The 57,671-nt window shown below is 60.6% G+C and carries 46 protein-coding genes and 1 pseudogene (1 of these 47 running past the window's edge); 21 read left to right on the top strand and 26 right to left on the bottom strand.

Going from position 1 to position 57,671, the window contains the following annotated elements:
- Together LB577_RS22790 and LB577_RS22785 are read left to right on the top strand one after the other, a co-directional pair.
- Positions 1-567, top strand: partial view of an SDR family oxidoreductase gene (locus LB577_RS22790; RefSeq protein ID WP_224688643.1) — the 3' portion only. It extends 138 nt beyond the left edge of the window; 567 of the gene's 705 nt are visible here — the last part of the coding sequence; its start codon lies off the left edge, out of view; its stop codon occupies positions 565-567.
- A 15-nt stretch (positions 568-582) separates the two neighbouring features.
- Positions 583-1,623 (top strand): proline racemase family protein, encoded by a 1,041-nt coding sequence (locus LB577_RS22785; RefSeq protein ID WP_224688596.1) that lies wholly within the window; start codon positions 583-585, stop codon positions 1,621-1,623.
- Between the two features lie 42 nt (positions 1,624-1,665).
- Here the strand turns inward: LB577_RS22785 and LB577_RS22780 are convergent, their stop codons facing one another.
- Positions 1,666-2,457, bottom strand: a complete 792-nt coding sequence (locus LB577_RS22780; protein ID WP_224688594.1) for a helix-turn-helix transcriptional regulator — start codon at positions 2,455-2,457, stop codon at positions 1,666-1,668.
- Between the two features lie 112 nt (positions 2,458-2,569).
- Here LB577_RS22780 and LB577_RS22775 point away from each other — a divergent pair, with 112 nt between their 5' ends.
- From LB577_RS22775 to LB577_RS22745, 7 genes are all read left to right on the top strand, one after another.
- Complete coding sequence (locus LB577_RS22775) at positions 2,570-4,729, top strand: hydantoinase/oxoprolinase family protein (RefSeq protein ID WP_224688592.1); 2,160 nt, start codon at positions 2,570-2,572, stop codon at positions 4,727-4,729.
- Between the two features lie 14 nt (positions 4,730-4,743).
- Positions 4,744-6,948, top strand: a complete 2,205-nt coding sequence (locus LB577_RS22770; RefSeq protein ID WP_224688590.1) for a hydantoinase B/oxoprolinase family protein — start codon at positions 4,744-4,746, stop codon at positions 6,946-6,948.
- The gene (locus LB577_RS22765; protein WP_224688588.1) at positions 6,945-7,436 is read left to right on the top strand and encodes an acetone carboxylase subunit gamma; all 492 of its coding nucleotides are present in this window, start codon (positions 6,945-6,947) and stop codon (positions 7,434-7,436) included. The genes LB577_RS22770 and LB577_RS22765 overlap by 4 nt, the downstream gene beginning before the upstream one ends.
- A 97-nt stretch (positions 7,437-7,533) precedes the next feature.
- Positions 7,534-8,361: an SDR family NAD(P)-dependent oxidoreductase gene (locus tag LB577_RS22760; protein WP_224688586.1), complete on the top strand. Its 828-nt coding sequence runs from the start codon at positions 7,534-7,536 to the stop codon at positions 8,359-8,361.
- Between the two features lie 288 nt (positions 8,362-8,649).
- The gene (locus LB577_RS22755; RefSeq protein WP_224688584.1) at positions 8,650-8,877 is read left to right on the top strand and encodes a hypothetical protein; all 228 of its coding nucleotides are present in this window, start codon (positions 8,650-8,652) and stop codon (positions 8,875-8,877) included.
- 142 nt (positions 8,878-9,019) lie between these two features.
- Complete coding sequence (locus tag LB577_RS22750; protein WP_023765683.1) at positions 9,020-9,178, top strand: hypothetical protein; 159 nt, start codon at positions 9,020-9,022, stop codon at positions 9,176-9,178.
- A 198-nt stretch (positions 9,179-9,376) separates the two neighbouring features.
- The gene (locus tag LB577_RS22745) at positions 9,377-9,808 is read left to right on the top strand and encodes a hypothetical protein (RefSeq protein WP_224688582.1); all 432 of its coding nucleotides are present in this window, start codon (positions 9,377-9,379) and stop codon (positions 9,806-9,808) included.
- Between the two features lie 145 nt (positions 9,809-9,953).
- Here the strand turns inward: LB577_RS22745 and LB577_RS22740 are convergent, their stop codons facing one another.
- Positions 9,954-10,220: a hypothetical protein gene (locus LB577_RS22740; RefSeq protein WP_224688580.1), complete on the bottom strand. Its 267-nt coding sequence runs from the start codon at positions 10,218-10,220 to the stop codon at positions 9,954-9,956.
- Positions 10,221-11,270: 1,050 nt separating this feature from the next.
- Between LB577_RS22740 and LB577_RS22735 the strand changes: the two genes are divergently transcribed.
- Both LB577_RS22735 and LB577_RS22730 read left to right on the top strand, forming a co-directional pair.
- Complete coding sequence (locus LB577_RS22735; RefSeq protein ID WP_224688578.1) at positions 11,271-11,552, top strand: hypothetical protein; 282 nt, start codon at positions 11,271-11,273, stop codon at positions 11,550-11,552.
- A 1,409-nt stretch (positions 11,553-12,961) separates the two neighbouring features.
- A complete protein-coding gene (locus LB577_RS22730; RefSeq protein ID WP_156937907.1) occupies positions 12,962-13,258 on the top strand; it encodes a hypothetical protein in 297 nt (98 codons plus the stop codon).
- Positions 13,259-13,377: 119 nt separating this feature from the next.
- Here the strand turns inward: LB577_RS22730 and LB577_RS22725 are convergent, their stop codons facing one another.
- Together LB577_RS22725 and LB577_RS22720 are read right to left on the bottom strand one after the other, a co-directional pair.
- Positions 13,378-15,336 carry a DUF4838 domain-containing protein gene (locus tag LB577_RS22725; RefSeq protein WP_224688576.1) on the bottom strand — a complete coding sequence of 653 codons (1,959 nt, stop codon included), beginning with the start codon at positions 15,334-15,336 and terminating at the stop codon, positions 13,378-13,380.
- Between the two features lie 904 nt (positions 15,337-16,240).
- Positions 16,241-16,801: a hypothetical protein gene (locus LB577_RS22720; RefSeq protein ID WP_224688574.1), complete on the bottom strand. Its 561-nt coding sequence runs from the start codon at positions 16,799-16,801 to the stop codon at positions 16,241-16,243.
- A gap of 567 nt (positions 16,802-17,368) precedes the next feature.
- Here LB577_RS22720 and LB577_RS22715 point away from each other — a divergent pair.
- The 4 genes from LB577_RS22715 to LB577_RS22700 all read left to right on the top strand — a co-directional run bounded on the left by LB577_RS22715 (position 17,369) and on the right by LB577_RS22700 (position 21,589).
- On the top strand, positions 17,369-17,785 hold the full coding sequence (locus LB577_RS22715; RefSeq protein ID WP_013893288.1) for a MucR family transcriptional regulator: 417 nt from the start codon (positions 17,369-17,371) through the stop codon (positions 17,783-17,785).
- Positions 17,786-18,120: 335 nt separating this feature from the next.
- Complete coding sequence (locus LB577_RS22710) at positions 18,121-19,434, top strand: GMC oxidoreductase (RefSeq protein ID WP_224688572.1); 1,314 nt, start codon at positions 18,121-18,123, stop codon at positions 19,432-19,434.
- Between the two features lie 486 nt (positions 19,435-19,920).
- Complete coding sequence (locus tag LB577_RS22705; protein ID WP_084018938.1) at positions 19,921-20,694, top strand: LuxR C-terminal-related transcriptional regulator; 774 nt, start codon at positions 19,921-19,923, stop codon at positions 20,692-20,694.
- A 220-nt stretch (positions 20,695-20,914) separates the two neighbouring features.
- Complete coding sequence (locus LB577_RS22700; protein ID WP_051410536.1) at positions 20,915-21,589, top strand: Crp/Fnr family transcriptional regulator; 675 nt, start codon at positions 20,915-20,917, stop codon at positions 21,587-21,589.
- A 58-nt stretch (positions 21,590-21,647) separates the two neighbouring features.
- Here LB577_RS22700 and LB577_RS22695 read toward each other — a convergent pair whose 3' ends face one another.
- Positions 21,648-22,832, bottom strand: coding sequence for an acyltransferase family protein (locus LB577_RS22695; protein WP_224688570.1), 1,185 nt, complete (start codon positions 22,830-22,832; stop codon positions 21,648-21,650).
- A gap of 427 nt (positions 22,833-23,259) precedes the next feature.
- Between LB577_RS22695 and LB577_RS22690 the strand changes: the two genes are divergently transcribed.
- Positions 23,260-25,356: an acyltransferase family protein gene (locus LB577_RS22690; RefSeq protein ID WP_224688568.1), complete on the top strand. Its 2,097-nt coding sequence runs from the start codon at positions 23,260-23,262 to the stop codon at positions 25,354-25,356.
- Positions 25,357-25,431: 75 nt separating this feature from the next.
- Here LB577_RS22690 and LB577_RS22685 read toward each other — a convergent pair whose 3' ends face one another.
- From LB577_RS22685 to LB577_RS22655, 7 genes are read right to left on the bottom strand one after another with little or no spacing between them, the layout of a single operon-like run.
- A complete protein-coding gene (locus tag LB577_RS22685; protein WP_224688566.1) occupies positions 25,432-26,532 on the bottom strand; it encodes a NeuD/PglB/VioB family sugar acetyltransferase in 1,101 nt (366 codons plus the stop codon).
- A 6-nt stretch (positions 26,533-26,538) separates the two neighbouring features.
- Complete coding sequence (locus tag LB577_RS22680) at positions 26,539-27,471, bottom strand: alpha-ketoacid dehydrogenase subunit beta (protein ID WP_224688640.1); 933 nt, start codon at positions 27,469-27,471, stop codon at positions 26,539-26,541.
- 2 nt (positions 27,472-27,473) lie between these two features.
- The gene (locus LB577_RS22675; RefSeq protein ID WP_224688556.1) at positions 27,474-28,481 is read right to left on the bottom strand and encodes a thiamine pyrophosphate-dependent dehydrogenase E1 component subunit alpha; all 1,008 of its coding nucleotides are present in this window, start codon (positions 28,479-28,481) and stop codon (positions 27,474-27,476) included.
- The gene (locus LB577_RS22670) at positions 28,481-29,656 is read right to left on the bottom strand and encodes a DegT/DnrJ/EryC1/StrS family aminotransferase (protein ID WP_224688553.1); all 1,176 of its coding nucleotides are present in this window, start codon (positions 29,654-29,656) and stop codon (positions 28,481-28,483) included. The genes LB577_RS22675 and LB577_RS22670 overlap by 1 nt, the downstream gene beginning before the upstream one ends.
- Before the next feature lie 22 nt (positions 29,657-29,678).
- Entirely contained in the window at positions 29,679-30,356 is a 678-nt protein-coding gene (locus LB577_RS22665) for a PIG-L deacetylase family protein (RefSeq protein WP_023768887.1), read from the bottom strand.
- Entirely contained in the window at positions 30,353-31,015 is a 663-nt protein-coding gene (locus LB577_RS22660; RefSeq protein WP_224688551.1) for a sugar transferase, read from the bottom strand. The genes LB577_RS22665 and LB577_RS22660 overlap by 4 nt, the downstream gene beginning before the upstream one ends.
- Complete coding sequence (locus tag LB577_RS22655) at positions 31,012-32,370, bottom strand: polysaccharide biosynthesis/export family protein (RefSeq protein ID WP_224688549.1); 1,359 nt, start codon at positions 32,368-32,370, stop codon at positions 31,012-31,014. Before LB577_RS22655 ends, LB577_RS22660 begins: the two co-directional genes overlap by 4 nt.
- Before the next feature lie 218 nt (positions 32,371-32,588).
- Here LB577_RS22655 and LB577_RS22650 point away from each other — a divergent pair, with 218 nt between their 5' ends.
- Both LB577_RS22650 and LB577_RS22645 read left to right on the top strand, forming a co-directional pair.
- Entirely contained in the window at positions 32,589-33,737 is a 1,149-nt protein-coding gene (locus tag LB577_RS22650; protein WP_224688546.1) for a glycosyltransferase, read from the top strand.
- A 21-nt stretch (positions 33,738-33,758) separates the two neighbouring features.
- Positions 33,759-34,937, top strand: a complete 1,179-nt coding sequence (locus tag LB577_RS22645; protein WP_224688638.1) for a glycosyltransferase family 4 protein — start codon at positions 33,759-33,761, stop codon at positions 34,935-34,937.
- 26 nt (positions 34,938-34,963) lie between these two features.
- Here LB577_RS22645 and LB577_RS22640 read toward each other — a convergent pair whose 3' ends face one another.
- Positions 34,964-37,399: a GumC family protein gene (locus tag LB577_RS22640; protein WP_224688535.1), complete on the bottom strand. Its 2,436-nt coding sequence runs from the start codon at positions 37,397-37,399 to the stop codon at positions 34,964-34,966.
- Between the two features lie 106 nt (positions 37,400-37,505).
- Between LB577_RS22640 and LB577_RS22635 the strand changes: the two genes are divergently transcribed.
- Positions 37,506-38,846 carry an O-antigen ligase family protein gene (locus LB577_RS22635; protein ID WP_224688533.1) on the top strand — a complete coding sequence of 447 codons (1,341 nt, stop codon included), beginning with the start codon at positions 37,506-37,508 and terminating at the stop codon, positions 38,844-38,846.
- 98 nt (positions 38,847-38,944) lie between these two features.
- Here LB577_RS22635 and LB577_RS22630 read toward each other — a convergent pair whose 3' ends face one another.
- The 9 genes from LB577_RS22630 to LB577_RS22590 all read right to left on the bottom strand — a co-directional run bounded on the left by LB577_RS22630 (position 38,945) and on the right by LB577_RS22590 (position 51,688).
- Positions 38,945-40,393 (bottom strand): pectate lyase, encoded by a 1,449-nt coding sequence (locus LB577_RS22630; protein WP_224688531.1) that lies wholly within the window; start codon positions 40,391-40,393, stop codon positions 38,945-38,947.
- 19 nt (positions 40,394-40,412) lie between these two features.
- Complete coding sequence (locus LB577_RS22625) at positions 40,413-42,512, bottom strand: nucleoside-diphosphate sugar epimerase/dehydratase (protein WP_224688529.1); 2,100 nt, start codon at positions 42,510-42,512, stop codon at positions 40,413-40,415.
- Positions 42,513-42,816: 304 nt separating this feature from the next.
- Positions 42,817-43,665: a sulfotransferase family protein gene (locus tag LB577_RS22620; RefSeq protein ID WP_224688527.1), complete on the bottom strand. Its 849-nt coding sequence runs from the start codon at positions 43,663-43,665 to the stop codon at positions 42,817-42,819.
- A gap of 17 nt (positions 43,666-43,682) precedes the next feature.
- Entirely contained in the window at positions 43,683-44,891 is a 1,209-nt protein-coding gene (locus tag LB577_RS22615) for a glycosyltransferase family 4 protein (protein WP_224688526.1), read from the bottom strand.
- A gap of 6 nt (positions 44,892-44,897) precedes the next feature.
- Positions 44,898-46,829, bottom strand: coding sequence for a sulfate adenylyltransferase subunit CysN (gene cysN / locus LB577_RS22610; RefSeq protein ID WP_224688524.1), 1,932 nt, complete (start codon positions 46,827-46,829; stop codon positions 44,898-44,900).
- On the bottom strand, positions 46,829-47,794 hold the full coding sequence (cysD, locus tag LB577_RS22605) for a sulfate adenylyltransferase subunit CysD (protein ID WP_224688521.1): 966 nt from the start codon (positions 47,792-47,794) through the stop codon (positions 46,829-46,831). The genes cysN and cysD overlap by 1 nt, the downstream gene beginning before the upstream one ends.
- A complete protein-coding gene (locus LB577_RS22600) occupies positions 47,795-49,168 on the bottom strand; it encodes a lipopolysaccharide biosynthesis protein (protein WP_411969324.1) in 1,374 nt (457 codons plus the stop codon).
- A gap of 484 nt (positions 49,169-49,652) precedes the next feature.
- The gene (locus LB577_RS22595) at positions 49,653-50,501 is read right to left on the bottom strand and encodes a sulfotransferase domain-containing protein (RefSeq protein ID WP_013893312.1); all 849 of its coding nucleotides are present in this window, start codon (positions 50,499-50,501) and stop codon (positions 49,653-49,655) included.
- Entirely contained in the window at positions 50,495-51,688 is a 1,194-nt protein-coding gene (locus LB577_RS22590; protein ID WP_224688520.1) for a glycosyltransferase family 4 protein, read from the bottom strand. Before LB577_RS22590 ends, LB577_RS22595 begins: the two co-directional genes overlap by 7 nt.
- A gap of 190 nt (positions 51,689-51,878) precedes the next feature.
- Between LB577_RS22590 and LB577_RS22585 the strand changes: the two genes are divergently transcribed.
- Positions 51,879-52,778, top strand: coding sequence for a formyltransferase family protein (locus LB577_RS22585; protein ID WP_224688517.1), 900 nt, complete (start codon positions 51,879-51,881; stop codon positions 52,776-52,778).
- 37 nt (positions 52,779-52,815) lie between these two features.
- Here LB577_RS22585 and LB577_RS22580 read toward each other — a convergent pair whose 3' ends face one another.
- From LB577_RS22580 to LB577_RS22565, 4 genes are all read right to left on the bottom strand, one after another.
- A complete protein-coding gene (locus LB577_RS22580; protein ID WP_224688515.1) occupies positions 52,816-53,844 on the bottom strand; it encodes an NAD-dependent epimerase/dehydratase family protein in 1,029 nt (342 codons plus the stop codon).
- Complete coding sequence (locus tag LB577_RS22575) at positions 53,841-55,190, bottom strand: UDP-glucose dehydrogenase family protein (protein ID WP_224688513.1); 1,350 nt, start codon at positions 55,188-55,190, stop codon at positions 53,841-53,843. Before LB577_RS22575 ends, LB577_RS22580 begins: the two co-directional genes overlap by 4 nt.
- Positions 55,191-55,433: 243 nt before the next feature.
- Positions 55,434-56,063 carry a peptidoglycan-binding domain-containing protein gene (locus tag LB577_RS22570; protein WP_224688512.1) on the bottom strand — a complete coding sequence of 210 codons (630 nt, stop codon included), beginning with the start codon at positions 56,061-56,063 and terminating at the stop codon, positions 55,434-55,436.
- A 94-nt stretch (positions 56,064-56,157) separates the two neighbouring features.
- Positions 56,158-56,835 (bottom strand): hypothetical protein, encoded by a 678-nt coding sequence (locus tag LB577_RS22565; RefSeq protein WP_023768907.1) that lies wholly within the window; start codon positions 56,833-56,835, stop codon positions 56,158-56,160.
- Positions 56,836-57,354: 519 nt separating this feature from the next.
- Between LB577_RS22565 and LB577_RS22560 the strand changes: the two are divergent.
- Positions 57,355-57,671 (top strand): annotated as a pseudogene (locus LB577_RS22560) (molybdate ABC transporter permease subunit); the annotation flags it as partial.

The raw sequence follows: 57,671 nt of genomic DNA, 5'->3' as shown, positions 1-57,671 counted from the left end.
CTCGACGGCTTCGGTGTCACCGGCTCGAACCAATCCAATGACGATCTCAAGCGGCTGGTCGATGGCGCTGTCGAGCGGTGGGGCCGCGTCGACGTGCTTGTAAACAGCGCTGGCCACGGCCCACGAAAGCCCATCCTCGAGATTACCGATGAGGATTGGCATGACGCAATGAACGTTTATTACCTGTGCGCTGTTCGTCCGACGCGATTGGTCACACCAATCATGCAGAAGCAGAAATCGGGCGTCATCGTCAACATCTCCACCGCCTGGGCGTTCGAACCGAGCCCGATGTTCCCCACCTCTGCCGTCTTCCGTGCCGGACTGGCCTCCTTCACGAAGATCTTCGCGGATACTTATGCCGGTGACAACATTCGCATGAACAACGTTCTTCCAGGTTGGATCGACAGCCTGCCCGCAACCGAGGAACGTCGCGACAGCGTGCCGTTGGGGCGCTATGGCACCAGCCAGGAAATCGCCGCCACGATCGCGTTCCTTGCGTCGGACGGCGCGGCCTACATCACCGGCCAGAACATCCGCGTCGATGGCGGCATAACGCGCGCCGTCTAGAACAGGCATTCAACAATGCGCAGCAAAACCAGCATTCGTGTCGTCGGCTGTCACGCCGAAGGCGAGGTCGGCGACGTCATCGTGGGTGGCGTGCTGCCGCCGGCGGGCCGCACGATGATGGAGAAGATGATCACGATGGAACGTGATCACGACCATATCAGGCGCATGCTGATCTGCGAGCCGCGCGGCAGCGTCGCGCGCCATGTCAACCTGCTCGTTCCATCGACGCGTGACGATTGCGTCGCCGGCGCCATCATCATGGAGCCGACGGAATATCCTCCGATGTCCGGTTCCAATACGATCTGCGTCGCCACGGTCCTGCTGGAGACCGGCATGGTGCCGATGCAGGAGCCCGAGACGCGCTTCAGGCTCGACATGCCGGGTGGCGTCATCGACGTGCGAGCCGAATGCCGTGACGGCAAATGCGTGTCGATCACCTTGCGCAATGCGCCTGCCTTCGCCGAACGTCTCGATGTCAACCTCGAAGTCGAGGGGCTGGGAACGCTCACGATCGACGTCGCCTATGGCGGCATGTTCTACGCGATCGTCGATGCCGAGGCGCTCGGCTTCTCGGTCGCCCCCGACGAGGCTCGCGAGCTGGCGGTGATGGGCGAGAAGGTTCGACGGGCCGCGCGCGAACAGCTGGATGTCGTGCATCCGGAATTCGAACATGTGCGCGGCGTGTCGATCGTGCAGTTCGCCATGCCGTTCCAGGGGCCCGGCAATGTCACCCGCAACACCTGCATCGTCTCGCCGGGACGCTCCGACCGCAGCCCGACGGGAACCGGCACGTCGGCCCGCATGGCCGTGCTGCAGGCCCGAGGCCTGATGGGAGTTGGCGACGTATTGATCCACGAATCGATCATCGGCTCGCGCTTCGCCGGCAAGATTGTGGAGCTGAAGGAGATCGGCGGCCGCAAGGCAATCGTTCCGGAAATCACTGGCCGAGCCTGGATCACCGGTGAGCATGCCTACTACCTCGATCCGACGGACCCATACCCGCAAGGCTACGTGCTGTCGGACACATGGGGGACTTCCACCTCGGTCAAGCAATAGGCGTGCAGCGGCGTCGAAACAGGTTCGGTCTAGCCCGAAATCTCAGGGACCATTCAACCGGGATGCCCGCGATTGAAAGAACTGCAGGAACAATTCGCGCTCCGTGGTGATGTCGAGTTTTTCATAGATGCGGCGGCGGTGATTTTTGACCGTGCCGACCGCGATCCCCAGCCGCTCGGCGATGCTGGCGGTCGGATGTCCGGCCAGGACGAGCTGGACGAGTTCGCGTTCCCGCTGTGAAAGCTCTGGCCAGAGGCTGGCCGGAATGCTGGGCTTCTGCTGCGGCGAAGCGCCGGGTCCTGTCGGCACCGATGTGCGGGAGAATTCGTTTCCGCGCGCGGTTATGTCGAGTGCGTGCAGGGCTGCGAACACCGGCAGCCGCTCTTCCAGCCGCGCGATCTCGCTGTCCTTGAAAGCGGCGCTCGAACGGTCGAGGAAGATGCCGAGACACCAGTCGCCGCCATCCGCCAGCATGATGCCGACTTCGTCGCAGATTTCCGACTGCGCCAGGAAGCCAGCTATGTACTGGCCGCGTTTGGCCTCGTCGTCGGCAAGCCGTTTCAGCGGCATGATGCCAAGCCGCCGCTCGCGCCGCCACGAGGCGTAGAACGGATCGAACACGTAGTAACTGGCGAGATAGCGCTGCACCATCTCGTCCGAGAAGCGCCGGTGCTTGACGAATTCCGGTGTCTGCGTCGCCGAATAGCGTGTCACCGTGACGAGGTCGTGCTCGATGTCGGCGCCGATCAGGTCGATCAGGCAGTCGACATGCCTGTCCGTGCCGGTGGCGGCGATCGCCCTGGCGAGCGGCGCCCAGATATTGCCCATGCGCATGCCCTTTTCTCGGCGATCCCGGCCCGACCGTCATTGTGTCTTTTGGCATATGGCGCGAGGCCGCCCAAGAGCTCTAGCCTTGCCTCAACCCAGACCACATTCCGAGGCGATCGTGACCCAACCCAATCCCATCGGCCCCATCGTCGGCAACCCCATCGTCATCGGCATCGACGCCGGCGGCACCATGACCGACACCATCCTTGTCGATCAGGACGGTCACTTCAAGATCGGCAAGTCGGCGACCACGCCGAAGAACGAAGCCGAAGGTTTCCTGGCCTCCGCCGAGGACGCGGCCGATGCCTGGGGAATCTCGCTGGAGCAGCTCTTCTCCGGCGTCAACGTCGTGCTCTATTCCGGCACCGGCATGCTCAACACGCTGTTGTCGCGCACCGGCCGCCGCCTTGGCCTGATCACCACAAAGGGCTTGGAGGACATGATCCTGATGGGCCGCGGCTTGCAGGCCTGGGCCGACTATTCCTACGCCGACCGGCTGCATGCGGTCACCCATCATCATCCCGATCCGCTGGTGCCGCGCCGCCGCACCCATGGCGTCACCGAGCGCATCGACCAGTTCGGCGACATCATCCTGCCGCTCTACGAGCATGAGGTCGTAGCGGCAGCCAGGAAGCTGATCGCCGACAAGGTCGAGGGCATCTGCATCATGACGATCTTCTCGCACGTCAATCCCGTGCACGAGAAGCGCATCGCCGAGATCTGCCGTGAGGAGATCAAAAAGGCCGGCGCCGAGATCACCGTCTACACCAGCCACGAAGTCCGCCCGGTCATCCGTGAACAGTCGCGGCTGAACTCGGTGCTGATCGAGGCCTACGCGACGTCGCGCGGCCGCAAGCAGCTCAAGGGTATCGAGGACGTCTCGAAGAAATACGGCTTCAAATATGGCGTGCAGACGCTGCTGTCCTTCGGCGGCCTGACCTCGATCAACCATCCGCGCCTACACGAAACCATGACCTCCGGCCCGATCGGCGGCATTCTCGGCGCGGCCTATGTCGGCAAGCTGATCGGCAACGACTCGCTGATCTGCTCGGACATGGGCGGCACCTCCTTCGACATGGGCGTCATCACGCGCGGCCAGACGCGGATCGAGAACGAGCCTTTGATGGACCGTTTCAAGCTCAACGTGCCGACGCTGCACCTCGACACGATCGGCGCCGGCGCCGGCATGATCCTGAAGGTCGATCCCCTGACCAAGAAGCTCTCGCTCGGGCCGGAAAGTGCGGGCTCGGATCCCGGCCCGATCTGCTTTGCCAAGGGCGGCACCGAACCCACCATCGCCGATTGCGACGCCATCCTGGGCCGCCTCAACCCGCATTACTTCCTTGGCGGCAAGGTCGTTCTGCAGGTCGGGAAGGCGAGGGCAGCCTTCGAGGAAAAGTGCGCGCGCCTGCTCGGTGTGGGCGTCGAGGAGGCCGCCGAAGGCATGATCGACATGCTGGAGGCCGACGCCAACAATGCATTGCGGCGCGTCATCTCCGGCCAGGGCATCCACCCCTCCGAATTCACGCTGCTCTCCTATGGCGGTTCAGGCCCGCTGCATCTGGCCGGCTGCTCCAGGGGAATCGGCTTCAAGGACATCATCACCTTCCAGTTTGCCGCCGCCTTCTCGGCCTTCGGCTGCACGACGGCCGATTTCATGCGCCGCCATTCGGTGTCGACGCAGCATGACATCGGCGCGCGCGCCAGCGATGACGAACTGATGGCCTTCGGTACGAAGGTCACCAATGTCTGGGACGATCTCACCAAGGCAGCCGTCGACGAGATGATCGAGGACGGCCATGGGCGCGACAAGATCAAGACCGTGCCGTTCCTGATGATGCGCTATACCGGCCAGCTCGAGGATGTCGAGGTGATGGCGCCGCTCTCGGCCATCCATTCGGCCGACGATATGCGCGGTGTCATCGATGAATTCGAGGCCGTCTATGCCAAGGTCAACCACCGTGTCTCGCGCTATGGCGAAGCCGGCTTCTCGATCACCGAACTCGGGCTCATCGCCACCGCCGATAAGATCAAGCCGGTGCTCTTGAAGCGTCCGCTCGGCAAGTCGGATCCGGCAGCCGCCCACAAGGGTGTGCGCGAGGCCTATATCGGCGGCCGCTGGCACAAGGCCAATCTTTACGAGATGGATCTGTTGCAGCCCGGCCACGAGGTCACCGGCCCGGCTATCATCGAACATCCCGCCACAACGCTCGTCGTTCACCCGCAGGACCGTGTCCATGTCGATGAATGGACGCTGCTGCACTACACCCACGCTTGAGAAGGGCGAACGCCATGCTGGACAAACCCGCCTCCGCGCTCCGCATCCGCGAACGGCTGATCGAATCCGAACGGCTCATGGAAGAGACCGGCTGCTACGACGGCATCACCGAACTTTCGCTGCGCAACCAGGATCCGCTCAAATTCGAGACGCTGCACACCAAGCTGCGCGCCTATTGTGTCTCGGCCCGCGAGATGGCCCGCCGTATCTCCGCCTCGCCCGGCGTACGTGAGGTCGGGGAGATGGTGGTCGCCATCTACACGCCGGAAGGCGATGCGATCGCACTCTCCAACGGCATCATGGTGCATGTCCACACGATGAGCCGCTTCATCAAATGGATGATCAGACAGGGCTATGAGGAAAACCCCTGCATCCGCGACGGCGACATCTTCGCCAACAACGATGCCTTCATCGGCACCGTGCAGGTGCCCGATGTGATGGACGTGGTGCCGATCTTCCACTCGGGCAAACTGGTCGGCTGGGCGGGCGCGGTCTGCCACGAGCTCGAGGTCGGCGGCATCACGCCGGGCGGCGACGTGGCGCTGGCGCAGGAGCGCTTCACGGAAGGGCTGTTCGTCTGTGCCGAAAAGGTCGGCGAGAACGACGAGATCCGCCGCGACTATGTCATCCGCTGCGAGCGCAATCTGCGCATGCCGATCTATTGGGTCTTGGACGAGAAGGCCAAGGTCGCCTCCTGCATCGACATGCGCGAAAGCGTCAAGGCGCTGATCGACGAGATCGGCTTGGACTACTGGATGAAGGTGTCGAAGGAGTTCATCGAAGAAGGCCGCCGCGCCCAGCTCGCCCGCACGCGCCAGCTCACCGTGCCCGGCATATACCGCGGCCACACTTTCTACGGCCACGTCACAGCGGGCAAGCCCGGCTACCAGCCGCTCGGCGACCCCGACTGGCTGTACAACATCCCGATCGAGATGGAGATCACCACCGACGGCAAGATCATCATGGACTTCGAGGGCACGCAGCCCTGGGGCTACCATTCGATGAACTGCACTCCGGCCGGCATGGATGGCGGCATGTTCGTGACGCTCACCCAGCACATGAATTTCGAGGGGCTGGTCAATGACGGGGCCTGGATGGCGACCGAACTGAAACTGCCGCACGGAACATGGACCAACCCGGACAACGAAATGGTTGCGACCGCCACCTCATGGGCCTTGCTGCTTCCGGCCTATGGCGTGTTCCAGCGGCTGTTGTCGCGCTCCTTCATCGGACGCGGCTTTGTCGAGGAAGCCTTCGTCGGCCAGGTCAACAGCCCGATGATCGAGATGGGCGGCACCAGCCAGTACGGCAAGCTGTTCGGCATGGCGCATTTCGAATGCGCGGCCGCCGGTTCCGGCGCGCTGGCGATCAAGGATGGGCTCGACACCGCCTATGTCGGCTGGAACCCGGAATCCGACATGGGCAATATCGAGATCTGGGAACAGAACATGCCAATGGTCTATATCGGCCGCTCGATCGTTCCCAATTCCGGCGGCGCCGGCAAGTATCGCGGCGGCTGTTCCTTCCTGTCGACCTGGCTGGTCAGCAAGACCGACCATCTCAGGCTGGTTACATCGGAGCATTCGTCGCGCGTGTTCGACAATGGCGGCATGTGCGGCGGCTATCCGGCGCCGACCTGCCAGAAGCATCGCGCGGTGCGCAACTCCAACATTTTCGAACTCGCCGAAAAAAGGGCACCGCTGGCGCACCACACCGGCACCAACCCGCATCGCTCGGAGCTTGAGCTGCGGCTGCAGGGCGAGCATGTGACGATGGAGGGCCCCTACATCACCGCCCCGCACAAGACCGGTGACATCTTCACCCATTCCTACAATGGCGGTGGCGGCTATGGCGACGTGCTGGAGCGCGATCCGCTCAAGACAGCATTGGATGTCGAGAACGGCTATCTCACCAAGGAGGCGGCCGAGGGCATTTTCGGCATCATCCTCGACGAGGATGGGGACGGCTATCCCGTTGCCAACATCGAGGCCACCAAGCGTCACCGCGCCGAGATGCGCGCCAGGCGGCTCGCCGAGGCAAAGCCGGTGTCGGAGTGGATCGCCACCGAGCGCGGCCGTGTCGAAAAGGCCGACTTTGCGCCCGAGGTGAAGAAAATGTACGCCAGCGCAATCAAGCTTTCCTCGCGCTTCACCAGGGAATTCAGCGATTTCTGGAACGTCGACGCCAGATCGATCTTCATGCCGGGAGCAAAGCCGTGACCTCGTACAGCAAGGAAGTCATCGCCGATCTGGTCGCGGGCACGCTGCCCTGGCCGCAGACCCGCCGCGCGATGAGCGCCTACAAGGACGACGACCGCTTCTTCAAATACGTCGCGGTGCTGCAGGACCGCGTCGGCTGGAAGGATCCGATCCTGCTGCCGGTCTCGGATCATCTGTTCATTTGCCAGAGCGGTGACGAGCGGGTGACCCGTTGTGAGTGCGGCCACTCCTTCGGCGACTATCGCAAGAACTGGAAGCTGAAGGCGGCGATCATCGTGCGCAACACCGAGGAGACACTGCGCGAAATCTATCCCAACAGCGATATTCCCGATCCGCAATGGATGGAGATCCGCGAATTCATCTGCCCGCAGTGCGGGACCATGCACGAAGTGGAAGCGGCCGCGCCCGGCTACCCAATCGTGCATGATTTCGAGCCGGATATCGAGGGCTTCTATCGCGAATGGCTGGGCAAGCCGCTGCAGCCTTGACCAGGCCGGTTGCCGGGCCTTGGATAGGTTCGGCGCGGCTTCCGAAATGACGGTCGGTGGCGACTGCCTTGTGGTTTGATTGCGGAGATCGAGTTCGATGACCAACCTCTCGGGCCGCGGGGCCATCGTCACCGGCGGTTTTTCCGGCATGGGCTTCGCCATCGCCACCGCGCTTGCGAGGGCCGGGGCCAATGTCGCTGTCGGCTCCTACGTGGCCGCGCCGGGCCCGGGAAGGACCGATGCCGCCTACTATCCGGGCGCCGGCGAGATCGAACGGGTGCGTTCGGCTTTGGCGGCGCATTGCACAAGCGTCCACGCCGCGCATCTCGACGTGCGCGACAGCGATCTCAGCAATCGCTTCGTGGCCGAGGCGGAGGCGGCGATCGGGCCGGCCGACATTCTCGTAAATGCCGCCGGCACCACCGCCGAGCAGCCGGTCGTGGGGCATTCCGACGAACTCTGGGACAAGATCGTCGACACCAATCTTACGGGTGCCTTCCGTGTCACACGCGCCGTGCTGCCGGGCATGATCGGACGCGGCTGGGGCCGCATCGTCAACATTGGCTCCACCGCGGCCTCGGTTGGCTGGAAGGACAATCCTGCCTATTGCGCCTCGAAGGCCGGCCTGCTCGGGCTGACGCGCTGCGTGGCGCTGGAAGGGGCCGCACACGGCGTCACCTGCGTCATGATAAGCCCGACCTGGGTGGAGACGGAACTGATGCGCCGCAACGTCGCGCAAGTGGTCGAGCGTGAGGGCAAGGGCCGCACGCCAGAGGAAGCGATGGCCGAAATCGTTCGCGGCAACCCGCAGCAGCGCATGCTGCAGCCGGAGGAAATCGCGGCGCTTGCGGTGTTCCTGTGCTCGGACGCCGCCAGGGGCATCACCATGGAGAACATCCAGGTGACCGGCGGCGCTCTGTGGTAACGCCGACGCGAGGATCCAATCGATCTTGGGTCGGCGGTTTGCCGGTGGATAGGCAGCATGACGACCGCTGCGGAAAGTGCGATGACTAAGCCAGCCTTCCGTAGGTCGCGATTGCCTCGCGGGACAATTTCGCGCGGGCAACTTTCGCGACGCCCAAACCAAGGCTTGGCCGATGTCGTACCGCCATTGCCTTCTTATAGCTGAGCGATTTCGTACGAAATCGTACCATCGATTGATCGGCGCCTTGGACGGGATCAAGATGAAGCCGAGGGTGATGGGAGGAACCGCATGAGCATCGCCAGATGGGCAATAAGACCCGTCGGTACCGCTAGGGAGTTTCTGGCATCAGAGCTTCGAAGTGCCCGATATGGCGATATCGTCTCGGTCAAAGCGGCAATAGAGGCCGCTCGCAGGGATGCGCCCTATTTGCAAGATACGGATGACGAGTTGACGGAGAAGATCGTCGATCTGGCACGGGAACTGGACCTAGCCGTCCTTTTTGACTCTCGTGAGTGATCGATGGCCGAAGGCTTGGCGCTGGTCTATGCTCCTTGGTACGAAACCAACAATTGGCTCTTGACTGAAAATGCGCAATCCTTGGAAAATGGAACGCCGGCTGGACGACAAACTCGATTGCAAGGTATGCGGGACTATCCAAATGGACATTCCCGACAACGCCGAGGAGTCGACGCCAATTCACTGCAGCAAGTGCGGTGCCTTTCTTGGCGAATGGGGCGAACTGCAGGATGATTTCTACCGCCAGACCCGCGGTTCCGAAGCCTTCGACCTGCGCAACGGAAACATCATTAAAAAGTAGCTGCAGTCGCCGGATTCATGCAGCCCGGCTCTGGGCAGACTGGTTCTGGATTGCTGGCCGATGCCACCGACCGCTCCCCGAATGCCTTGTGGACATTTACAATCCTGACCGCCTCAATCTCCCGCTCTTGTCGGGGCATCGCCGCGCGATAATTTCTCTGAAGGCGTGGGTGCTTCTCGCTCTCGACAGGAGGCTGCCATGAAACATCAGACACTCGACCAACTGCATGCCGTCGCCAAGGTTCAATCCTCGGCGGCGTATTCGGAGATGACGCGGAACCAGCGTATCGAACGTTGGGCCGAACTTCTCGAACAACATCCCGTGCGACGTCTTGCAGCGTTTACAGGCACCGAGTATCTGCGCCTGGAGGAACGTGACAGCGTGCGTGGGGAAGGATCGGCAATTGCTGTGGCCTTCGAAGATCCGGTGCTGCGCGCATCGGGCCTGAAAGACGACAGCTATGGTGAGGCAAAACGCTTCTTCGGGCTGAGCGACTGGCAACTGCACGACATCGTCTGCGATTGTCACGTCGGCGCTACGATGAAGGCGGGCTGGGCTGCCAACCGGGTCCGCGCAACGATTGGCGGGAACAGGTTTATTGCCTGGCTAAGGCAAAGGATAATGCGCTGAATGCCGAGGGGGATCGCAGCCTGCCACAGCACGATCCCCTGCCTTGCTCGACGCCCGAGTCAACTCTAATCAGGGTTTGGTCGCGGGAGAGCGCCGCCGCTACTCCTCAAGCTGCCGGTTTCGCTGCCGCGGTTGCCACGCCCAGTCACAAATCCGGGCAGGGGGTTAGCGGTCCGATATCCAGCGTTGTGAGGGGCGTGAGATCCTTCAACCGCAGGGCCGGGCGGCCAAGCATGGGCTCCGCGATAGCTGTTCTGGATCGAAATTTCGCATTGGCCAGAACGGTCAGATGCTCTGCTTCTTCGCGCGAGAGGCCGTAGAGCACTTTGCAAGTGAATTCCGCCGGAACCTCGGAATGTAGATCATACACCATCCAGTTGTCGGCCGGATCTTGCAACGCGATGAACCTCAAGCGGGCCTCCATGGTCAGCTAGGCCCAATTTAAACGAGATGCGTTTTGTTCCGCCTCTCCATTCGGACAGTGGGCTTCCGCCATGGGGTGAAGCTCAGCGACCGAAGGGCTGAGGAACTCGCCACGTCATTCTCGCCACGTCATTCAGGACATGACGGGAGCTTGGCGATCGCAAGCACATGCAGCCAGCCGCTTAGGCCCAAGAACTGAAAAGCCATGATGGCGGCGGCCACGCGGCGAGGCTCTACACCTGCAGAATGCGGTCTCAAAACTCACCGCGCGCTGGCTGCGCCACATGACGCCGCTTCGCTCGTGCGATGATGAATCGTCAAAAACGTACCATCGCGACGGCCATGGAACATTAGGGTCATCTAATGGTTTTGGTGCGGCAGGGACCCAACGCCCGGCAAGTCCCAAAAATCCCAGGGGCGGCCCGTCGCTGCCGTGAATGGGGCGGCGGGTTTTCTTGGACTGGTCGCCTCGCGAACGCGGAAGGCAACGGGCCTCCGTGACGACAGGTTACCTGACGGAATGGGGTCCGACACGATACTGCAACAAACTCTGGGCATCATTGTTATCTCAACTTTCAGGGAGCCGTGACGAGGTCGATCAAAATGCGAAATGATAGAGAATTGCTTGCAAGAGCATGCGCGTTGGGCATCAACATCTATCAACGCTCAAAAACAGTTTGGGTGGCCAGGGGAAGCTATCGTGGCCGTACTTTCGAGGTGAAGGGGCGTGCTCCAAAGCCAACGATCGCTTTATGGAAGGAAGCGACACGTTATAGAGGTTCGGCGTTTTAAGCTCGAGCATCCGCAGCCGCGAGACGGCTCAAGCTCGGCGGCTCGCCGCAGGGACCAGGAGCGCGAATGGTCTGTCCCTCTTGCCGGGACGCGCGGACTGGCTTGGGTTGTGAACAGTTTTCTTCGCCAGTTGACTTTACGGGTTTTGCACGAAACCCTAAAAGGAGTGCTGTCGTTAGCAAATATTATGGGCGCTAGCGCTTGGGAGCCATAGATTTACTCCTGCCCCACACGGAGGCATGGAGCGATGTCCCAACAATCCGAAACTATTGCATCGCTGTTGCGGCAATTGCGGATGTTGGAAGAGCCCGCCGAAATCGTATGTGCCCATGCCGAGGTGATACGGGGTGCTGCCGATGACATCGCCGATGAATTTCCATTCGACGATGTCGAAACGCTGGCTATGCTGATTGAAGACGATATCGACGACGATGAAGAGGCAGCGGGTACTGCTCGCGCTATTTCCAAGGAACTCCGTCGACGATTGGCCGCTGGTGTAAGAAAATGGCCAAGACTGAAGATTATGTGATGAAACGAGACGGCATGTCTTGGCTCCGTTGAGTCTTCGGCGGACTGAGCCGTGCCACCGTCGATATGATCGCCTTGGCCAGCGCGTCGGCTTCTTGGATCGGTAGCGCGCTAATCAACGTGCAACCTGGTCCCGATCTGATCCCTTGACGGTCTATCGACAACTCAGGTCTTTGGGTGGCGAGCCGATCGATTAGACTCCGCGGCTTCCTCGCATGTGTCGGAAGGCACCGCAGTCGAGATGTCATTGTAACCGTATGACGACAAAGCCGAGGCTTTTGGGAACCAATGGCCGGTGCGGCTGCGCTGCGTTGGGCAGCTTGATTTGCGCCACACCGGCCACTGCGGGTTGGTTTGGGTGTCCCCCGCACTGCTCAAATTATAGACATATTAGCAATAATGCAAATAAGACTGAAGTCCCATGGGCGATGAGGGTGTGCGGCTGGCTGCTGACCTATCAACGCCGTGGCTTTGCACGGTCAGACTGTTGGGATCCTATGACGGATTCGTACGAAGCCGGCATCTATGTCAAATGCAAATGACAGCGCCCCAATATGAACGTAGACCAAGCTATGGTTTGCCAATGAGGGAGCACCTTCGCCCGCTTTTAGGAGCCAAAGGCCAGAGCAAATGCATCGCGATCACGACGAGATTTTCCATCGGGCGGATGCTCTTGGGGTTACGATCCTTCAACGTTCAAAAACAGTGTGGGTGGCCACGGGAAGCTACCGAGGCCGCCTTTTCGAGGTGAAAGCCCGCTCGCCCGCGGTTGCACTCACGTTATGGATGGAAGCCGCTCAATATGCTGGTCAGCGGATTTAGTGACCGGGATCGCCGACGCGTAAGCATCCATTCGCAGCCCCAGGTGCCGGCCATCCGGCTCATGCGCGGTTGGCCCGATTGACCTGTCGATCGTCGGGCACAAGCCTTAAGATCGGGACGGAGAGATGGAAATCGCTATGTGCCTGCCCAAAGTGCAGCACTGCACGCAACCATCACCACAACATTGTCAGATAGTTAACAAATGGTTGCTCCTGAACTTTGGGATTTGTCGGTCCGGACGTCAAGAATGTGCGAACAGTCAAACCGAGCTGACGATCCAGCTCCCCGAAGTTTTAAATAGATACGTCATTTTCTACTTGGCGACGCCATAGCGGAGCGCTGGCCCTCGCGATCAATGCAGGCGACTGTTGCGACCGATCACATTGAGTTGCAAGTTTTAGGCAGATATCCAAGAAATCGCTAATACGCCTATTTTGAAAGAGAAATGAGTAAAATTTCGTCCGAAAATTTTTTCACTAATTATAAAACATGCCGACGGGCTCACCCTGGAACAAGACTCGATCTTCCCAAAAAAATACACGACAAGATCCTCAGGGGCTGAATGTCACCCTGTTAAGGAGGCTTATCATGATCATTCGCATTCTTACCGCAATTTCTCTTGCTGTATCTGTCGCATCCGTCTCGACGACTAGCTTTGCCGAATCGGCGACCAAAATTAAATCTGTGGAAGCAGGCAAGGCAGGTCGCGCCGCAGAACCCGGAAAGGCAGGGCGCGCTGCAGAACCTGGCAAAGCCGGCGGTGCTGGCGAAACCGGTGGCAAGGCCGGCGGCGCCGGTGAGTCCGGCGGCAAGGCTGGCGGCGCCGGTGAGTCCGGGGGAAAATCCGGCGGCGCTGGAGACGGTGGCGGCAGCAAGGGCGGCTGACCGCCCTGCCGATCCTGCCAGGTCGTAAAGAGCGCACCCTTGCCAGCGTGCATGCTGGCGGGGTGCCTTCGCTGTTGGTGATCGAAGGCCAGGCTGGAAGTTTCGCTGCTTGAAGAAGATCACTCCGGATCGGGCTCCTGCAATTGGACTGCAGCGCCGGGAAGGGCCCAGCTGGTGCTCTCGACCCACGCGCAGTGATTCATGTTGGATACCCACGTGCGCTCGTGCGCTCGTCGAAATTCCAACAGGGCCTGCAATTCCACCTTGCCTCTCTCGTAGCTGGATTCCGGATCGCCGAGCGTAAGCTTGGCGGCAACCAAAGAGCACAATTTCGCGTGCTGCAATCCCAATTGAAGGAATTGCACCCGCCTTGACGCTTGCTGGTCTGCCGCCGCGGAGGAGGCTGCCTTGTCGAGCAATGCTTCGGCCGGCGCGAAGCTCTCCTCTGGATAGATCGCATGCGCCGCTTTCGCCCAGCTTCGCCAACGCGAAGCCCCAAGAGCCTCGAAGGTGTCACGCAGCCGCGCACTCCCACCGGACGTATACGCCTCCCAGAAATCGAAATATTTCCTCACGTCAGCCGCCGCGGGTCCGAAGGCGGAGTAATATTCTGACAGCAGGGAGCCGGCAGGCATGTCGGGGTGGATCTGCAAGCGGAGCAACAGGTAAAGGTTTGGGCCTTGTGTCGCCCAATGACCTGTCAGCGAATCGAAATCGGTCCCGATCATTCCGTTGTTCGCGGCGCTCTGAAACTCGTCGGCGAACTGGCTGGAAAATATGTGCGGCATGCAATATCCGTCCAGAAAATAGTTCGTCCGCATGAAAAGCTTGGCCTCGGTTTCCGCCCATCCTCGCCACTGGGCTTTCATCCAATCCTGCTCGTCGCCGCTTCGGGGATAGAACCAGGATGACGGGCAAAATCCGATCATGACGTTCGGCCCCAGTTTTATGCCCGAGGTCGGAGCGGCGAAGTAGTTCATGTAGGCGTAGCCGACGACAACCGAGTTCGAATTGTATTTCGCGGCGATCTGCTGGATGGCTTGCCATGAACGCGCATATCTGTCGGATACGAAAGGCTTGCTGGCGATCTTTGATTTCGGCGGAATGAATTTTCGATAATCCGGTGGTTCCGGGCCATCGAGCGCCTTGCATGCATCGCATTCGCATTGGCCAGGCACGTCATTCTCGACAGCATTGACGAAGGTTGGAAGGTGTCCAGGAGTATCCCCTCCATGCTCGCGCCACTGCGCGACAATCTCTTCGCGCAGACCCGGATTGGAAATGCACATGGAAAAGCGCGCACCCAGCCTTGAGGGGCCTCGTCTGCCGTTGACCAGTTGAAACCATTCAGGATGCTCGGCGCCATACTGCCGCCACCAGTCCACGAAGGCATGGCCGTACTTCGCTGGGATTCGGCGGCCCATGCGGTTGCGACGCAGAAATGTTGCCTGCGCGTTCATGTATTCTTCGGCCGCCGCGGCAGTGAAGCCCAGCTCGGGATGATCCTTGGCCTTCAAGCCCGCAGCCGAGCGCACGTGGCGCTGCATGAATCGAGGCGTTACGACATGGTCTTGAAGAGGAACGACCACGGACTCCGCTCTTGGAACAAACGTTCCCAGTTCGCCTGGCCATAGCCACCGAACCGCGAAGTAGCGATCGAGAAGTTCGTATGCGCCGAAGAGCGTTCCCGCGGACGTGTCCTCATCAAGAGGGCTGCCGCTCGTGTCATGCCCCGCGATACAGAGATGGCGGCCGACGGTGCGGATTGCACACGACTCCGGCTCCAATGCGCCGGAATCGATGCCGGCCTTTCGGGCAAACCGGGTATCGCCCAGAAAGATATGGGCTTTGCCCAGGCTTGCCGACGTCACTTCGCTTTCAGTCACCATGGCAGGCTGGAAGCCGGTCGCTTTCTCGATATGCCAGCCGAGCTCCACGGCAGCATAGTGGACGGAGTCCTTCGGCCTGTCCGGGATAACCAGCGTGGCGGCGGGTCTGCCTCCCGCCACCAACGTCACACCATCGCCTGGCTGAGCGTACGCGCCGGCTGCCTTGCCAGCGCCCAGCCAGTGCAGCAAGCCGAATATGGCTCCCTGCCCAAACGTCCTTCGCGACAGTGCCCGCATAGCAAGACCTTACCTACGGCCGATCATCCAACAAAGTGGACCTTCTTCTGGACAAGGACGGTGCAGGCTTCCATGAATCGCGGGGGACGCTGTCGGTCCCTCCGGAGATGAAGAGGGCCAAACCGCGCTGAATTCTGCCCGAAGGAGAAGGGACTTTTGGCGATCCAGGCTTTTGGCGATAAAGGCATGCGCACCATCCGATGAGAATTGCTCGCCGCATGTTTGGTGCGGCGGGCGATCAAGCGTTGCGCACCAAGCGAAGCGGCTGCTGTTACGCAGATCATGAGGTGCATGGTATCGCCGCTAGACCCAACGATCCCAGACAGGCTTTTGGGTGTTCTTGCTAGACTTTTGGTCGGGGGAGTGCCTGGCCCCTTGGTGGCTTGCAATGATCGTCGGGGACCGGATCTATGCCGCCGCTCGCGCCAGCGGCGGGGTTGTTTCGATTGCCGAATGGGAGGTTCGGATCGGCAAGTGTTAAAATGGTCACATTCCTTGGAACTCCAATCTGGCATCCCTCGTTGCTTCTTACATGGCGCGGGGGCTGGAATGTATGAATGCAAATGATCCACAATGGCGAACGCTCGCCGGCGCTCTAGGCGTCACTGTTTATCAGCGCTCAAAAACAGTTTGGGTCGCGGCCGGGAAATACAGAGGTCAAGATTTCGAGGTGAAAGCCCGTTCCCCACAGGTTGCGCTCGCCCTGTGGAAGGAGGCCGCGCGCTATGCCGGTTCGGACTGGTGACCGGTGATGGGACTTGGTGCTCGCGCGGATGAATTGCGCCAGTTGGTGGACACGGATGCCGATAAGGGAACAACCATTACCGGCACCCGATAGTCTCAAGGTTTTATCGGCCTAGCCAGCGCCACCGCTGCCCTTGCCGCTCTCGCCGCCGGCCTTGCCACCGGTCTCGCCGGCGCCGCCGGCCTTGCCACCGGTTTCGCCAGCACCGCCAGCCTTGCCGCCGGTCTCGCCAGCGCCGCCAGCCTTGCCACCGGTCTCGCCAGCGCCGCCGGCCTTGCCACCGGTCTCGCCAGTGCCACCGGCCTTGCCGCCGGTTTCGCCAGTGCCGCCGGTCTCGCTCGACGCAGCGCTAAGGGTAGTGGCCGTACCGCCGGTCTCGCCAACCTTGCCGCCGGTCTCGCCGGTGCCGCCAGCCTTGCCGCCAGTCTCGCCAGCGCCGCCAGCCTTGCCGCCGGTCTCACCAGCACCGCCAGCCTTGCCACCGCTCTCGCCAGCACCGCCGGCCTTGCCGCCAGTCTCGCCGGCACCGCCAGCTTTGGCGCCGGTCTCGCTAGGCGAGCTTACCTGGACGCCAGACTCCCCGGCTGCGCCGGCATTGGAAATCCCTATGGTTCCCAGAGCAAAGAACGCCCCCACCAGCAACTTCGCCGTAGTCGTAACTTTAATGGTCATATCGTCTCCTGATATCCACGCTCCCCCGCATACTTAATAATCAGATTCTCCAAGAAAGTTTATTCACAATCATGATCGAGCCAGACACATTTAATGACAGTTTGACACGAGATTATACCCGTGAAATCTCGATTTATATGAAGTAATAGAAAAGCAAATTCCGTCATGCCTCTATCGTAATTGTGTAGCAGTCGGCCTTTGTTAAAATGGCCGACACCTAGGATGGTGGAAATATGCATCCGATATTTCAATCTCCGCCGTGTAGAAGGCGCATCGATGTTGGCGGTCTTCAAGAAAACATCAAGCAAACGCAGCACGACGGGCCGCGATCCCAACGGATGGGTCACATTGGCTGTCACTGCCAGTTACCACTTTTGGGTGGATTCAGCGCCGCCAAGGGCAATTGACAGAAATGGCCCCTGCGGATGCCATTGAAGGGTTCCAAAGGCGGGGAGGATCAGGAGCATCTGCTCCCGATTTGATGTTGGAAAGTTCGGCAAACGAGTGATCCAAACGGGCCCCGCATTTGGCCACGGACGATAACCATCGTCAGTCGAGAGCGGATCCATGGCCACCGACCCCGTCCATCACCTGGAATCAACTGCCAAGATTGTTTCGGCCTTTGTCAGCAGGAACCGGGCCTCACCTTCTGATCTGGTGGATCTGGTGGAGAATGTCGGCCGCGCTTTGCAGGCCCTCGCGGGAGGCACGGAAAAGAGCAAACCAAAGATCGTTCCCGCCGTACCAATCAGCAAATCGGTGACTCCGGATTTCATTATCAGCCTGGAGGATGGACGCAGGATGAAATCGCTGAAGCGGTATCTGGCATCGCTTGGAATGACACCGGCCGACTATCGCAGGAAATGGGGTTTGCCGCCTGATTACCCTTTGGTGGCGCCGAATTTCACCGCACTGCGTTCGCAAGCGGCAAAGAGGATCAGGCTCGGACAACGGACCGCCAGTGATCAGACCTCACGAACCTGACCGTATGGTCCTGGCGATGACGATTTTGCCGCGCCTGCTGCCCGATCAATGTCGCCATGATTGAGGATTGCGACGGCGTTCCCCAAGGCGCTTGCCTGGAGACAGACCTGTGCATCGTGGGCGCGGGTGCGGCGGGCTTGGCGCTCGCCTCGCAGTTCGAAGGAACACGGCATCGCATATGCATCATCGAAAGCGGCGGGCTGACATACGAACACTGGCGCCAAAGACTGTCGCGAGGCCGCTCTGTAGGCAGACCCTATGAGGCGCTGGACCTTTGCAGGATCCGCCAGTTCGGCGGAAGTACCGGCAGGGCTGGTTGGGGTGGTTGGTGCAAGATGCTGGACCACGCCGATTTCGAGCCTCGGTCCTGGATTCCGATGAGCGGATGGCCTGTCGATCGCAACTCGCTCCTCCCCTACTATGAGGCGGCCGCCGGTTTGCTGGGCATCGACGACTTGCAAGCCGAATGGCCTGCCTTCGCGGCTCTGCCTATGACCGGGCCACTGTTTTCCGAACGATGCTTTCTCAGTCCCGTCCCGGATTTGGGGGCGACATTGCGCGCCAGGCTGCAAAGGGCAAAAAACGTGCAGGTTTTCCTGCACGCCACCGCCTTGCGGTTAGACACCGACTCATCGGGAAGATGGGTTCGCTCCATCGAGGTGGCCAGTACGCCAAACAGGCGCTTCCGGATCCAGGCACGGTCCTTTGTGTTGGCCTGCGGTGGGATCGAAAACGCGCGCCTGCTCCTGGTTTCAAACCGGCAGACGCCGAATGGCATAGGCAACCAGCATGACCTGGTAGGCCGCTATTTCATGGAGCATCCGCGCGTAAAATGGGGGAGCCTGCAGGTCTGCCATCCCGACACCGCGCTGGCCCTGCACGTGCCATCCATTGTAGCGCGAAGGCCTTATTTGTCGGAGCAAGAGCACTGCGGCGTGAGCGGTGCATTCGGACTGGCGCTGCGCCCGGAGATTCGTGAAAGTGAACGCCTTCTGGGCTCCCGGACGTGGATCAAGCCGGGACCTTGCGCCAATGATCTGGGTGGCTCCGAGGCGTTGCATTATCTTGCCTTCTGGCTGCGGAAGGGACGCCTCCATCGCGACCTCATCAAGAGTGGCCGCACCATCCTCAGACATCCCGCAGCGTCGGTCGCGTCAGCCATCGAGCGCCTTGGGCACTCACGCGGGCGCGTGAGACATTTTCATTTTGACACGATCCTCGAACAAGAGCCGGACCCGGAAAGCCGGGTTACGCTCGATACAAGACTTGACGAATTCAATCTTCCGCGCGTGAAACTGGAATGGAGGGTGGGGCCTCTCGTTCGGCGTACACTCGAGCGCGTGCAGACGATCATCACCGACGAGATGCGGCTGCTGGGCCACAGAAGCGACGTTCGATCGAGCACCCAGGAGCCCCCAGGCGGAGACGATATCCCATACCGATGGGTGAGGCACCACATGGGCACAACGAGGATGAGCGCCGATCCGCGGACTGGCGTGGTCGATGCCACGTGCCAGGTTCACGGCCTCGGGAACCTTTTTGTCGCCGGGAGCTCCGTTTTTCCAACCGGGGGAAACGATATGCCCACCCTGACGATTGTCGCGCTTGCCATTAAATTGGGCCGACACCTACGGCAATGGCTCGAATAGAGGTCAATTCCATATTGGAGGAGCTCCCGGAGGCCGCGCTCGGAGGCTTGACCAGCCTGACGGCTCGTTGCTCGGAGTCCGGCATGAGGTGTCTTCCAAGATACACTTTACTTCACAATGGCATAATTTCAGGTTTACTTTACGTGCTTTGGATATGGATGTGAAAATTTACAGTTTTAAAAGCGACGTCACGTAAAATCCTCCTTTGCAATTCGTTATAGATTGCATGCGGATCAACCCCCGGCATCCTTTTCGTTGAGGATACACCTTTTGGTGGAGGCAGCCTTGCCACTACGACATTTTGCCGTCCCGGCTCTAATCCTGCTAAAAATATGCGATTATATTCAGGGTGTGCGTTTTGTCACACCGCCTCATCGATCTGCAAGTTATTACTAATACCTTAAGGAGGTGGGTATTCGAAGCGGATTCTCCGTTGGGGTGAATTCCGTGGGTACTGGAGTTGAACCTTTGGGTTGGGGATAAGCTATGACAATTCTGTCCATTACCGATCAGCCGGTCAAAACCGACTTGGCTCCCTATTCATCTGTCGCAAATGCCAATCATATCGGACCTGCTCCCTCACGGGAGGAGATGGAGATAGCGATCATCGATGACAGACCGCTGATGTGCGACTGTTTCGCCAGAAGCCTCGAACTCATCGAGCCATCATTTCGTATCCAGCGCTATCCTACGGTCGAAGCGTTTGACGCTGCCAGCCCGGAGGAGACCGAACGCGTCTCGACCGTGTTGCTATGCGTCATGTGGTCGAATTCTCAGGCGGACTATCATCTGTCGCGGATTGCCCATCTCAAGGCAACCAGACCCTCTCTGGGAATCGTAATGCTCTCGGATATCGAAAGCTTTGACGATATCGTCAAAGCAGTGGAAAGCGGGACACGCGGTTACATCCCAACAAGCGTCAGCTTGCAGGTTGCGGCAAAGGCTATTCAGCTTGTCGCGGCAGGAGGGACTTTCGTACCGCCGAGCGTCCTCTTTAGTTCGAGCCAGGCGATCAAGGACAGCCAACCCGCGAAGCAGCCGCAGGGCGACAATGTTTTCACGTCGCGCCAGATGGCGGTGATCGAAGCGTTGCGGCGGGGCAAGGCAAACAAGGTGATCGCATACGAGCTCAACATGTGCGAAAGCACGGTCAAGGTGCATATTCGCAATGTCATGAAAAAGCTTCGCGCGAGAAATCGTACCGAGGTAGCCTACATCCTCAACACAACGCCTTATGATGGTGTGAGCATACGAAATTGAGGCATGGCTGCCGCCTCGGTCAAAAAATGATGATTTCTTTTGCCCGCGGCAACGGTGCCGGTTGGCTTTGTCAGGCCCTCGAATTGGAGAGCCTGACAAAGACTCGACATTTTGCAGGGTGCGAGGAAAGTTGAAACAGCCGCTAGATCGATATGCTGTTCCGCAGACGGAGAGGGAAACCACTCCCACAGCCGAAAGGAACACATCGCAAAGCCCGGACTTGAGCGATATCGAGCATTTCCATGCCGTTCGCCCTTCCACGCTGGCCGAGATGAACCGACGCTGTCATTGGTTCCATCTCGAAGACGGCGATGTCTTGATTCCGGCCGGCGAAAGGGTCGATCGAGTATTTTTTCTTCTGGAGGGTGAGCTTCGCTTCCCTGTCTATACCCGTACAGGCAAAATTGTATGGCTCCCATCGGCGCACGAGGGATCGCTCGTCAATGAAGTGGCTTTAAGCGGGGACCTTCTTGCGGTGCCTTATTCGATCGAAGCCGCAGGACCATGCACCATTGCCTCCATCGGCAATCGGGCCTTCCTGGATATAATCAAGAACGATCCCGAGGCGCTTCAGGCCATCGTCCAAATGCTGGTCGAGCGCCAGCACTCGTTTGTCGAGCATATCGTTGAACTCTCGACACTCAGCGTTCGATCGCGCGTGCATAGCGAACTGCTGCGCTTGTGTGTTGAAAGTATCGACACTGACGGTTCGGCGATGATTTCTCCCATTCCCACCCATACGGATCTGGCCAATCGCATCGGCACGCATCGGGAAGCGGTGGCCCGCGAACTCAGTTATCTGCAGAGTGTCGGGATTGTGCTGCGCCGCGCAAAGGAACTCTTTGTGCCCGACGTGTCTCGCTTGACGGACCTGCTCTCCAAGTCCGACGATTAATCTCCCACGATCTCATGATCAGCCATGGTCTCGGGCCATGGACCGTCGCGGCCCTGCATTATCCCCGCAGCCATGCGAAGCGTTTGGTGCCTAAGCCAAGCCACGTCCGAACGGCATTCTGCTGCGATGTCGAGCGGTAGATCTTCTGATGATAGACCAACTCATAGGGCCACAGTTCGAGGCTGCGGTTCGCGAGATGCGTGAGTATCCAGGTGATAGCGCTTGCAGCGACAATGAAGGCGCCCATCGAGACGACGACATTGGCGGTGAACAGGTGAGCGTGTGAAAAGAGGGAGCGGGTCAGAAAATACGTATAGGGATGCACCAGATAAAGGCTGTAGCTGACCGTCCCGAAGTAGCGAAGAAGCCGATTGCCGAGAAGCAGCGCAGTCAAGCTGTTTCGCGACACCGCAAGGCCGAAGTAAAGCGCCGTCGCAGCGACCAGCAATGGCACTTCGGCATTCTGGAAATCGGACCAGTGATAGTCGTAGTGGCTGCGAGTGGATATGAAGACGCACGTTGCCAGCGCCGCGCTCTCGGCCAGCCGATGGCGACCGACGCGCATCCAATCATATCGATCGTAGGCGAGACGGATCAGGCCGCCGGCAACGAAATACAGGGCAATCGGATATCTGGCGATAAAGAGCACCGCGAGAAGACCCAGAGCGGCCAACCCAAGCTTGTTGGGGCGACGGATGGCCAAGAACACGAAGGCACCGGTGAACACATAGAACCAGACTTCGAATGTCAGGCTCCAGGCATTCGGCGTCAGCTGCTCTGTGTGGGCGAAAAGATTCAGGAACGTCAGTCCCGCGAGAATTGCGGTGAGATTGTTGGTCTCGGGATAGAGGTTTGTCGCGGCGTTCAGTGCGACGTAGAGCACGCTGAGAACGAAGAACAACGGGTAGACGCGCAGGAACCGTCGGGCGGCAAACTCACGGGGACTGTAGTGCAGCGCACTCGGAAGGATCACGAAGCCACTGATGGCGAAGAAAAGGCACACACCGAAGGTGCCGAAATTCCAGAAAGGCCCAATGGCCGCTACATAGGCGGAGTTCGAGGCGTAGATATGCTCCGCCGTGCCGCCCAGGAGATGCGCGAAGAACACCATAAGCGAAGCGACACCACGAAGCCCATGCGCAGCCACATTGAATGACTTGTCGGAAACTGGTTTCGCGGATGCGTCGCGCAGGACATGCGGTGCGTCCGATGGTTTCAGCGAAGGGGGATACGCAACAGCCATTTGAGCCTTCAAATTGGACCCCGCAGACCATTCCAACCTACACCGATCCAGATTTTGCAATGCTCAGGAATTCGAAGGACACCCCTGCCCAAAAGTAGTGGGCTGGCGTGGGAAAACTCCACCCGATGATCAAGCAGCCGCGTAGCAGGATGCGGACATTAATGGGGATCCGTCTTGGCCGCAGGCGAGAGCTGAACCGCAGCCGGGGCGGGGCGTGACCTACACCGGGTCGGAATTGGCGGGCTTTTCGGCAGCCAGGACGCCAAAACGGCCGCAAGTCGCCACGTCGAACCGCTCCGCTTGGCAAAAGCCCCCGGCCTTCGCGCCTCCCTGTTGTTCCAGAGGCCATTTCGATCTTGCGGGGGCCACGGCGTAGTCCGATTTAGCCGCAGGTTACCTCCTATTGCGGGCGGACAGTGGCGCGAGAGTGCAGTTATACAGCATCGGTATGTCACGCTTTCAGGCTCATCGGCTCAGCCTCGCTGCCGGCGTGATGTTGGACGGTCGAAAACCCTCTCGTCCGGCATCGCTCCATTCAGCACAGGCGGCTCCAAGCTATCGAGCCGACATCGATGGTTTACGTGCCATCGCTGTCGTGTCGGTTGTGCTGTTTCACGCCGGTTTCACCGAGGTCGGCGGCGGCTATGTCGGTGTCGACATTTTCTTTGTCATCTCCGGCTACCTGATAACGCAACTGATCGCCAGGGATCTGCAGACAGGCGAGTTCTCGGTCTGGCATTTTTACGAGCGGCGCATACGTCGCATTTTTCCGGCGTTGTTCGCCATGCTGGCGGTCTGTACGCTGGCCTGCGCCCTCATCTTCTTACCCGATGACTTCAGACGTTTCGGCCGTAACTTCGTCGCCACGGCTCTCTTCTCGTCCAATATCGGCTTTTGGCTGAAGACGGGCTATTTTGATGGAGAAACGTACGACCAGCCACTCATCCACACCTGGTCACTGGCGGTGGAAGAGCAGTTCTACATCCTGTTTCCGATATTCCTTGTCTCGATCTGGCGCCTGGGAGCCGGCAATGTTCGCAGTCTCATTGCGAGCCTCGCGGGAATTTCGTTCATCGCAACCATCGTGGTGATGCAGTACGACGATGCTGCCGCTTTTTACCTGACCCCATTCAGGGCGTGGGAGCTTCTGTTGGGCAGCCTCATGGCGCTCGAAGCATTCCCCCGCCTCACCAAGCGCTGGCAAAGTGAGGTGGCGACCTGGGCGGGACTCCTCCTGATCGCCGCTGCCGTGCTGGGTTATTCCGAGACGACTTCATTCCCTGGTATCACGGCGCTCCTTCCGTGCATCGGAGCTGCCCTTGTCATTCACGGAGGACGTGAAGCGAGCTGCTGGGTCACGCGGCTGATTTCGACAAGGCCGTTCGTCGGCGTGGGCCTGATAAGCTACTCCCTGTATCTTTGGCATTGGCCGCTGATTGTCCTGGGCAGTTACCTGGCAATCGATGAGCTGAGTTCGCTTCAGTCTGTTGGCCTGGTGACTGCCTCGTTCACGCTGGCGCTGCTGTCCTGGCGATACATTGAGCGGCCGCTCAGAGTGCCGTCGCGCGTAAGCCGCCCCGTGTCCGTCTTGGCTGGAGGTACTTTGGCCATCGTCGCCGCGGTAATAACCGGTGCCGTGATCTATCATGACAATGGCTGGCCGACGCGCTTCTCCAAGGACGTGAATGTGTTGTCCAGCTATGCTTTCTCCGCCAACCCTGAAGCGGATAAATGCGCAGACGTATTGCTTCAGCTTGCGGCAAAGTCCCCCTGTACAATAGGCACCTCTGAAAATGCCCGCATCTTCCTGTGGGGGGATTCGCACGCCGGAGCGCTATTCGGCGCGATGTCCGAATTGGCTGCAAATGGCGCAAGCACGGTCTACGGCGCCACTCCCCGCTGCCCCCCTCTGCTTGGGGTCGGAACCGACGGAGCGTGCATCCAGGGAAACGATTTACGGCTCAAATACGTCCTCGGTCGCCCAGAGCTGAAGACCGTCATAATTGCTGCCAGGTGGTCTCTCTATCTGGAGGGTCGTGCGGTCGAACTTGGACCGGCAGAACGCAACGGCGACCTTCCCCAGTTGCAGGACCGCAACGGCGTTCAATTCGATCGCTTCTCAAACGAGGCGCGCGAGGCATTCGAGATATCCCTGAGAAAAACTGTGCGTCGGATCCTCGAGGCCGGCAAGAACGTGATCATCGTCTATCCCGTCCCAGAGGTGGGCTATGACGTCCCCTCCACGGCAGCTCGACTCGTGGCGCAGGGACATGACCTGTCTGGCTTCAACGTGTCGGAGCGCCTCTACCGGGAGCGGCAGCAGATTGCATTTGGCGTTCTGGACAGGCTGGGCCAACATCGCGGCCTCGTTCGCGTTTATCCAACGCAGGCGCTTTGTCCGCAGGAACGGTGTGTTGTGATGATGGGCGGAAAACTGCTGTATTTTGACAGCCACCACCTCAGCATCCCAGGGTCCGAGGCACTCGAGCCATTGCTGGCAAGAGCTCTGCGACAAGGCGCCTGAAGTTCCGAGGTTCAAAGCGCGTCGCGTTTGAACGGAAACGCGGAAAGCCGTCTTACACTTTGCTGGAAATCGCTTTTAGCGGAGGTGCCGGCGGCCCTGAGCGTCGACGATGGTGTTGTCCGCGACGTTTGCACTGATATGCGCGCCGTTGTGGATCAGGCAGCCGGCACCGATCTGGACACCCAGCAGCACCGTTGCGCCCATGCCCACGACAGACATCGCCCCGACGCTCACCCCGCCGGCGACGATGGCGCCCGGGGTCAGGTGCGCATGGTCCTGCACGACGCTGTCGTGGCAGACGATACTCCCCTGGTTGACGATCACGTTGTTGCCGATCGTACAGCGGGGACCGATGCTCGCGCCGGCCAGAATATGGCAGCCATCTCCGATCCTGGTAGCCTTGGAGACGATCGCGGATGGGTGGATCACAGGCGGCAGAATGAAGCCCATGGCCGCGGCGCGTTCGAACATTGCCCGCCGCGCCTCGCTGGACTGGGCTCCGCCAATGCCGATGAAGGCGTAGCGCGTGCCCTCGGCAAGCAGACGCTCCAGGCTCTCCTGCGTACCGATCACCGAAATGCCGGCGCAGACGTGGTGGCCAACAGGCAGGGCTTGGTCGGTGCAGCCGAGGATCTCGTATCCGGAGCCGTCGAGAGCATCGATCAAGCAGGCGGCGTGGCCGCCGCCGCCGATGATGACCGCCCGCCGCGTGGACGCGGAAGGAGCGGCGGACTGCGCCCCGTGCGAACCTGCAACTATTGCCTCGGATCGGCAGCTGGCCGCCGCGCGCACCTCGGCTTCGCCGATGCGGCCGTTGGAGGGCCTGACATCCGCCAGGTCGATCCCGAGCTCGGACGCGGCCTTGCGGGCCTTGGCCGTTATCGCGACCTCTTTGACAGCGCTATCGGCTGGGCTGGCCGCTGCGGATGCGCTCGCATTTTCGTCGACGATCTCGCACAGCGTTGAGCCGACGGCGACGAAGTCGCCGATCTTGACGTCGAGCCGGCCGATTACCCCTGCCTCGGGGGCATTGACCTCAACGGCAGCCTTCGTGGTCTCAAGGACAAAAAGAAGAGCCCCTTGCTCTACACTTTCACCCTGCGCGACCTTGATCTCGATCAACTGAAGATTGTCCTCGTTGGCGTTAACCCGCGGGGCCTCGACAAGCACAGTCATGAAAGCTTAGCCTTTCTTGAACAGATCGATGCAGGCCGCCTGGATGGCGTTCACACCTGGCAGCAGATCGTCCTCCCATTCGCGGCTTGAGGGAATAGGGTGGTTTGGCCCAGCCAATGCGCTGAAGTGCCTGACCCGGCCGATCAAGGCGCGCGCGCACTCGGACGCGAAGCCCCAGCCAGGAGAGCCTTCCTCCACGACGAGAACGCGGCTGCACTGGCCGACCTGGCTCAGGACCTCCTCGCCAGGAAAAGGCGACAGCTGTTCAACGGCCACCACGGTGGTTGCGATTTCCTCCTCTTCGGCGAGCTTGTTTGCGGCAGCAACCGCGTGCTCGACGCAACCCCCATAGGTCAGGATCACGATGTCCGAATCCGCCGGATGTGGAAGTGCGGCCGTGCCGAGCACGGGCCTCGAATACATGACCTTGTTTTCGATTATCAGGTGAGGGGACCGAGAAGCGAGAGCCCGGTGCAGGAGCGCCCCTGGATCCGCATACTCATGCGTTGCAAACACGGTGAGGCCCGGCACGCCGCAAAAATGCTTTTCCAGGCTCTGCGAGTGCGTCGGCCCATAGCCACGCCGTCCACCCATGGGCGCGCGAATGATGATCGGCACCTCGACCTGATCGTTGTACATCCAGCGAAACTTGGCTGCGTGGTTGATGATCTGGTCGGCGGCAAGAGCGATGAAATCTCCGAACATGAGCTCGACGATCACGGGCCTGCCCTTGAGGGCCATGCCCGCCGCCATGCCGACAATGCCACCTTCGCTGATCGGCGTGGTCCAGACACGATCCTGATAGGCCGTGGACAGGCCCTTGGTCACTTTGAAGGCGCCGCCATAGGGGTCGAGGACGTCCTCGCCCATAACCACCAGCCGGAGATCGGCTTGCATGAGATCGTGGAGCGCACGGTTGATCGATTCGACAACGCGCATGGTCAGCCTCGCGCTAAGGCAGCCGCGGCTGCTGATTCGACGGCACGATCGACAGCAGATCGACAAAAGGCGTCGATCTTCTCGAAGTGCGCGACGCGCCGGCGCATCGGGGGGATCGGATCGCGGGCGCGAGCTTGTTCAAGCCGCAAGGGCGGCCGGGTATCATCTCCCTTGCTATGGGGACCGATCCGTTCGGTCCGCAGATAGAGCCAGCACGGGCGACCCTCGGCGCGAATATAGGCTACAGCCTCCTGGGCAAGCTCACATATCTCGACTGGATCGTTGCCATCGTAGGCGAACGTGCGGATGCCGAAAGGTTCGGCCCTGGCGATGATCGAACCGGAAACGGTGAGATGTTTTGGGGTGGTTTGGGCGATGTCGTTGTCCTCGACCACAAAAAGCACGGGAGCACCGAAAACCGAAGCGAGGTTCAGGCTCTCGTAAACAGCTCCTTCACCCATCGTTCCATCGCCCAGGAAAACCACTGCCACGGCGCCATCGTCCTTTCGTGCCAGCGCGCAGCCAACCGCCACGGGCGCTATGCCGCCTTGGATTCCATTGGAGTGGAAGTTGCGGAAACACAGGTGCTGACTGCCGCCGCGCCCCCCGCAAATGCCGGTTACGCGCCCCATGATCTCGGCGATCAGGCCCTCGACTTCACCCGAGTAGGCAATGAAATGACCGTGGCAACGGTGGTTGCTCCAGACAATGTCACGATCCCGGTCAAGAGCGTTCACCACCCCCACCGCATTGGCTTCCTGTCCGATGGATGTGTGCGTGGTGCCGAACAGCAGCCCTTGGGAAAACAGCTCCAGCAAGCGCTCCTCGACAAGCCGGATGAGGATCATCTGCTGATAAAGCCGGGCCACGGTCGGCAGTTCGAACCCGAGCAGCGTTCTTTTTTCCTGAGGAAGGGTGAGGTTCTGCAATGCTGAAGACGGCACCAATTTCAGCTCTCCAAAGGAAGACGCCGGAATGGTTCCATCTTTCCTGATCGCGTGCTCGTTCATCAGGCCGCCTCGAGCTGGCGCGCAGCCGCGACAAGGATGGACCGCGTCGTCGACGCTGCCGCCGTCGTTTCCTCGACCGTCCAGGACGGGTCGACCAGGAACGCGATGCTCGTTTCACCAAGCTGCCGCGCGACTGGCAGTCGCTCGGGCGGCGCCACGCCGGCATCGGCGAAGGCATGCTCGAGATAAATCTCGGAGCAGCTGCCCGAGAAGCACGGAACGCCTGCCGCGTTGACGGCCGCGATCAGCTCGTCCCGCGACCATCCCGAAGACAACATCTCCGGCTTGATATAGAAATAGCATCGATACCAGGCATGCCTGTGTGCCGGATCGAGCCGGGGCGTGTACAGCATCGGCAAATCGGCAAGCGTGTTTATCCAGATGGCGGCATTGCGCTCGCGTTGGTGAATCCAGTCGGGCAGACGTTCGAGCTGCCGCAAGCCAAGCACGGCCTGGATGGACGTCATGCGCCAATTGGTGCCGATGCTGTCATGCAACCAGCGGAATCCGGTCGGCCGATGAGGGGCAAAGACCACATTATAGTTCTTGCCGTGGTCCTTGAGGCTCCAGGCGGCGAGCCACAATTTCCTGTCGTCCATCGCGACAAGCCCGCCTTCACCGCCCGTCGTGATGATCTTGTCCTGGCAGAACGAAAATGCCGCTATGTCACCGAAGGAGCCGATCGGTCGCCCGTTATATTCGGCGCCATGCGCCTGGGCGCAATCCTCGATCACCTTGATGCCGCTGCGCTTTGCAAGTTCCATGATCGGCGCCATGTCGCACGGCCATCCGGCGATATGCACGACAATGACGGCCTTTGTCCGCGCCGTTATCTTCGGCGCGATCGTTTCGGCGGAAAGATTGCCCGAGGTCGGGTCGACATCGGCGAAGACAGGTGTCGCACCGGCAAACATGACGCAAGCGGCCGACGCGACGAAACTGCGGGGCGTTACGATCACCTCGTCGCCGGCGCCGATGTGGAAGATCTTCATCGCAAGGTCCAGCGCGAGGGAGCCATTGGCCAGCGCCACGGCATGACGCCGGCCGAGGCTGCGCGCGTAAGCGCGTTCGAAGGTCTTCACATGGTCGCCGGTCCAGGCGTTCACCCGGCCAGACCGCAGAACGTCCACAACGTCGGCTATCTGTTCTTCGTCGTAAATCGGCCAGCGTTTCATCTCGGAACACTCCAGCTAGAATTCAGATGACATTTCTCAGAAGGACAAAGGCCTCGGCCGCCCTCAAATGGACGGCGGTGCCCCTGACGATCGCCAGCGCCCGTAATGTTTCGATCGAACGCTCGTGCGGGAAATTCTTGATCTGCGAAGCGAACATCGACGCGGCTTCGAGTTTGCGGTCGAGTGTCGCCTGGATGTCTATGAAGACATTCGGCACGAAGCTCGGCGTGACATAGGGTGCATTCCAGTTCGTTTCAGACACCGTCTCGTAGGCCATGATCGTCCGCGGGTAGTGTGACTGGGTGGGACGGGCGGCAACCAGCGACGACAGGAAGATCAGCTGGTGGTCCATATGAACATCGCCGACGAAGGGGATGAGCAAGGTGTCCGGCTTGACCGCCTGCAGCAGAGCTTGCAACGCCGCATTGACGGTCGAGTGCGGTGTCTGGCCGAGCTGCGCGGCAGGCAGATCAAGCCAATGCGTGTGTCGCACGCCCAGGCCGGCATGAGCCGCCTTCGCCTCACCGCGGACCTGCTGCGTCATCTCCTCTGTGAAGGCAGGCGGACAGCCTCGCGTAACCACCGCGACATGGACTTCCCCGCCTTCCGCGGCGACCCGGGCTATCGTGCCGCCACACCCCAGAACCTCATCGTCGGGATGCGGCGCGATCACCAGGAGCCGACCAAGGGCCGGGCTCATGACCGAACCGTCCCGGCGGGCATCGCCTTCAACGCGTGATCGACATGGCGGCGGTCGATGCGTTCGCCCAACAGGGCCACCAGGACGGTCAGGATCAGGATCTGCAGATCGAGCCAGAGATTGCGATTGCGCACATACCAGAGGTCGAGCGCCAGCTTTTCACCGTTGGTGAGGCGGGTATTGCCGTTCACCTGTGCCCAGCCAGACAGGCCAGGACGGACCGTGCAGCGAACCCGTCCCAGGTCGCCGAACTCGGTGATGGTGGCTGGGAGCAACGGGCGTGGCCCTATGAACGCCATGTCGCCCCTGGCTATGGAGACAAGTTGAGGCAGCTCATCGATCCGGATGGCACGCATCAGCCGGGTGGCGGGCGTCTCGCGCAAGGCGTCGGGCAGCAGCACGCCATCCGCATCGCGCCCTTCATGCATCGTTCGAAACTTGCAGATGACGAAGGGGCGGCCTGCCAAGCCGCTGCGGGTCTGGCGGAAGAACAGTGGGCGGCCGACACTTGCCCAGACAATTGCGGCGGCCACCATCCATAGCGGCAGGCTGAGGATCAAAAGCACCACCGCGGCGATCCGGCTGGGCATCGCCCGGCCTATCGGCACGCGAGCGGTCAATTCGGGAGACCGGGCCATCGGATTGCTGAGGCCGATCATTGTGACGGCCCCACCTGGGCGGCAGGGGGCGCCGCGACAGGAGCGTCCAGACGGCTGGCCAGGTCCAGGGCGTTGTCCAGACGGTTTATCGACACCAGGATCGTGTCTCCGGCTACGATCGGATCGTCGAGGGTCGCCACCTTGGTGGCGATCTGGCCATTCTGCTTGCGGCGGATTTGGTAAGTGAACGCGATGGTGTTGTTGGTGCGTGTCTGTTCCGCCGCCAGAGTGCTCAGCAACAGGATCTGCTCTTCGGTCGACTCGCGAACCGAGACCAGGCGCTCGATTTCAGAGTTGTGGGCCTGAAGCTCCGTCAGCGCTGTGTGCGTCCAGGCCTGGGTGGCGTCGTCCAGGTCACGCTGCAACTGGCTCAATTCCCGGCGAACCGTCGACGCCTGATTGTAGATTTCAAGCAGATGCGACTGCTGCGTGGTCGCCTCGCGCTCGGCGTTCGAGAGATCGGTAAGCGTGACGATGCCTTTCTTGTTGAGGGCCCTGACACGCTCGAGATCGGCTTGCGACGAAGCGATCACCGTCTTCTGTATGTCCGATAGCTGTTCAATATTGGCGAGGGCGATGTTCACTTCGTCGATTCCCGCCAACAGCTGCTTGCGACGTGTGGTCAGTGCGTGTTGATCCGTTTCAAGGATCCGCTGCTCCGTCGGAAGCAACGTTGCGAGCAGATTGGCATTCATGAGGCCTCTGATCTTGGGAGGCAGATCCAGCTCCGAGATCTTGTCGTTGTTTGCCAACTGGGCCTTGATGCGCGCGGCGGCAACGGCTTCCTTGGCGATCTGCACCACGCTTTCATCAAGGGTTCCGCGCAGCCGGGCGCGCGTCACCACGCGATCCTCGGCAGTGGCTCCGCCCGTCGATTGACCACCGGCAAGCGCCACCGCCTGCTCCACGGTCAGTGCTGGCTGGTACGGAAACGAGCCCGGAGCCTTGACATCCCCAAGGACAAAGATCGGACGGAAGCTGACCACCGCCAGGGCTATATGCGGGTCGTTGAAGAACTCTCGGTCGATGAACGCCTTGCGGATATGCTTCAAAGCGTCAGGCACCGTCAGGCCGCCAACTTCAAAGCTGCCGATCAGCGGAATGTTGACCGCGCCATCGCTGGCCACCGTCAGCTGTTCGGCAGGAAGCGCATCGTCAATGAAGTCGAACGAAACCACATCGCCGACCGAAAGCTTGTAGCCGTCGTCAGCCGCGGCCCTGGCCGCGATCGGGCAAGCCAGGATCGCAACAACAGCGGGAACCGTGATCCGGGCATGTTTCAACGCTTTCGCGAGGATACTGGTCCACGAGCCTATCGATCGCCCGCTCCGTGCCGGATTGCAAAAAGATGCCATGGAAGCCCACCACAGAAATTTCCTGTGAAGACCCTAGCGACACCTGTGCGCGGACAATGAGTCATACATTTGGTGGAGCGGTGACAACCTTCGGTCTCGTGCCCACCCAATTTGGCTAACTGGATGTCGATCGTAACCAACGTATGGTGCGGCTGGATACTGTCGGCCGATTGAACGCTTCCTCGTGGCGGAGCGCCGCAGACAGCTGGGAAGCTTGCGTGCACACAAGTGTTCTTCACACGATCACCAGTCTCGACGTTGGCGGCGCCCAGGTCATGCTTGCCCGTTTTCTTGGCCGGATCGACCAAAACCACTTCTCATCTTCGGTTTTATCGCTGCTTTCACCTGGGCCATTGGCCGCGCAGGTGAAGCATGCGAATTCCGGGCTCGTGTCGATCAGCATGACGGAGCGGCCGCGGCCGCGCGATGTCTTTCGGCTGACCCGGTCGATAAGCAGGGCGGCGCCCGACCTTCTTCACGGATGGATGTATCACGGCAACGTCGCGGCAACGCTCGGCTCGGTGCTGGGCTTCAACTTCTCGCCGGTAATCTGGAGTATCCATCACACGGTTCGCGACCTCGCCGACGAGAAACCGTTGACGCGCCAGCTGATCCGGCTCTCGGCCCGGCTGTCGAGCCGCGCCAGCGCAATCTCATATTGCTCGCGCGTGGCCGCCGACGATCACGAGCGTCTGGGCTTTGATCCGCGCCGCAGGGTGGTCATTCCGAACGGAACGGATTGCGATCAGTTTTCTCCCGCGGCCGACGCCGGTGAGAAATTGCGCCATCTGTTCGGCTTGCCGCCCGAACGGCTGATCATCGGCCATGTGGCGCGGTTTCATCCCATGAAAGACCAGATCAGCCTGGTTCGGGCCATCAGCCGTGTGCTGGCGCAGGGGTACGACGTTCAGGGCGTGTTTATCGGGGAGGGACATGCCGATGGGCCGGTGCGGCGCGCCGCCCGCGACCTCGGCATAGACGACCGTATTACGACGCCGGGCATCCGCGGTGACGTTGCCGATCTCATGCCCGGCTTCGATGTCTACGCGCTTTGTTCAGCTTGGGGCGAGGCTTTTTCCCTTGCCGCCGGCGAGGCGATGGCAAGTGGCGTGCCGGCGGTGGTGACGGCGGTCGGCGACTCCGGCTGGCTCGTCGGCGACAGTGGAGTGGTCGTTCCGCCCCGGGACAGTGAAGCACTGGCCGCCGGGTTGATCAGGCTTGTCTGCCTTGAACCGGCCCAGCGGCGCGCTCTGGGCCAACAGGCGCGTCGCCGCGTCATGGAGAACTTCTCACTATCGCTTTACGTCGATCGGCATCTGGAACTCTACGCAACAGCTCTGGGGCGTCGTCGCCATATCTCGAGCTGACAGGAGTGACTGGTGGTTGTCATGCACGCGAATGGTCGAGATCATTTTCCCGCCGGCGGGAACGATGCGATGCGCCGCAAGCGGATCGTCGTGATCGCAAGCCTGACGCGTTCGCTCGTCAATTTTCGCCTCGAATTGTTGAAAGCCATGGTCGCCGCCGGGCACGAGGTCATCGCGCTCGCCCCCGACAATGATGAGCAGGCCATCGCCAGGCTGGGTGCAATTGGCGTCAGCTTCCAACAGATTCCGATGGCCAGGACGGGTACCAATCCGCTGGCCGATCTGCGAACACTCAAGGCGCTCTACCGGCTGATGCGCCGCTTGGCTCCCGACATCGTCCTGCCCTACACGATGAAGCCGATCATCTATGGCGGGCTGGCGGCGCGGCTTGCCGGAGTGCCTCGGCGGTTTGCCCTCTTCACGGGATTCGGCTTCATATTCAGTGGCAGCGTTACGGGCCTGCGTGCAACTGTCCTGCGCCGGTTGAGCATTGGTCTCTACCGCTCGGCCCTGAAGGGTTGCGAAGCTGTTTTCGCCTACAACGAAGCCGATGCTCTCGACATCCGGTGCCACAGGATGGTTTCCGCGACCACGCCGGTGATCAAGGTTGCGGGCTCCGGGGTGGACCTGACACTGTTTGCAGCCAGCCGGCCGCCGCCCGGGCCGCCCATCTTCCTGCTGATTGCTCGCTTGCTGCGCGAGAAAGGGATTGCCGAGTTTGCCGCCGCCGCGCGCATCCTGAAGGCCAAGCACCGTACCGCGCGTTTCCAGATTCTCGGTCCGTTCGATCCCAGTCCCCTCTCCATCTCGAAAGCCGAAATGGACCAGTGGACCAGGGAAGGAGCCGTGGAGTATCTCGGAGAAACGCACGACGTCAGCCCGTACCTGACCGCATCCACGGTGTTTGTGCTGCCGTCCTACTATCGCGAGGGCATTCCCCGCAGCGCGCTGGAGGCCTTGTCGACGGGCCGGCCGATCATCACGACCAACGCGCCTGGCTGTCAGGAAACGGTTATCGACGGCGAGAACGGGTTTCGGATCGAGCCACGCGACGTGAATGCGCTTGCCGCGGCGCAGCGGGCTTTTCTCGAAGACGAGGAACTCGCCGCCAGAATGGGTGCCAGCTCAAGAAAGCTCGCGGAAGAACGCTTCGATGTGCACAAGGTGAACCGTACCTTGCTCGAGTCGATGGGACTGTAACCGGCCGAGCGTGACCGGCTGTGCGGTCACGGGCTATCAGCGAAGAAGTAACGCCGGATCTGCTGCCGCCTCATGTAGGCCTTCCGCAGGGCGCCGCGAGCCTGTTGGAAAGGGTCGACGCGGTTGAACACCCAGCCAATCGATGGGCCGCCGGCGAAGCGCAAGCGCTCGACAACCTGGGAAAGAGCCTCTTGAGTGGTGCTGTCGAACGCGGCCACAACGACGATGGTGTCGACCGAGGCGGCAATCCTGATCGCGTCCTCAACAACGAGCACCGGCGGTGCATCGATGATCACCACATCGTACTCAAGCCGGAACGCCTCCAGCAATTTGGTGAGCTGGCCGGAGTTGAGGAATTCCGGCAGCGTCTGGTCGTCGGCGGATGGCGCTAGAACATCGAGCTGCGGGATATCAGGCAGCGTCTGGACGATTTCCGCCAGAGCGCAATCGCCTTGCAGATAGTCGCCGAGCGTCCTGCTGGCCGAGCCCAGCTCCATGGCGGTGTGAAGGCTGCGGGTTCGTAAATCCAGATCGATCAGGGCGGTCAGCGCGCCATCCATGCCCGCTGCCATGGCAAGGCCCATGGCTGTCGTCGTCTTGCCTTCCTGCGGCAAGCCGGAACTGACCAGAACGACATGTTTGCTCCGTCCACCGTTCATCCGGGTGCAGGCATTGTAAAGCGATCGGAAAGCGTCGGAGAAAGCAGACCGCGGCCGTGACAACAGGGTTTCGAGAGGAGGCAGTGCGGGACGCAGGAATTTCTGGGGCAATCGCGGAATTGACGCCAGCAGGGGAGCGCGTATCAGCTTCGATGCCCTCCGCAAGTCCCGTATCCGGACTTCCATGCTTTCAAGTGTCAGCACCAGAATCAGGGCCAGGACAAGCGACGCGGCCAAACCGCCCGCAAGCATCAGGCGAAGCTTGGGAAAGGAAGGGCTCGTCGGGATCTCGGCCGTGGAGACGGTTCGCACGCCGGGTTCGACCGCTTCCGAAAACGGATCGAGACTGCCAAGTTTCCCGGACACGAGGTCGTAGAGCTTTTGCTCGGTCGCCAGATTGTTGTTCAGTTCACGCAGCTTGGCCTCCGCCAGGCTCCTTTGACGCAGCTCCTCGTTGGAGGCCTCCAGGCTTTTGACAAGTTGGTTCACCCGGCCTTCGTCGACGCGCACGTCATTTTCCAGGACTGCGATCGTTCGCAGCATCTCTTGGGAAATCATCGCACGGACGGCCGCTACTTTCGCATCGGCCTCCTGGACCAGGGGATGATTGCGGCCGTAATTGCCGGCCAGCTGCGCGCGATCCCTCATCGCCGTCGCTTCATCGTTGCGCAGCGACGTCAGGAAGTCCGATGTGAGCAATGGATCGACGCCGGCCCCGGTGTCGCCGTTCTTGGCCGCTAGCCTGACCTGGGCAAGGCGCGCCTGTGCTTGCGTGTATTCACCCCTGGCGGTGCTGAGCTGTTCATTGGCCTGTTGGATCGAGGCGCGCAGCAGATCATCGCGTGGATCACTGGAGACGCCATGCTCGGTTGCGTATTTGGCGATCTGACCCTCGATCGCGGCAATCCGTGATGCGAGCTCGGTCGATTGCTGCCTCAAAAAGCCGACGGCATCCTTGATGTCCTGCCGCTTGTTGTCACGAGACCATTCCACGAACAGTCTGGCAGTTGCATTGGCAATCTTGGCCGCGGTCGCTGCGTCGTCGTTGAAGAACGAGATCGTCATTGCCGCGCTTTCACCGGAGCGATCGACTGACAGGTTCGCCAGATAAGCCGAAATTGCCCGGTCTTGCTGAACATCCTTGGGCGGCAGGGATGTGGCATCCTGCGGGCCCGAGCCGGCGACCAGCGAGAATAGTCTTTGCGGTATCCAGACAATCAGGCCGACTGCCTGTGACAGCACACCGCCGCTCGAATCCGAGGTTCCTCCGGCGGCGGCTGGCGGCAGATAGGTGTTGAAGTCCGGATCCTGGATCAGGTCTAGCCTGTCGACCACCAGGCTGGCGAATACGCGAGAGGCGATCAGATCCGCCTCGGTGTCCATCCGCGACTTGTCAGGCTGCTGGTTCGGCTGCGCCTGCGTGGTGTCGAGAGGATTGGGATCGTCGGTTTCGACGACGATCATGGAACGAGCCGTATATGTCTTGGGAAGTTCCACCGCGGCGATGAATGCGAGTGCGGTGCCTGCAATGACGATCGCAACGATCAGGAGCAGGCGTCTGCGGAAAAGACTGTAAAGTTCGCGCGCGCCGAACGTTCGTTCTTCCAAGGGTTCGGGTGACTCCTGAAGGAATGGGCCCAGTCGGTTCCACACGCTGTTTTCGTCTACCAAGCTCACTGATCGCGCCCCTATCCTTATCGATCTCACCGGGTCTTCAAGCCGAGTTCGAGACCCAACCAAGCGACAAGTTTTTAGCACGGATACACGGACGCCAGCGCGTTCAAGAGGCTTAGTCGCGGCCATGGGATTATCCGAAAGGATAGCGTAGGTGGCCGCGGGCATATCTTGGCATATGTACCGAACTGCACGTCCATGGAGGCTGGTGAAAAGATAGTTTTCAGGAGTGACGATGAATCATGCCGGGGTCCCTCGCGGGTACTGGGCAAAGCCCGACCGCAGGCCGGCTGCGGCGTCGTTGTCAAATGGGACCGGCAAGATCGGCCTCTGGCTGGCAATGGCCTCCGTGTTTCTCACCCCCTTCAACATCCTGCGGGTCGACACGTTCTACTTCACCGCCAGCGATGCCTTCGCCCTGGCCGCCGTCTTTGCGATGGTGCTGGGGAAATCCCTTTCGCCCGCCCCCCTGGCAGCCGGGACGCTTCTCTGGAACACCGGGGTGGCGCTGCTGTGCGGCATGCTGCTGCTCAGCAGCCTGATCAATGGTGATCCGCAGCGCGGCTTCATCATCTCGGCGCAGTATCTGTATGCCTATTTTCTCCTGGCCTTCATGCTGGCGTCGAGGCCCTGGAGCGAAACGGTTCTGCTTACGAAGGCGCTTATCTGCTCGATCGGCTTGATGTGCATTCACGGCATCGTGGTCATCGACATCCTCAAGCAACAAGGCACATACCTGACCAGCGGCAATGGCCGTTTTATCGGCTGGGTCGAACGCGAGAACGAATGCGCGACACTGATTGCACTCGCGGTCCCCCTGTTGTTGTGGCTGGTCGCTTCAGGGGGCGCCCGGCCGCGCTGGGCCTGGATCGGAGTGCCGCTCTTTGCGTATGGCATTGTCCTGACTGGTTCCAATACAGGGCTGATCGGCCTAGTCGTCGCGCTCACCGTCTTCGTTGCCATGACGGGCTCGTGGCGCCGCATCATCCTGTTGGCGGTGTCGTCGCTCGGCGCGTTCTTTGTCGTCGTCACGTGGGGCCGCGACTTCCTGCCCCCGATCTTCCAGCGCCGCGTGCTGAATGCGCTGCAGAGTGGCGACATTGACGAGGCCGGCACGTTTGCGGACCGTATGCGGCTTATCCGCGAGGCCATCACCAAAGCGGACAGCAGTTCGCTGCTTGGCATCGGCGCCGACCAATATCGACATTTCAGCGAGCTGCATGCTCCAGTCCACAACGTCTATCTCTTGATATGGGTCGAGGCGGGGCTACTCGGGCTGATCGGCTTTCTGCTCATGCTGGTCGCCGGAATAATCATCGGTATGCTCGCTGCGCGGCTTCGCCAAGGACGAATATCCGCCATCTGCACCCTGACGACGGTCCTTCTCTTCGCCGCGTTGGCCAACGCGCTGCCGCATCTCTACAGCCGCTTTTTTGTCGTGCCCCTGCTGCTTGGAATAGCGCCCAGCGTTGCGATTTTGCGCGGGGGACCAGTGCCAGGAGCGGTCGTGGGCTTCCTTCGTAACGCCCGCTCCACGCGTGGCCGGCTACAGCTTCTTCAACGTCGATCAAACTAGGTCGCACAGCGGCTGAGTTTGCCGGCCTGACACGGCCAATCGGCGATCGCGAAGGCCCGGTCGAAATCTCGATATGGATTAGAGCGGACGACGTGCAGCTACTTCCCCGGCGCGGACGCCTGCGGCGAGATAAAACGACCGAGGGCAAACACGCCGTCGATAAAGTCCTGTCCCATTACAAAGCGGCCCTCGACCCAGCGCCCCTGGGCATCCTGACTGTCGATGAGCTGACGCACCTTGGAACTTAGGTCGCCGGGGCTCAACTCATCCATGCCGCTGATCCACAGCTGTTGGCGGGAAACCGTCAAGCCGCGCCTGGCAAGCTCCAGCCGGGCGAACACCGGCTCGATCTCGGGCCCCGTTTTCATCCCGTAGTGGTGCAGGAGGTTCTTGTCGTCGAAGGTCACCTGGTTATCATCGTCGATGTAGACCGGGCGGTTGGTGTTGAGTTCATAGAAACGTGCCCACTTGCCGTCGGGCAGGCGCGCCGCCAGCAACCATTTGGCGGCCGACTCCGCCGCGTCCAGCAGCCGCGCATCCTTGTTCTGCTCGTTCAACTCGATCAGGTAATCGATGTTGCCGGCGGTTTCGCGCGAGACCACGCCTGGTGGCTCGAACTTGCGGCCCCACACCGGCTGCATGGAACGATCATACTCCTGGGCCCAGCCCTGTTGCGGCGCGGGAAGCTGGGCCGCGAGGAGAAAATCGCCGACCTTTTCGGCTGCCTGGAGATATTTGGGATCACCATATGTACGGTAAGCGTTGAGAAAGAGACGGCCCATATCGCGAGGGAGATTGTCATTGACGATGAAGTAGGGCGGACTGTCGGGCTTCTGCCACTCGTGCGACCAACTGGCCGGAATGCTCGCCTTGGCGGCCGTCTCCACATCCGCACCCGGCGCGGCTCCCTTGAAGAAGACCGGAAAGGCCCCGTTCGGGTACTGCACCCGCATCAGTCGATGAAGCGCCTTGTCGATGCAGGACCGGACATCCGGATCCGAACCGCCGCTCGCCCAGTCGAACCACATCAGGAAATTCAGCACGCTCTGTGTGTTGTTGTCGTCGAGGACGGTCTCGTTGCGATGCGGATTGTCCTTGATGTCGTGACAGGCGTTTCCATCTGTCTTCAGTGAGCGATAACACCAGGTGGCCGCCTTTTTCGGGTCGGTCTCGATGCTGTAAAACCACCCGCCGGACTCCAGCTGCGTCTTGACCAGAGCCGTTGCCACGAGCTGGGCCGATTGAAGCCATCGCCTGTCGCCGGTAACCTCGAAAATGCGCAGGAAGGCAGCTCCGACCGCCGGCGTCCCAGGCGGCTGCACCCAGCCAACGCTCGTCGGCACGGCGCCGCCTTCGCCCATCCTCCTTTGGCCATCAAGCGAATATTTCCATACATAAGTTCCCGCCACACCGAGGTGGTCGCGGAAGTACGCGCCCGCGCGCTCGATCGCACCCCGTGCCTCGGCGATGGTCGGTTGAGGCTCGCCGGCCAGTGCGGTGCCGCAGGACAGCGCGACAACCAGAGCCGAAGCGATATGCCTTAGCACGGCCGCGCTCCCGCCGGCATCAGGCTGCTGCTTCGCGTGGAGGCGTGGCCGCCTTGGCCGAGCCGCGGATCACGTGAGGCACGAATGGCGTCGCTGTCGCCGCCGCAGGTTTTGTTTCCGGTCTGTGGTAGCTGGGAAGCAACCGGGCAACGAGGTCCAGCACGCCCCCGGTGTCGCCGGCTTTCGCCAGGCGGCGCAGTTGCGAAAATTCTTTGCGAAGGGTCTCGATCGGCACCGGATTGGGGACAGCGCCCAAGACCCCGGAGATCGGAACGTCGACACGTCTTTCTCTTTCGTCGAAGAGTTCCTCGAACAGCTTTTCTCCAGGCCGGCAACCGACAATCTTGATCTTGATGTCTTCATCCGGCCGAAACCCGGCGAGCTTGATCATGCGACGCGCCATGTCGATGATCTTGATTGGCGCCCCCATGTCCAGGACGAAGATTTCACCCTGTCCAAGGCTTTTCTCCAAGCCATGGGCCGATGCCTGCAAGGTGAGCTCAACCGCCTCCCTTATGGTCATGAAGAAGCGCTTCATCTCCATATCGGTTACGGTTAGCGGACCGCCATGGGCGAGCTGGCGCTTGAACAGCGGGATCAGCGACCCACTTGAACCCAGAACATTGCCGAAACGAACGGTCATGAAGCGGGCTGGAGTTTCGCCGGCGACAAAGGCCAGGTCCAGGGACTGGCAATAGAGTTCAGCCAGGCGCTTGGTGGCCCCCATGACGCTGGTGGTGTTCACGACCTTGTCCGTGGAGATCTGGACCATCGCCTTTGCACCGCAAAGGCGGGTCGCCTCTGCCACGTTCATCGTACCGATGACGTTGGTGAGAATGCCCTCACAGGGATTCAATTCGACCATCGGCACATGTTTGAGCGCCGCTGCATGGAAGACCAGGTCGACGCAATGCCGTTGGAAGATCTCGCCCAGGCGAGCCGGGTCGCGAACATCGCAGATGTATGGCTTGCGGTGCACATTCGGGAACTTCTCCGCCAGCTCCAGATCGATGGCGTATAGATTGTATTCGCTGTTATCGATCAGGATCAGTTCCGCCGGACCAAGCGCGGCAATCTGCTGTGTGAGCTCGCCGCCGATCGAGCCTCCGGCGCCGGTGACGACGATGCGGCTGTTTTCGATCATGCGGGACAACGCAGCTTTGTCGAGCACTGTCTGAGGCCTTTCCAGCAGGTCGGTAAGCTCGATCGGGCGCAACTCGAAGCGGCTCTCGTGCTTGGGATTGCGCAGCTCGAGGACGGGGGCCGGCCGCGAGACCGCAATGCCCAGGCGTTCGGCCCGGTCGATCAGCGCTTCGAGCGCCGGGTCGACGAGACCAGGCATCCTTTCGGTAAAGATCACGTGCCGGGGCTTGATGCCGCGGCCTTCGAGATCGCTGATCACCGTATCGAAGTCTTCGATGCTGCCCAGGACCGGCACGCCGCGCAGGAAATACCCCTCCGTCGTCGCGGCATTGTCGAGCAGGCCGACCGGCCAATGGCGTGCATCCGGATCCCGCTGCAGTGCCCGGATATAATGATCGGCCGCATCGCCTGCGCCGATCAGCAGCACGGGGACCATGTCGCGTCCGTTTCTCGCCCTGTTCGCGGCCGGGCCAAAACGGCCTGTCTCGACGAGCTTGGAGCGGATGCGGACCGAAATGAGCAGTGGCACCAGCAAGAGGACCTCGATCACCATCACCGAGCGCGGGATCGAATCGAGCCGTGTCGCCACAAACATCACGAACACGAAGGCGAGCGATGCGACGATTACCGCGCGCAGGATACCGAGCATGTCGCCGACCGAAGCATATCGCCAATTGCGGGTGTAGAGGCAGGTCACCGGGAAGACCACGGCGCACGTAAACAGGAAGCATGGAAGTGCGAAAAGCAGCGAGTGGTAGCTTTCCGGACTGGTGACGTCTCCATCAAGGCCCAACCGCATGAATGAAGCAAAGGACAGCGCCGCGAGCGCCATCGCCAGGTCGATGATGTAGAGATGAAGATTCTTGCCGACGGCCTTGGCGCGCCCGACCACCCTGCGGCGCAAGTAGGACAGAACATGAACGATGGTGCGTGGTTTGCTGACAAGACGGCCGACGGCGATTGCGGTGGCTATCAAAAGCGATTGGCCTCCGAGTGGACCGACTGCCTCAAACGGCTGATCTAACTGGCTCATCCTAAGACCTCGACAAAGCTTAGCCGCCGCGCTCCAGGAGCACGTCAAGATTATCGGCTGTTTGAACCCCGCAGACACAAATCCGCGCTTGCCAGGACCTTGTTCAATCAAGAACAGGTTGGCCTGCTATCGTTCGGATTCGAGGCTACGATTTATCGTTGCTATGGAGCGCCTTGCCTGCTTTTGGCGCAACACCTGCTTTTGTGCAGGGAGTAGCTATCGGAACCGCGAGAGGAACTTTCCCGAGTTAATCCAAAGAGGTACTTCCGCCAGTCTGGACAAGCCAGCCAGACAGGTCCCGCTGCACCAGTGCGCCAAGCTGCTCGACATCGGTTGCGTAAAAGTCGACGAGCTGGGATCGAAGCCTTGGGGGGAAAGGCGGATAGGCAATCTTTCCGGCCAGGGCACCCCGGGCCGCCTCGAAGAGAGAGGTGTTCCGGAAGGGACGAACCAGAGGTTTCAACGGCTTCATCATGTTGCGCAGCTGCGGTCCAACCATGGCTTCGCTGCGGTCCTTCACTTTTTTCGCCACCGGCAAAGCCACGTCGCTCTCAGGGAGGTTCAAAAACGTCCTGACCTTGCTCAACTGTTCGACAGGCCTTGCGACCGTTTCCTCGAAAAACAGAACCAGCAGCCGATCCTTCGGATAAAGATCCAGATAGGCCTGCAACTGTGCGCTGTAGAGGCCGCCGGCGAGAAAACGCCCAGGCGAATCCCTGCCCACGTCAAGGTAGGATTCTATGTCGCGGTCGACCTCGCCACGGCGAAAGAGCATGCAATAGTCCGAGTACGCACGTTCGACCGGATTGCGAAGCTGCACGATCAGCCTGACATGGGGGAGCAGCCGGTGAACCCGTTGCGGTGCCGACGGGGTGTCCAGGTAGGAGTTCGACTTTTCACCGACCAGCTGTCCAGGACGAGTTTTATGAAATTGGCGGAAGTACCAGTCGTCGCCGCGATCATAATGGCGACTGAAGTAATGCAGCTCGGGATCCGGCATGGTGACGTCCGGATCGGCCTGCAGCGACTGCTGCAGCCAGGTCGTGGCGCATTTCGCCGCGCCGATGATAAGGAAGTCGATATCCTCTGCCTGCATTTTAGAACCCTCTTGGATCATTTCTCACCTGTCGTACTGCAAGCCAAGCTGGCCGCCGCCGGAGTGCGGAGTGCTTGCCCATAAACTTCCATGACCTTTTCGACGTGCTGCTGCGTGCTATAGGAAAAGCAGGCTTGCTTGCGGGCCGCCTGGCTGATGCGTCCCCACAGCGAAGGGTCCGAAAGCAACCGCCGCAGCGGCTCCATGAAAGCTTTGGTGTCCTCCGGAGCGACCAGAAATCCCGTCCGTCCATTCTCGATGGCTTCCGGGTTGCCGCCGTGATCGGTCGCAACCACCGGCGTGCCGAGAAACATCGCTTCGATCAGGGTCCTTCCAAAAGGCTCCCCTATCGCGGGAACGACCAGAACATCCGTCGCCGCCAGGAATGGCTCGATAGGGCTGCGAAAGCCCATGAAACGCACAATCCGATCCAGCCCGCGCTCGACGCAAAGCGCGCGAGCGGCAAATTCAAGATCATGCGAGCCTGCCGGCGAGTTGCCGAACACGCAGCCGACGATCGGGATGTGCGGATGCTCGCGTCGGAAACGTTCAATGATGTTGATGAAGAGAAGCGGGCGCTTTCGCTCGATCAGGCCGCCAATGAAACTGAGAACGTGCGTGCCTGGCGCGAGGCCAAGCTCTTCCAGAAGCCTTGCCTTGGCCGCAGCCCTGTCAGGGATGTCCAACGGGTGGTCGAAGGGGCTATGGATGACGCTGAGGCGTCCGTTGAGGGATCTGATCGGATGCTTCGGCCGCGAGAATCGCGACACCGTCACCATGCGATCCGCAATGAACGGCCCGAGAATATTGGCGCCTTTTGCATCGGGATCGCCGCGATGATGCCAGACCAGCCGGGCGCCCGCAAACCGTGCGGCAATGCCCCAATTGATATGCGTTCTTCCATCATTGGTGTGAATGATGTCGAACCTCTGCTCCCGGATGAAGCGGCTCAAATGCGGCAGCGTGCTGGTCAAATAGGTGGCGACACCTCCCCAGGTCGTTCCTTTCGCGGGCAATGTCGTCAAAGGAGGCAAACCCATGAAGGGCTGGCCCTCCATCTTCAGAAAGTCTGCGAGCGGCCCCGTGATGTCCTGAAGCACCAGGACCGGTGCGACCCTTGAGGTGTCGAGATTCTGGACAAGCTTCAGTGCCGAGATGTGACTTCCGCCGACATCGTCACCGACAAATGGAAAGCAAACCCGAATTCGCCCGGTCTCAGCACTCATCGCCTGCTACCCGGTTGCGCTTCCAAGATAGCTGCCACGATCAAGGTAGCTGACGATCAGTTCGGCGGCCTCCTCGGCGCTCAAATCTGGGGTGATCGTGATATGAGCAGCCTCGGGGCGCTCATAGGGACTGCCGATGCCGGTGAAATTCTGTATCAATCCGTTTCGGGCGCGTTGATACAGACCCTTCGGGTCACGTCGCTCCGCCACTTCCAGCGGCGTATCGACAAAGATCTCGATAAACTGTCCTTCGCCGAAAAGGTCGCGCGCCATCCGGCGTTCCGCCCGGAATGGTGAAATGAAGGAAGCCAGCGCTATCAACCCCGCATCGACCATCAGCCTTGCGGTTTCAGCGACACGACGAATGTTCTCGACGCGGTCAGCGTCGGTAAAGCCGAGGTCCCGGTTCAGGCCGTGGCGGACATTGTCGCCATCCAGAAGGTACGTGTGCTTGCCGATCGCGTGAAGGCGCTTCTCAACGAGATTTGCGATCGTCGACTTGCCGGCGCCGGAGAGGCCGGTGAACCACAGCGCCGCCGGCTTTTGGCCCTTGGCGATCGCGCGAGCGTTCATGTCCACGTCCAGCGCCTGCCAATGAATGTTGCTTGCCCTGCGCAGGCTGAAGTCGATCATCCCGGCGCCGACCGTGTGATTGGTCATCCGGTCGATGACGATGAAAGCACCAGTCTCATGCACCCGGCTGAAGGGATCGAAAGCAAGCGGCGCCTGTGTCATCAAGTTGATGACGCCAACTTCGTTCTTCTCGAGCGTTTTCGTGGCGAGCTTCGCGAATTTGTTGATGTCCAGCCTGTGTTTGATGTGCGTGACGCTTGCCCCCACGACGCTGGTGGCAAGCTTGATGAGATAGGGACGGCCGGGGATCAATGGCTCGTCATGCATCCAGAGCAGATGCGCGGCAAACTGGTCGGAGACTTCCGGTCGCTCGGCCGCGGCTGCCAGAACATCACCGCGGGAGACATCGATCTCGTCCTCGAGCATCAGCGTGACCGCCTCGCCGGCGCCGGCTTCGGAGAGGTCGCCATCGAAGGTGACAATTCGCTTCACCAGGCTCGTGACGCCTGAGCGCGCCACCGCCACGCGGTCTCCCGGCCTCACCACCCCGGCCGCGATCGTGCCGGCAAACCCGCGGAAGTCGAGGTTGGGGCGATTGACCCATTGCACCGGCATCCGGAACGGGGCCGCACGGCGGTCGCTGTCGACCTCGACGGACTCCAGATACTCGACGAGTGTCGGGCCCTGATACCAGGGCAGTTTCGCGCTTCTGGAACGAACATTGTCGCCATAACGGGCAGACAGGGGGATGGTCTGCAGCGAGTGGAAGCCGAGCGGTTCCGCGAAACTTCGATAGGACGCCTCGATCTCATCGAACACGGCCTGCGAATAGCCAATCAGGTCGATCTTGTTGATCGCCAGAACGACGTGCCGGATTCCGAGCAGGGAGACGATGAAGGAATGCCGGCGGGTCTGGGTGAGGATCCCCTGCCGCGCATCGACAAGGATGACCGCGAGGTCGGCATTGGATGCGCCGGTGGCCATGTTGCGGGTGTATTGCTCATGGCCGGGTGTGTCGGCGACGATGAACTTGCGCTGCTCGGTGGCGAAGAAGCGATAGGCCACATCGATCGTGATGCCTTGTTCGCGCTCGCTGGCGAGGCCGTCAACCAGAAGCGCGAAGTCGAGATCGTCGCCCGTCGTGCCGTGTCGCCGGGAATCGGCCGCAAGGGCCGAAAGTTGATCCTCCATCAGCAGCTGGGTGTCGTAGAGCAGCCTGCCGATCAGTGTCGACTTGCCGTCGTCCACGCTGCCGCAGGTGAGAAACCGCAACAGGCTTTTCCGCTCATGGGCATGAAGATGCTGGGAAGCGGCCTGGCTCTCCAGGGAAGCTTCGAGATCCGCGATTTGAGCAACACCAAGCATCAGAAGTACCCCTCACGCTTTTTCTTTTCCATCGATGCCGCCTCGTCGTGATCGATCAAACGGCCCGACCGCTCGGACGTCCGGGTGGCAAGTGTTTCCTGAAGCACTTCGGAAAGAGTAGCGGCCGTGCTTTCGGTGGCCGCGGTCAGCGGATAGCAACCAAGGGTGCGGAAACGCACCGAACGCATTTCGGGCACCTCGCCCGGGCGTAGCGGCAGACGGTCGTCGTCCACCATGATCCACTGTCCGTTGCGCTCCACCACCGGGCGCTTTGCGGCAAAGTAGAGCGACACGATGGGGATCTTCTCCCTCATGATGTATTGCCAGATATCGGTTTCGGTCCAATTCGAGAGGGGGAAGACGCGAACGGATTCGCCGGGCCTCAGGCGGCCGTTGTAGAGGTTCCACAACTCCGGGCGCTGGTTCTTCGGATCCCAGCCATGATTCTCGCTGCGAAGCGAAAACACCCGCTCTTTCGCGCGGCTTTTCTCTTCATCTCGCCGTGCCCCGCCAAAAGCGGCATCGAAACCGAACGAGGACAGCGCCGATTTCAACGCTTCCGTCTTCATGATCTGCGTGTAGATCGACGAGTTGTGGGTAAACGGCGTGATGCCCTCGGCAAGACCGGCTTCGTTGCGACGCACCAGCAGGTCCAGGCCAAGCCGCGCGACGGTTTCATCGCGGAAACGGATCATTTCCTTGAACTTCCAGGTGGTATCGATGTGGAGCAAGGGAAACGGCAGCTGCGAAGGGTAGAAGGCTTTCATCGCCAGATGCAGCATCACCGCCGAGTCCTTGCCCACGGAATACAACATCACGGGGTTGCGCAATTCGGCCGCCACCTCGCGGATGATGTGGATCGATTCAGCCTCGAGCCGCTGCAGATGCGTAAGGGTCGGCGATGACGGACCAGGGCGTCGCGACGCTATGGGCACGGTGGTTGAAGCTTGGGTCGCAAGGGTCATCTAGATTGCCTTTGAAGGAGAAAGATCTGCCTGATCGAGGCTGTCCACCGGCCTGGTCAGCCTGTCGGAGTGGGTGGTCTTCAACGCTTGTTTCAATGAAAGGGCCAAGCCCGCGGTCCACAATATGCCCAGCACGATGTGGGCGATGTTGCCGCCCATCGCACCGATGCGCGGGATCAGCAGAAGTGCCGTGATGTGGAAGGCGGCCGTCGCAACGACGACGATCCGCAACACCTCGCGCTGCTTGCCCATGGCCAGCAGTGCGGAGCGGGCAGCGGAGCCCGAAAGCACGAACGCGACCGCCACCATCTGCACGATGACGAGGTTGGCCGCGCCGAGAAAAGCAGGCCCCGCGGTCCACATGAGCAGCGGCCGGACGAACGCCGCGACGACCAATATGCAGAGTATGCCAAAGCCGAACAGCATGGCTTCGGCTTGAAAGACCGCGCGTTTGAATTTTCCGATGCTTCCCTGCGCCCAAAAGCGGGCCACGTCGGGATAGAGAACATTCTGGACCTGTGGGCCGACCTGCTGGCCGACGCGCCCTATGCGCTTGGCGATTTGGTACAAGCCCGCTGAAGCCGGGTCGGCGAGGAAACCGACCAGCAGTGTATCGAGTTCCTGGGCACTCACGCGCAAAGTCAGCGAAATGTTCGAAGACCAGGCGAAATTCCAGATGCCGGGAAAGCGGCTTGTGATTCCGGTCAAAGGGGCCCGCAGGATCTTGCGAACGCCCTGCCTGTGCAGCGCGCGCATCGTCAGCGTCAAGAGTGTCAGGGACCCGAGGATCTGTGTTCCCGCCCAAACCACGGTGAAATAGGCGAGATCAGCCTTGAGCAGCACCCCAAGCAAGCACAGCAAAACCCGCAAAACCGCATTGAGCAGCTGGCCGTAGGCCAGGAGACGGAAGTTGCCGGCCATGCGCTGCACCGCGACCGGAACGCCTGAGATCTGGAACAGCAGGACGCTGGAATACAGGACAAGAAGCTGCACGACTTCCGCGGACCAACCGAAGAACGGCGCGACGAGAAGTGCGGCGCCCATGGCGATGACCCAGGCGCAAACGGCGGCGCCAACATCGATAAGCAGGCCAAATTTCATGAGAATGCGCAGTGCATCGCGATCCGAGGACGCGTCCAGGCCCGCCGCATATTTGATGATTGGCTGCCACGACTGGAAACTGACAACGCGCTCGACAACCCGGGTGAACGCGATAATCAATGCAAGCTGGCCATAGTTCGCCACGCCAAGGGCGCGCGCCGAAAGCGCAAAAGCCACGAGGCCGAGCAATGAACCGAGAAAATTGCCCGTCAAAAGGTGTGCGATATTGGCCAGGCGCGTGCGGCCGGCGCTCCTGCGTTTGAGGGCCTCCATCACACGTCCGATCAGTCCTGTGGTCATCGCTATGGTTGCCAAACTCACCCCACACTCCGTCCTTGCGGAGCAATGCAGATCCAGGATTCGCGCCAGATCGCTGCTGGCGTCACCCATCATCGGCGGAAAAGAAGAGCCCGCCACAACCAAGTTTGGCTCTGTAGCAACCTCAATCAGTCAGCATCTGATCGCTGCTACGACTGATGGCCTAGCCCATTAGCGGTAAGGAAATCCCGGGCGCGTCGCGTGGTCATGTATTCGACCCGCATAGTGTGTCTCACCGCAGATACGCCGGCACGATGCGCCGCGTGCCTGCCAGCCTTGCAGATCGAACGATCGTGGGGTGAATGACGAACACGAAGTTGAGACGCTGAACCCATGCAGAGCGCTTAAGGCTGCCGTCTTCGCCGCAGGCTGCGGCAACCGCGATCCGGACGATCCCGGGGGCGAGACAGGCTCGAACTGACGAACCTAGGACAAGCCTTCAATTGTACCGCGAGAAGTGGATTCCACCGCGGCAAAGCAACTCCTTGGCGGCCGAGGTCAACCACTCGGAGCAGGTCCGTTCAATCAGTTCGGCTTGCGCGTCGGTGAGGTAGTCGGCGAAGCCTCCTACCTTTCCGCGGCGCATGCGCCGACTTTCGGCATCGCCTCTGTCATACACATGCGCCGGCAGGCCCCCCGCCACCTCATGTTCACGCATCGCTTCAAAACGAGAAGCCTCGATGGCCTCCTCGAGGTCAGCTGCGGACGGATCGTGCCGTAAGAATCTCAGAATGCGCGAGGACGTGCCGACAGGGTCACCGGTCAGTTCTTCATAGCTCAAGACGGCATGCCTGTGATGCTTCAGGCCCTTCGCCCAGCTGTTCAAATACACGATAAGGGCCGGCAGGCCCTGCTGATAGTCGCAGATGAAAGCATCCATATCGCCTTCGAATCGATGCTTGTGGCGCGTCGCGTGGAAATAGGCTGACACCACAACGTCGCGAGGATCGCGAACCATGAAAATGACCGGCCGGTGCAAGAACAGCATATGCCTGTAGTTGAGGTGCGAAACGAGGATAAGCGGCACCCGGGAGCGCTGTTCAGTGTAACGGAAAGCCGGAATCCCACGCTCCGGATCAAGGTCGAAGTTTGGAAGGACTTCGAACATGCGGAAGAGGTCGACATTTCCGTCGTGAGCCGTCCGACTGAAATAGTCCGACAGGATATGCCTGAACCAGGTCCGCCCGGATTTCGGGTAAGAGACGAGGAACGCGTCCGCCCCGGATGCGGCCCAGGTCATCTTGATGCGCGTTTCCATTTTGCGCAGGGCGCGCTGGGTGGTTAGCATGGCGAGAGCTCTTCATTGCCGCGCGCCGCCAGGACGGCGTGAATGACCTGGTCCCAATTCTGCATCACATATTCAGGCGTGAACCTTGCAGCACTTGCCGCTGCGGCCGCGCCGAGTTTTTTGCGGAGCGGTTCATCGCCAAGCAGCCGCCGCAGGCCCTGCGCGAGCGCATCGACACTTCCGTTCTCGACGAGAAGTCCATCCTTCTCATTATCGACCATCTCGCGGGGACCCCACTGGCAGTCGAAGGATATGACGGGCAGGCCGGCCGCCATTGCCTCGAGCAGCACGATCCCCCAACCTTCGTAGCGGGACGAAAGGACAAAGGCGTCGGCGGTCTCCACCCAGATGCCAGGCCGGCTGGTTACCCCGGGCATTTCAACGCAACCCTGTAAGCCCAGGCGATCCCGCTCGGCTTCCAGTTCGGCACGGTCGGGACCTTCGCCCCAGATGACCAGCTTCCATTCGGGAAAATCGCGGCGGATGTTGGCGAATGCCTTCAGCAGCAGGTCGAAGCCTTTCTGCGGGACCAGGCGGCCGACAGCGACGAGCACGGCGCCGTTCCGGCGCGGTTTGCCTGTTGCGGGAAGATCGACGGGATTGGGAATAACCCAGCTTCGCCTTCGCATGGCAGGGCTGAAGTAGTTCAGCGCGCCAGTGGTCATGGTGACCAATCCGAAGGCGGATGGATAAAGCTTTGCCCGAAGGAACCGCCAGACGGGGCCCACGTCCTGCAGCGCAGGATTGTTGCGCTCCGAAACCACGACGTCGAGACCGAGCCCCCGGCTTGCCGCCAGCGACATCACGTTCGTGCGCGTGAGAAAGCTCAGGACCACATCCGGAGCCAGTTTCTTGAGCGTTCGACGCAGGAGAAATATCCGGCGTGCGCTTGCGCCAATTGCCCCCAGCCTGGACCGCTTCATCTGCGGCAATCCCAACCGCTCTATCCTGACCGCGGGATCGAAATGATAGTAAGGCGGGGGACCGGGGGCCTCGAATGTAACCAGCGTCACATGCCAGCCTCTTGCCGCCCACTGGTTGGCGAGAACATTGACGACATGTTCGGTGCCGCCGGCGCCCAGTCCAGGCAGGACGATCACCACGTGCGGCCGGTTGAAGCCGACGCGCAGGGGTTCACCCGCGACGGCATCACGATCCAGAAGTGTCAGGCTGGCGCCACAGTCCATCAACCGTTCCAATCTCAACTCCGATCCACCCAACTATCTAGCTTTTTGCCGCTGCGAAGAGTTGCACATTGGGATGCATCGGAGACGACCGGTTACCTCTAAAGTTGGACTTGGGCGTAGGATCGAACCGCACAATAGAAAAGGTCAGTGTCTCACTGTCGCGGCGGCACTGTATTGGAGTCCGGATTTCATGCGCATAGCCTTTGTCGGTGCGGTAGAAGGGTCCCGTGTTGCGTTTGACGCGCTCGTCGAAGCGGGCATGGCTCCCTCGCTGCTTGTCACCTTGGCGGACGAAGCTTCCGCACGCCATTCCGATTTCGTCGATCTGTCAGGTCCGGCACGCGCAGCGGGAGCCTCGGTCCATCTGACCAGGAACATCAACGCGCCCGACACAATCGCCTGGCTCGCGGAAGGACGCCCCGATTTGACGCTGGTCGTCGGTTGGTCGCAGATCTGCCGAGCCGAATTTCGTGCGATCGCCCGCCTTGGGTCGATAGGCTTCCATCCGGCCCCACTGCCGCGCTTTCGGGGCAGGGCGGTGATCCCGTGGACGATCATCGCCAACGAGAAGGAGACCGGGTCCACATTTTTTCGGCTCGATGAAGGCGTCGATAGCGGTCCCATTGTAATGCAGAAGCTTTTTCCGGTGGCGGAGGACGAGACCGCGCGTTCGCTTTACGAAAAGCACAAGCAGGCCCTGCGGGAAATGACACCTCTCGTCGTGTCGGCGATCGCTCGCGACAACAGCGTCGGCGTCGTGCAGGATGACTCGCTCGCCAGCTACTGCGCCAAGCGTTCGGCGGACGACGGATCGATAGATTGGACGCAAACGGCTGAAAGCATTCTTCGCCTTGTCCGCGCTGTCGGCGACCCCTATCCAGGCGCCTTCACTCTCGACGGGGGCAGCAAGATCTTCGTCGACCAGGCACGCATGTTTGCGGGGCGAGGGCGCTACATAGGGCTGAGTGGCCAAGTCCAGGCTCACACTGGCAGCGGTTTTGCCGTGCTTTGCGGCGACGGAGAAACCATTGAGGTGACATCCTGGCGCGGTACCAAGCCCAAGGTACACGCCAAGCTGGTGTCGGCCTGAGGGCCGTGTTCGCTGCCTGCTTGGAGCGAAGGAATGCCTACGCTGCGATTGTCGGGCGCGAGGGTCGTTCTTGCAGATACCAGCGCACGAAGGCAGCCACACCGTCCTCGACGCTGGTCTCGGGGCGAAAGCCTGTCAGGGCCTGCAGGAGGCGCGGGTCGGCATATGTCACCGACATGTCGCCTGATTGCATCGGCAGGCTCTTGCGGATGGCGCGTTTGGCGAGGCAGTTCTCGATTGTCTCGATGAAAGACAACAGCTCCACCGGCTGGCCGCCGCCTATGTTGACTACACGCCATGGCGCCACGGGTGACAGCGTATCGACGACATCAGGGCCTGACACCGGCTGGCCGGAAACGGGCGCGCATCCGATGAGCCGAACGATGGCTTCAACAAGATCGTCGACATAGGTGAAGTCGCGTCTCATCGCGCCTTCGCCATAGATTTCAATCGGGCGACCGTTCTCGATGGCGTCAACGAATTTGAAGAGCGCCATGTCGGGTCGGCCCCAGGGGCCATACACGGTGAAGAAGCGGAAGGACGTCGTTGGAATCTGGAAAAGATGCGAATACGAATGTGACATCGCCTCCACCGCCTTCTTTGTGGCGGCGTAGAACGTCAGCGGCCAATCGGTCTGGTCGGTCTCAACGAACGGGGTTGTATCATTCGCGCCGTAGACCGAGCTGGTGGAGGCAAGCAGCAGATGCCTTGGCTTTAGATCGCGGGCAAGCTCAAGCACGTTGAAGGAACCGACCAGATTGCTGTCGGTGTAGCTTCGCGGATTGTCGATCGAGTATCGCACGCCGGCCTGCGCGGCCAGATGGACAATCACATCGGGCTTCGCCGAGTCTGCCGCCCGCCGCAGGGCGTCCATGTCTTCCAACTGTCCGATGTGGAAGCGAAAGGCGCCGTATCGCTGCAGCAGCGCATGTCGGGATTGCTTCAACGTAACGTCGTAATAAGGCGTCATCCCGTCGAAGCCGGTCACGCAGTGACCTTCGTCCAGCAGGCGGCGCGCCAGATGAAATCCGATAAATCCTGCGGTTCCGGTGACGAAATACCTCATTCGGCGGCCGCGGCAAAAACAGATCCGTCTTCTGCCACACCCTCGCCGATGTTGACGTACTCGAAGCCATGCTTACAGACCTCTTCGCGCCTGTAGATGTTGCGAAGGTCGACCACAAGCTGCTTCGACATGGAGCGTGACAGGCGTTCAAAATCCAGGGCGCGGAACTGGTTCCACTCGGTGACGATCACCAAGGCATCAGCGCCCTTGGCACATTCGTATACTCCCTTCGCGTAATCGACGCTCGCACCGAGCATGAGCTTGGCCTGTTCCATGCCTTCCGGGTCATACACGCGGACATGCGCTCCAAAATCGATCAAAGCCTGGATGATCGAGAGGGAGGGCGCGTCACGGACATCATCCGTATTGGGTTTGAATGTGAGGCCGAGCACGGCTATCGTCTTTGCGCGTACGTTGCCGCCGCAGGCGAGGACGATCCTGCGGGCCATGGTTCGCTTTCGCTGGTCGTTCACGGCGACGGTTGTTTCGATCAGCCGGAGCGGCGCACCGCTATCTTGCGCCGTCTTGACGAGAGCCAGCGTATCCTTGGGAAAACAGGATCCCCCGTACCCTGGGCCTGCATGCAGGAATTTCGAGCCAATGCGATTGTCGAGCCCGATACCGCGCGCCACCTCCTGCACGTTCGCGCCCACGTTCTCGCAAAGATCCGCCATCTCGTTGATAAAGGTAATCTTGAGCGCCAGGAAGGCGTTGGCCGCATATTTTATCAGTTCTGACGTGCGACGTCCGGTGAACATGATCGGCGCCTGGTTGAGATAGAGCGGCCGGTACACTTCCGCCATCACCTCGCGGCTGCGTTCGTCCGACGGCAGGCCGATAACGATCCTGTCGGGGCGTTTGAAATCGTCGATGGCAGCCCCTTCGCGAAGGAATTCCGGGTTCGACACAATTGCTACATCCGCCGTCGGATTGCAGTTGCGGATAATCCGTTCGACTTCATCTCCGGTCCCCACCGGCACTGTGGATTTGACACAGACCACCGTGAAGCCGCGAACCGCGGCCGCGATTTCCCGCGCCGCCTCGTAAATATAGGAAAGATCGGCGTGACCGTCGCCTCGCCGCGAAGGCGTCCCGACGGCAATGAACACCACATCCGCGTCTGCGACCGCTGGCGCGAGTTCGCTGCTGAAGGCGAGCTGCCCTGTCGCGGAATTCTTGCTGACGAGGTCTTCGAGACCGGGCTCAAAGATCGGCATTCTTCCAGCTTGAAGATCGACAATTTTTGCTTCTGCCTTGTCGATGCAGACGACTTTGTGACCAAAGTCAGCCAAGCATGCTCCAGACACGAGACCGACATACCCTGAGCCGACAACCGCAATGCGCATGAACTCGCCACCCCTGATGATGATGCCGCTCGATTAAGCCTGCAGCGATCAAGAAAATGGAGCGCGAAATCGGGTATGGCATTACCTCTTCCGAGACCGCCGCGATCTGAAAATGTCGGCCAGCGCGGTTTGACTACGCTTAATGTGGATGGTCGTCCCGAGCGATACTCCCCGCCAGAACGTCAACGAAGGACAGGTGTCCAGTTGCCTTCGGCGCCTGTTCGCAAACGCAGTTGAAATGGTTCACTGTTGTCCGTCTCCGTTCAATGCTTTCACGAGAGTGCATTGAGACGGGCGGAATTTCGCGGTCGATGCAGCAGCGAACGCTTGGTCCATGGCTGATTTCCGGCTCAAGCCATTGTGCAGGAACATCTGCCCTTTGTTTCGAAAGAGACCTCGCTGCTCACAAAAAACGGCAGCAGACCACCCTGGGCCGCTCCGATCTACGGAATTGGAGACGTACGAACAATCGTCGGGCCGAGACGATTTCTTCTGGCACCCCGCCAAGGCCTTTTTGGCTGCTTCTACCCCGGAGCGATGTCCCCAAACCGCGATCCAGGTTCCGTCCGTTGATCCGGATATCGCTTCCCAAGCGTGTTTGCCGGGATCGAAACGCATCAGCTGATCGAACTCTTTCTTCGTCAATTCCGCGGTCTGCGGCCGCTTCGCCTGTCGCTGCCAGGCTCTCAGAGCGTCCAACGTCCGCTGACCAATCCTGCCGTCGGGAATACGAGTCAGGAAATTGCTCTCGAACAGCCGCGCTTGGGCTCGATAGATTTCTGCCTGGCTCAGTTGGGACTGCGCAATGGAGTGTTCCGACATCATCATCAGCGCCAAGCACAGCGCGCCGGCCCTGGCACGGTGACTTTTCATCGATCTCTCCACTCTGGCGGTATTGGTTGGAGCGCCCCCTCATTTCCGTGGCCGCAATGGAGACCTGCCGACAGGCCCGGCTCATGCGACGAAGTCAATGCGCGTAGTTGGGAGCCCGGTTTGTCTTCGAACCAGCAGTTGCAATGGTGGCCGGTTTTGCGAAGAGGAAAGCTCCATCCTGGGAAAACAGATCCACCGGCATCATTTGGAATTCGCGCTGCGAGTGCGGTACGTCCAATTCCCTATCGACAATACGCCAGAGGTTGTCGAAGAATGACCCGTCGGCAAGCCGTACACTTCCCCCCTTCAGCGGCTTGGTGGAGGAGAAGACCGTTGCGGGATTGGCCCACATGTCGGCGATTGCCACGTCATAGTAACCAGGATGGGTGGCGTTGGGCTTGATGATGGCGAAGGGCGTGTTCTTTTCAGGCCAGCCTATCCGTCCGACAGTCAGGCATTCGCCCGGCTCAGGCAATCTTGCCTTCACCAGGTAGGCCAGCGCCGCATCGATGCCGCCGATTTCGGAAACGACGTGTGCCGTCAACCCCGCCCGGGCCAGGTGCATCAACTCTTGCGCCTGTCGCTCATAGATATCGGCCAATGTCAGGAAAGCCAGCCATTGCTGGTGTGGGCAGTCATGCTTGGCTTGGCAGAGAAGCCGTCCCGCCTCCAAGGCGGATTCGATCCTCCTTTTATCCGCTTCAGCGAACGCTTCTCGCGCCGGGCGGATGTGTTCTGCCAGTTTCATCAGTTCTTTTGAAATGCTCTCCATTTCCTTCTCCTCCCCGATCGATGTCCAGCCAGCCCCCTTATTATTACGTTGGCTTGGCCCTACGCAGAACTCCTCCAAGAGTATTGCTAGAGATGCTATTAAGGCTCACCCCACCTATTCTGTTGGGGATGGCTATACTTTCGGCTTCACCTGCCTGTTGCCTTTCATGTCGACATTCGACAGCGGAGCGCTGCAGATCGGGCATGGTGGTCCATGGCAGGACACTTCGATATCGCACCCGCATATGCCGGCGCGTGTTCCAGCGGTGGAGTATGAGCCGATTGAAAATGGGGTCGCCCTTATCATTTCGGGGAGGGGGCCTACCCGGCCTAGCCCGGTTATCCGCTCACTAAGTGGTAGCTGTACGACCGCAAAAATTCCGAATGGCAACGGAGGCGAAATTCCACTGAGCGAATAGACGTAGTGGCAGGGATCGTTCAAACAACTTGCGCACGCCAACCTCTTGGAGCTTTTAGCGGGAGCAATCCTGGTTGAGCGGGAGGGACTCCCCTGAACTCGATGACCGCAACATTCGCGACCACAGCACCCGCGCAGGCGGGGTGGCGGTTCAGGCAGCCGAGCGTCATTCCGGGTTTCGGATTGACGCTCGGCTTGTCGCTTGCCTACCTCACCCTCATCATCCTCATCCCGCTGTCCGGGCTGGTCTGGCGCTCGGCCGCGCTTGGCTGGACCGATTTCTGGGCGATCGCCACCGACCGCCGCACCATCAATGCGCTGGAAATCAGCTTCGGCACCGCTTTTGTCGCGGCGATCGTCAATGTCGTCTTCGGCACGCTGGTCGCCTGGGTGCTGGTGCGCTACCGCTTTCCCGGCCG

This window comes from Mesorhizobium sp. B283B1A (genome assembly GCF_020165735.1).
GTDB classification, from domain to species: domain Bacteria; phylum Pseudomonadota; class Alphaproteobacteria; order Rhizobiales; family Rhizobiaceae; genus Mesorhizobium; species Mesorhizobium opportunistum.
Note: the sequence above shows the minus strand (reverse complement) of the source record. Positions and strands in the feature narration are given on the sequence as shown.

Coding starts and splice junctions, on each gene's coding strand:
- LB577_RS22785 (WP_224688596.1), top strand. CDS start 583: ATGCGCAGCAAAACCAGCATTCGTGTCGTCGGCTGTCACGCCGAAGGC.
- LB577_RS22780 (WP_224688594.1), bottom strand. CDS start 2,457: ATGCGCATGGGCAATATCTGGGCGCCGCTCGCCAGGGCGATCGCCGCC.
- LB577_RS22770 (WP_224688590.1), top strand. CDS start 4,744: ATGCTGGACAAACCCGCCTCCGCGCTCCGCATCCGCGAACGGCTGATC.
- LB577_RS22760 (WP_224688586.1), top strand. CDS start 7,534: ATGACCAACCTCTCGGGCCGCGGGGCCATCGTCACCGGCGGTTTTTCC.
- LB577_RS22755 (WP_224688584.1), top strand. CDS start 8,650: ATGAGCATCGCCAGATGGGCAATAAGACCCGTCGGTACCGCTAGGGAG.
- LB577_RS22750 (WP_023765683.1), top strand. CDS start 9,020: ATGGACATTCCCGACAACGCCGAGGAGTCGACGCCAATTCACTGCAGC.
- LB577_RS22745 (WP_224688582.1), top strand. CDS start 9,377: ATGAAACATCAGACACTCGACCAACTGCATGCCGTCGCCAAGGTTCAA.
- LB577_RS22735 (WP_224688578.1), top strand. CDS start 11,271: ATGTCCCAACAATCCGAAACTATTGCATCGCTGTTGCGGCAATTGCGG.
- LB577_RS22730 (WP_156937907.1), top strand. CDS start 12,962: ATGATCATTCGCATTCTTACCGCAATTTCTCTTGCTGTATCTGTCGCA.
- LB577_RS22720 (WP_224688574.1), bottom strand. CDS start 16,801: ATGACCATTAAAGTTACGACTACGGCGAAGTTGCTGGTGGGGGCGTTC.
- LB577_RS22715 (WP_013893288.1), top strand. CDS start 17,369: ATGGCCACCGACCCCGTCCATCACCTGGAATCAACTGCCAAGATTGTT.
- LB577_RS22710 (WP_224688572.1), top strand. CDS start 18,121: ATGCTGGACCACGCCGATTTCGAGCCTCGGTCCTGGATTCCGATGAGC.
- LB577_RS22705 (WP_084018938.1), top strand. CDS start 19,921: ATGACAATTCTGTCCATTACCGATCAGCCGGTCAAAACCGACTTGGCT.
- LB577_RS22695 (WP_224688570.1), bottom strand. CDS start 22,832: ATGGCTGTTGCGTATCCCCCTTCGCTGAAACCATCGGACGCACCGCAT.
- LB577_RS22685 (WP_224688566.1), bottom strand. CDS start 26,532: ATGACTGTGCTTGTCGAGGCCCCGCGGGTTAACGCCAACGAGGACAAT.
- LB577_RS22680 (WP_224688640.1), bottom strand. CDS start 27,471: ATGCGCGTTGTCGAATCGATCAACCGTGCGCTCCACGATCTCATGCAA.
- LB577_RS22675 (WP_224688556.1), bottom strand. CDS start 28,481: ATGAACGAGCACGCGATCAGGAAAGATGGAACCATTCCGGCGTCTTCC.
- LB577_RS22670 (WP_224688553.1), bottom strand. CDS start 29,656: ATGAAACGCTGGCCGATTTACGACGAAGAACAGATAGCCGACGTTGTG.
- LB577_RS22665 (WP_023768887.1), bottom strand. CDS start 30,356: ATGAGCCCGGCCCTTGGTCGGCTCCTGGTGATCGCGCCGCATCCCGAC.
- LB577_RS22660 (WP_224688551.1), bottom strand. CDS start 31,015: ATGATCGGCCTCAGCAATCCGATGGCCCGGTCTCCCGAATTGACCGCT.
- LB577_RS22655 (WP_224688549.1), bottom strand. CDS start 32,370: ATGGCATCTTTTTGCAATCCGGCACGGAGCGGGCGATCGATAGGCTCG.
- LB577_RS22645 (WP_224688638.1), top strand. CDS start 33,759: ATGCACGCGAATGGTCGAGATCATTTTCCCGCCGGCGGGAACGATGCG.
- LB577_RS22640 (WP_224688535.1), bottom strand. CDS start 37,399: ATGGCCGCGACTAAGCCTCTTGAACGCGCTGGCGTCCGTGTATCCGTG.
- LB577_RS22635 (WP_224688533.1), top strand. CDS start 37,506: ATGAATCATGCCGGGGTCCCTCGCGGGTACTGGGCAAAGCCCGACCGC.
- LB577_RS22620 (WP_224688527.1), bottom strand. CDS start 43,665: ATGCAGGCAGAGGATATCGACTTCCTTATCATCGGCGCGGCGAAATGC.
- LB577_RS22615 (WP_224688526.1), bottom strand. CDS start 44,891: ATGAGTGCTGAGACCGGGCGAATTCGGGTTTGCTTTCCATTTGTCGGT.
- cysN (WP_224688524.1), bottom strand. CDS start 46,829: ATGCTTGGTGTTGCTCAAATCGCGGATCTCGAAGCTTCCCTGGAGAGC.
- cysD (WP_224688521.1), bottom strand. CDS start 47,794: ATGACCCTTGCGACCCAAGCTTCAACCACCGTGCCCATAGCGTCGCGA.
- LB577_RS22600 (WP_411969324.1), bottom strand. CDS start 49,168: ATGGAGGCCCTCAAACGCAGGAGCGCCGGCCGCACGCGCCTGGCCAAT.
- LB577_RS22595 (WP_013893312.1), bottom strand. CDS start 50,501: ATGCTAACCACCCAGCGCGCCCTGCGCAAAATGGAAACGCGCATCAAG.
- LB577_RS22590 (WP_224688520.1), bottom strand. CDS start 51,688: ATGGACTGTGGCGCCAGCCTGACACTTCTGGATCGTGATGCCGTCGCG.
- LB577_RS22585 (WP_224688517.1), top strand. CDS start 51,879: ATGCGCATAGCCTTTGTCGGTGCGGTAGAAGGGTCCCGTGTTGCGTTT.
- LB577_RS22580 (WP_224688515.1), bottom strand. CDS start 53,844: ATGAGGTATTTCGTCACCGGAACCGCAGGATTTATCGGATTTCATCTG.
- LB577_RS22575 (WP_224688513.1), bottom strand. CDS start 55,190: ATGCGCATTGCGGTTGTCGGCTCAGGGTATGTCGGTCTCGTGTCTGGA.
- LB577_RS22570 (WP_224688512.1), bottom strand. CDS start 56,063: ATGAAAAGTCACCGTGCCAGGGCCGGCGCGCTGTGCTTGGCGCTGATG.
- LB577_RS22565 (WP_023768907.1), bottom strand. CDS start 56,835: ATGGAGAGCATTTCAAAAGAACTGATGAAACTGGCAGAACACATCCGC.